General features: G+C 68.0%; 58 protein-coding genes (2 of these 58 running past the window's edge). 22 read left to right on the top strand and 36 right to left on the bottom strand.

Annotation, left to right across the window (positions count from 1 at the left end; translation table 11 throughout):
- A protein-coding gene (locus DS837_RS02435) for a hypothetical protein (RefSeq protein ID WP_149163254.1) crosses the window boundary here: on the bottom strand, positions 1-34 show its 5' end (the start). The gene continues 188 nt to the left of window position 1, outside the view; the window shows 34 of its 222 coding nt (coding positions 1-34); it begins with the start codon at positions 32-34; its stop codon lies beyond the left edge, outside the window.
- Positions 35-176: 142 nt separating this feature from the next.
- On the opposite strand from DS837_RS02435, the gene DS837_RS02430 reads away from it, so the two are divergent.
- The 4 genes from DS837_RS02430 (at position 177) to DS837_RS02415 (ending at position 3,478) form a co-directional block, all read left to right on the top strand.
- The gene (locus DS837_RS02430) at positions 177-761 is read left to right on the top strand and encodes an LOG family protein (protein ID WP_149163253.1); all 585 of its coding nucleotides are present in this window, start codon (positions 177-179) and stop codon (positions 759-761) included.
- Positions 762-1,001: 240 nt separating this feature from the next.
- On the top strand, positions 1,002-2,225 hold the full coding sequence (locus DS837_RS02425; RefSeq protein ID WP_149163252.1) for an NADP-dependent isocitrate dehydrogenase: 1,224 nt from the start codon (positions 1,002-1,004) through the stop codon (positions 2,223-2,225).
- A 172-nt stretch (positions 2,226-2,397) separates the two neighbouring features.
- Positions 2,398-2,778: an oxidoreductase gene (locus DS837_RS02420; RefSeq protein WP_149163251.1), complete on the top strand. Its 381-nt coding sequence runs from the start codon at positions 2,398-2,400 to the stop codon at positions 2,776-2,778.
- Positions 2,779-2,869: 91 nt separating this feature from the next.
- On the top strand, positions 2,870-3,478 hold the full coding sequence (locus DS837_RS02415; protein ID WP_149163250.1) for an exopolysaccharide biosynthesis protein: 609 nt from the start codon (positions 2,870-2,872) through the stop codon (positions 3,476-3,478).
- A gap of 118 nt (positions 3,479-3,596) precedes the next feature.
- Here DS837_RS02415 and DS837_RS02410 read toward each other — a convergent pair whose 3' ends face one another.
- The 4 genes from DS837_RS02410 to DS837_RS02395 form a co-directional block, all read right to left on the bottom strand.
- Positions 3,597-3,980, bottom strand: a complete 384-nt coding sequence (locus DS837_RS02410; protein ID WP_094302970.1) for a GcrA family cell cycle regulator — start codon at positions 3,978-3,980, stop codon at positions 3,597-3,599.
- A 175-nt stretch (positions 3,981-4,155) separates the two neighbouring features.
- Positions 4,156-4,947, bottom strand: a complete 792-nt coding sequence (locus tag DS837_RS02405; protein ID WP_149163249.1) for an anti-sigma factor family protein — start codon at positions 4,945-4,947, stop codon at positions 4,156-4,158.
- A complete protein-coding gene (locus tag DS837_RS02400; RefSeq protein ID WP_247889730.1) occupies positions 4,947-5,513 on the bottom strand; it encodes an RNA polymerase sigma factor in 567 nt (188 codons plus the stop codon). Before DS837_RS02400 ends, DS837_RS02405 begins: the two co-directional genes overlap by 1 nt.
- Positions 5,514-5,591: 78 nt before the next feature.
- Positions 5,592-7,037, bottom strand: coding sequence for an NADP-dependent isocitrate dehydrogenase (locus tag DS837_RS02395; RefSeq protein WP_149163248.1), 1,446 nt, complete (start codon positions 7,035-7,037; stop codon positions 5,592-5,594).
- A gap of 250 nt (positions 7,038-7,287) precedes the next feature.
- On the opposite strand from DS837_RS02395, the gene DS837_RS02390 reads away from it, so the two are divergent.
- Positions 7,288-7,767 (top strand): phosphate-starvation-inducible PsiE family protein, encoded by a 480-nt coding sequence (locus DS837_RS02390; RefSeq protein WP_014240946.1) that lies wholly within the window; start codon positions 7,288-7,290, stop codon positions 7,765-7,767.
- A 20-nt stretch (positions 7,768-7,787) separates the two neighbouring features.
- Here the strand turns inward: DS837_RS02390 and hmuQ are convergent, their stop codons facing one another.
- The 4 genes from hmuQ to DS837_RS02370 all read right to left on the bottom strand — a co-directional run bounded on the left by hmuQ (position 7,788) and on the right by DS837_RS02370 (position 12,365).
- Positions 7,788-8,108, bottom strand: a complete 321-nt coding sequence (hmuQ, locus tag DS837_RS02385; RefSeq protein ID WP_149163247.1) for a heme-degrading protein HmuQ — start codon at positions 8,106-8,108, stop codon at positions 7,788-7,790.
- An 84-nt stretch (positions 8,109-8,192) separates the two neighbouring features.
- Entirely contained in the window at positions 8,193-8,897 is a 705-nt protein-coding gene (locus tag DS837_RS02380) for a regulator of G-protein signaling domain-containing protein (RefSeq protein ID WP_149163246.1), read from the bottom strand.
- 139 nt (positions 8,898-9,036) lie between these two features.
- On the bottom strand, positions 9,037-10,728 hold the full coding sequence (locus DS837_RS02375) for a methyl-accepting chemotaxis protein (RefSeq protein WP_149163245.1): 1,692 nt from the start codon (positions 10,726-10,728) through the stop codon (positions 9,037-9,039).
- 443 nt (positions 10,729-11,171) lie between these two features.
- Positions 11,172-12,365, bottom strand: a complete 1,194-nt coding sequence (locus DS837_RS02370; protein WP_149163244.1) for a vWA domain-containing protein — start codon at positions 12,363-12,365, stop codon at positions 11,172-11,174.
- A gap of 67 nt (positions 12,366-12,432) precedes the next feature.
- On the opposite strand from DS837_RS02370, the gene DS837_RS02365 reads away from it, so the two are divergent.
- Both DS837_RS02365 and ccoG read left to right on the top strand, forming a co-directional pair.
- Positions 12,433-12,984, top strand: a complete 552-nt coding sequence (locus DS837_RS02365; RefSeq protein ID WP_149163243.1) for an HD domain-containing protein — start codon at positions 12,433-12,435, stop codon at positions 12,982-12,984.
- Positions 12,985-13,088: 104 nt separating this feature from the next.
- Entirely contained in the window at positions 13,089-14,555 is a 1,467-nt protein-coding gene (gene ccoG, locus DS837_RS02360; RefSeq protein ID WP_149163242.1) for a cytochrome c oxidase accessory protein CcoG, read from the top strand.
- A 156-nt stretch (positions 14,556-14,711) separates the two neighbouring features.
- Here ccoG and DS837_RS02355 read toward each other — a convergent pair whose 3' ends face one another.
- The 4 genes from DS837_RS02355 to DS837_RS02340 all read right to left on the bottom strand — a co-directional run bounded on the left by DS837_RS02355 (position 14,712) and on the right by DS837_RS02340 (position 17,941).
- Entirely contained in the window at positions 14,712-15,209 is a 498-nt protein-coding gene (locus DS837_RS02355; protein WP_149163241.1) for a DUF6803 family protein, read from the bottom strand.
- Between the two features lie 99 nt (positions 15,210-15,308).
- Entirely contained in the window at positions 15,309-15,659 is a 351-nt protein-coding gene (locus DS837_RS02350; protein ID WP_149163240.1) for a hypothetical protein, read from the bottom strand.
- 100 nt (positions 15,660-15,759) lie between these two features.
- The gene (locus tag DS837_RS02345) at positions 15,760-16,662 is read right to left on the bottom strand and encodes a pyridoxal-phosphate dependent enzyme (protein WP_247889728.1); all 903 of its coding nucleotides are present in this window, start codon (positions 16,660-16,662) and stop codon (positions 15,760-15,762) included.
- A 433-nt stretch (positions 16,663-17,095) separates the two neighbouring features.
- On the bottom strand, positions 17,096-17,941 hold the full coding sequence (locus DS837_RS02340) for an AAA family ATPase (protein WP_149163238.1): 846 nt from the start codon (positions 17,939-17,941) through the stop codon (positions 17,096-17,098).
- 116 nt (positions 17,942-18,057) lie between these two features.
- On the opposite strand from DS837_RS02340, the gene DS837_RS02335 reads away from it, so the two are divergent.
- Positions 18,058-18,477 (top strand): Mpo1-like protein, encoded by a 420-nt coding sequence (locus tag DS837_RS02335; protein WP_149163237.1) that lies wholly within the window; start codon positions 18,058-18,060, stop codon positions 18,475-18,477.
- Here DS837_RS02335 and alaS read toward each other — a convergent pair.
- Positions 18,474-21,143 carry an alanine--tRNA ligase gene (gene alaS, locus DS837_RS02330; protein ID WP_149163236.1) on the bottom strand — a complete coding sequence of 890 codons (2,670 nt, stop codon included), beginning with the start codon at positions 21,141-21,143 and terminating at the stop codon, positions 18,474-18,476. The two genes, DS837_RS02335 and alaS, sit on opposite strands and share 4 nt — an antisense overlap.
- Before the next feature lie 449 nt (positions 21,144-21,592).
- Complete coding sequence (gene recA, locus DS837_RS02325; RefSeq protein ID WP_149163235.1) at positions 21,593-22,672, bottom strand: recombinase RecA; 1,080 nt, start codon at positions 22,670-22,672, stop codon at positions 21,593-21,595.
- Between the two features lie 225 nt (positions 22,673-22,897).
- On the opposite strand from recA, the gene DS837_RS02320 reads away from it, so the two are divergent.
- Positions 22,898-23,401, top strand: coding sequence for a class I SAM-dependent methyltransferase (locus DS837_RS02320; RefSeq protein ID WP_149163234.1), 504 nt, complete (start codon positions 22,898-22,900; stop codon positions 23,399-23,401).
- Positions 23,402-23,422: 21 nt separating this feature from the next.
- On the opposite strand, the gene DS837_RS02315 is transcribed toward DS837_RS02320, so the two are convergent.
- Genes DS837_RS02315 through flgB form a run of 7 tightly spaced genes read right to left on the bottom strand, consistent with a single transcriptional unit; the run spans position 23,423 to position 29,424 of the window.
- Entirely contained in the window at positions 23,423-25,948 is a 2,526-nt protein-coding gene (locus DS837_RS02315) for a hybrid sensor histidine kinase/response regulator (RefSeq protein WP_149163233.1), read from the bottom strand.
- Between the two features lie 50 nt (positions 25,949-25,998).
- Positions 25,999-27,075 (bottom strand): flagellar biosynthesis protein FlhB, encoded by a 1,077-nt coding sequence (gene flhB / locus DS837_RS02310; protein ID WP_149163232.1) that lies wholly within the window; start codon positions 27,073-27,075, stop codon positions 25,999-26,001.
- A gap of 15 nt (positions 27,076-27,090) precedes the next feature.
- Entirely contained in the window at positions 27,091-27,861 is a 771-nt protein-coding gene (gene fliR, locus DS837_RS02305; protein ID WP_149163231.1) for a flagellar biosynthetic protein FliR, read from the bottom strand.
- Positions 27,858-28,178 carry a flagellar biosynthetic protein FliQ gene (locus DS837_RS02300; protein ID WP_109070594.1) on the bottom strand — a complete coding sequence of 107 codons (321 nt, stop codon included), beginning with the start codon at positions 28,176-28,178 and terminating at the stop codon, positions 27,858-27,860. The genes fliR and DS837_RS02300 overlap by 4 nt, the downstream gene beginning before the upstream one ends.
- Before the next feature lie 45 nt (positions 28,179-28,223).
- Complete coding sequence (gene fliE / locus DS837_RS02295; protein WP_149163230.1) at positions 28,224-28,523, bottom strand: flagellar hook-basal body complex protein FliE; 300 nt, start codon at positions 28,521-28,523, stop codon at positions 28,224-28,226.
- A gap of 37 nt (positions 28,524-28,560) precedes the next feature.
- The gene (gene flgC, locus DS837_RS02290) at positions 28,561-28,971 is read right to left on the bottom strand and encodes a flagellar basal body rod protein FlgC (protein WP_094302992.1); all 411 of its coding nucleotides are present in this window, start codon (positions 28,969-28,971) and stop codon (positions 28,561-28,563) included.
- A 48-nt stretch (positions 28,972-29,019) separates the two neighbouring features.
- Positions 29,020-29,424, bottom strand: a complete 405-nt coding sequence (gene flgB / locus DS837_RS02285; RefSeq protein ID WP_149163229.1) for a flagellar basal body rod protein FlgB — start codon at positions 29,422-29,424, stop codon at positions 29,020-29,022.
- 225 nt (positions 29,425-29,649) lie between these two features.
- Between flgB and DS837_RS02280 the strand changes: the two genes are divergently transcribed.
- From DS837_RS02280 to DS837_RS02260, 5 genes are all read left to right on the top strand, one after another.
- Positions 29,650-29,976 (top strand): EscU/YscU/HrcU family type III secretion system export apparatus switch protein, encoded by a 327-nt coding sequence (locus DS837_RS02280; RefSeq protein WP_149163228.1) that lies wholly within the window; start codon positions 29,650-29,652, stop codon positions 29,974-29,976.
- Positions 29,973-30,341 (top strand): hypothetical protein, encoded by a 369-nt coding sequence (locus tag DS837_RS02275; protein WP_149163227.1) that lies wholly within the window; start codon positions 29,973-29,975, stop codon positions 30,339-30,341. Before DS837_RS02280 ends, DS837_RS02275 begins: the two co-directional genes overlap by 4 nt.
- Positions 30,342-30,349: 8 nt before the next feature.
- A complete protein-coding gene (locus tag DS837_RS02270; RefSeq protein WP_149163226.1) occupies positions 30,350-30,685 on the top strand; it encodes a FliO/MopB family protein in 336 nt (111 codons plus the stop codon).
- Between the two features lie 14 nt (positions 30,686-30,699).
- Positions 30,700-31,455, top strand: coding sequence for a flagellar type III secretion system pore protein FliP (fliP, locus tag DS837_RS02265; protein WP_170295708.1), 756 nt, complete (start codon positions 30,700-30,702; stop codon positions 31,453-31,455).
- Positions 31,456-31,655: 200 nt separating this feature from the next.
- Positions 31,656-33,554, top strand: a complete 1,899-nt coding sequence (locus tag DS837_RS02260; RefSeq protein ID WP_149163225.1) for a potassium transporter Kup — start codon at positions 31,656-31,658, stop codon at positions 33,552-33,554.
- Between the two features lie 84 nt (positions 33,555-33,638).
- Here the strand turns inward: DS837_RS02260 and DS837_RS02255 are convergent, their stop codons facing one another.
- The 10 genes from DS837_RS02255 to DS837_RS02210 all read right to left on the bottom strand — a co-directional run bounded on the left by DS837_RS02255 (position 33,639) and on the right by DS837_RS02210 (position 43,813).
- Positions 33,639-33,845, bottom strand: a complete 207-nt coding sequence (locus DS837_RS02255; RefSeq protein ID WP_114857532.1) for a hypothetical protein — start codon at positions 33,843-33,845, stop codon at positions 33,639-33,641.
- Between the two features lie 80 nt (positions 33,846-33,925).
- Positions 33,926-37,366 carry a tetratricopeptide repeat protein gene (locus DS837_RS02250; RefSeq protein ID WP_149163224.1) on the bottom strand — a complete coding sequence of 1,147 codons (3,441 nt, stop codon included), beginning with the start codon at positions 37,364-37,366 and terminating at the stop codon, positions 33,926-33,928.
- A 5-nt stretch (positions 37,367-37,371) separates the two neighbouring features.
- Positions 37,372-38,109: a flagellar motor protein MotB gene (locus DS837_RS02245; protein ID WP_035674985.1), complete on the bottom strand. Its 738-nt coding sequence runs from the start codon at positions 38,107-38,109 to the stop codon at positions 37,372-37,374.
- On the bottom strand, positions 38,106-38,792 hold the full coding sequence (locus DS837_RS02240) for a hypothetical protein (RefSeq protein WP_247889727.1): 687 nt from the start codon (positions 38,790-38,792) through the stop codon (positions 38,106-38,108). Before DS837_RS02240 ends, DS837_RS02245 begins: the two co-directional genes overlap by 4 nt.
- A 4-nt stretch (positions 38,793-38,796) precedes the next feature.
- On the bottom strand, positions 38,797-39,513 hold the full coding sequence (locus DS837_RS02235) for a protein phosphatase CheZ (protein ID WP_149163223.1): 717 nt from the start codon (positions 39,511-39,513) through the stop codon (positions 38,797-38,799).
- 461 nt (positions 39,514-39,974) lie between these two features.
- Positions 39,975-40,313: a con-10 family general stress protein gene (locus DS837_RS33200; protein WP_137114835.1), complete on the bottom strand. Its 339-nt coding sequence runs from the start codon at positions 40,311-40,313 to the stop codon at positions 39,975-39,977.
- Between the two features lie 202 nt (positions 40,314-40,515).
- Complete coding sequence (locus tag DS837_RS02225) at positions 40,516-41,472, bottom strand: MotE family protein (protein WP_149163222.1); 957 nt, start codon at positions 41,470-41,472, stop codon at positions 40,516-40,518.
- On the bottom strand, positions 41,469-42,194 hold the full coding sequence (locus DS837_RS02220) for a DUF6468 domain-containing protein (RefSeq protein WP_149163221.1): 726 nt from the start codon (positions 42,192-42,194) through the stop codon (positions 41,469-41,471). Before DS837_RS02220 ends, DS837_RS02225 begins: the two co-directional genes overlap by 4 nt.
- On the bottom strand, positions 42,191-43,273 hold the full coding sequence (gene fliM, locus DS837_RS02215) for a flagellar motor switch protein FliM (protein ID WP_149163220.1): 1,083 nt from the start codon (positions 43,271-43,273) through the stop codon (positions 42,191-42,193). Before fliM ends, DS837_RS02220 begins: the two co-directional genes overlap by 4 nt.
- Positions 43,274-43,291: 18 nt before the next feature.
- Entirely contained in the window at positions 43,292-43,813 is a 522-nt protein-coding gene (locus DS837_RS02210) for a flagellar basal body-associated FliL family protein (RefSeq protein WP_145678397.1), read from the bottom strand.
- A 500-nt stretch (positions 43,814-44,313) separates the two neighbouring features.
- On the opposite strand from DS837_RS02210, the gene flgF reads away from it, so the two are divergent.
- Genes flgF through flgH form a run of 4 tightly spaced genes read left to right on the top strand, consistent with a single transcriptional unit; the run spans position 44,314 to position 47,468 of the window.
- Positions 44,314-45,036 carry a flagellar basal-body rod protein FlgF gene (gene flgF / locus DS837_RS02205; protein WP_149163219.1) on the top strand — a complete coding sequence of 241 codons (723 nt, stop codon included), beginning with the start codon at positions 44,314-44,316 and terminating at the stop codon, positions 45,034-45,036.
- Between the two features lie 27 nt (positions 45,037-45,063).
- Positions 45,064-45,849 carry a flagellar basal-body rod protein FlgG gene (flgG, locus tag DS837_RS02200; RefSeq protein ID WP_035675001.1) on the top strand — a complete coding sequence of 262 codons (786 nt, stop codon included), beginning with the start codon at positions 45,064-45,066 and terminating at the stop codon, positions 45,847-45,849.
- A gap of 59 nt (positions 45,850-45,908) precedes the next feature.
- On the top strand, positions 45,909-46,670 hold the full coding sequence (gene flgA / locus DS837_RS02195) for a flagellar basal body P-ring formation chaperone FlgA (RefSeq protein ID WP_149163218.1): 762 nt from the start codon (positions 45,909-45,911) through the stop codon (positions 46,668-46,670).
- 12 nt (positions 46,671-46,682) lie between these two features.
- On the top strand, positions 46,683-47,468 hold the full coding sequence (gene flgH / locus DS837_RS02190; RefSeq protein WP_247889726.1) for a flagellar basal body L-ring protein FlgH: 786 nt from the start codon (positions 46,683-46,685) through the stop codon (positions 47,466-47,468).
- Between the two features lie 176 nt (positions 47,469-47,644).
- On the opposite strand, the gene DS837_RS02185 is transcribed toward flgH, so the two are convergent.
- Both DS837_RS02185 and DS837_RS02180 read right to left on the bottom strand, forming a co-directional pair.
- Positions 47,645-48,154, bottom strand: a complete 510-nt coding sequence (locus DS837_RS02185; RefSeq protein ID WP_149163217.1) for a hypothetical protein — start codon at positions 48,152-48,154, stop codon at positions 47,645-47,647.
- A complete protein-coding gene (locus DS837_RS02180) occupies positions 48,120-48,416 on the bottom strand; it encodes a hypothetical protein (RefSeq protein ID WP_149163216.1) in 297 nt (98 codons plus the stop codon). The genes DS837_RS02185 and DS837_RS02180 overlap by 35 nt, the downstream gene beginning before the upstream one ends.
- A gap of 259 nt (positions 48,417-48,675) precedes the next feature.
- Here DS837_RS02180 and DS837_RS02175 point away from each other — a divergent pair, with 259 nt between their 5' ends.
- The gene (locus tag DS837_RS02175; RefSeq protein WP_170295706.1) at positions 48,676-51,306 is read left to right on the top strand and encodes a tetratricopeptide repeat protein; all 2,631 of its coding nucleotides are present in this window, start codon (positions 48,676-48,678) and stop codon (positions 51,304-51,306) included.
- Between the two features lie 72 nt (positions 51,307-51,378).
- On the opposite strand, the gene dksA is transcribed toward DS837_RS02175, so the two are convergent.
- A complete protein-coding gene (dksA, locus tag DS837_RS02170; protein ID WP_035675009.1) occupies positions 51,379-51,798 on the bottom strand; it encodes an RNA polymerase-binding protein DksA in 420 nt (139 codons plus the stop codon).
- A gap of 189 nt (positions 51,799-51,987) precedes the next feature.
- The gene (locus DS837_RS02165) at positions 51,988-52,404 is read right to left on the bottom strand and encodes a flagellar assembly protein FliX (RefSeq protein ID WP_145626369.1); all 417 of its coding nucleotides are present in this window, start codon (positions 52,402-52,404) and stop codon (positions 51,988-51,990) included.
- 252 nt (positions 52,405-52,656) lie between these two features.
- On the opposite strand from DS837_RS02165, the gene DS837_RS02160 reads away from it, so the two are divergent.
- The 3 genes in view from DS837_RS02160 to DS837_RS02150 are tightly spaced (each overlapping or abutting the next) and all read left to right on the top strand, a layout consistent with a single transcriptional unit that may run on beyond the window.
- Entirely contained in the window at positions 52,657-53,829 is a 1,173-nt protein-coding gene (locus tag DS837_RS02160; RefSeq protein WP_149163214.1) for a flagellar basal body P-ring protein FlgI, read from the top strand.
- Positions 53,829-54,224: a rod-binding protein gene (locus tag DS837_RS02155; RefSeq protein ID WP_149163213.1), complete on the top strand. Its 396-nt coding sequence runs from the start codon at positions 53,829-53,831 to the stop codon at positions 54,222-54,224. The genes DS837_RS02160 and DS837_RS02155 overlap by 1 nt, the downstream gene beginning before the upstream one ends.
- Positions 54,217-54,425 carry the start of a flagellar basal-body protein gene (locus tag DS837_RS02150; RefSeq protein ID WP_149163212.1) on the top strand. The gene runs 307 nt beyond the window's last position, so 209 of the gene's 516 nt are visible here — the first part of the coding sequence; its start codon is at positions 54,217-54,219; its stop codon lies beyond the right edge, outside the window. Before DS837_RS02155 ends, DS837_RS02150 begins: the two co-directional genes overlap by 8 nt.

Raw genomic sequence — 54,425 nt, 5'->3', positions numbered from 1 at the left:
TGGCGGCCAGGGCGTTGACGACGCGCGAATCCATAATGATTCCTCCCGATGGGCTGAAGTCCGATGTCCGGGTAGACGCCGCCCCGGCTTTGCTATTCCCTTGCATTAGGTGACCCCGCCGGGCGCACCGGAACAGTCACCGGAACGTGTACCCAACCGGCGAGAAAGGGTGAGCGATGAGAGCCCCGAATTCCGTCTGCGTCTATTGCGGCTCATCCAGCCGCGTCGCCGCTGTCCACAAGGAGGCCGCCCATATGTTGGGCGACGGGCTGGCGCGGCGCGGCATCCAGCTGATCTACGGCGGCGGACGCGTCGGGCTGATGGGCATCGCCGCCGACGCCGCGCTCGCCGCCGGGGGGCAGGTCATCGGCATCATCCCGGAACACATCCAATCCGCCGAGATCGAGCACACCGGCCTGACCGAACTGCACGTCGTCGACAGCATGCACACCCGCAAGCGCATGATGGTCGACCGGGCCGACGCCTTCGTGGTGCTGCCGGGCGGCCTCGGCACGCTGGACGAGGCGTTCGAGATCCTGACCTGGAAGCAGCTGGGCCTGCACGACAAGCCGGTGGTGATTGCGGATGTGGACGGCTATTGGCGCCCGCTGCTCGGCCTGATCGACCATACGGTGGCGCAGGGTTTCACCCTGCCGGCGCACCGCGCGCTGTACACCGTCGTCGATGACGTGGACGACGTGTTCGCCGCGCTGGCCTATGAACCGGAGCCCGCGTTGAAGATTCCCACACAAAAGCTCTGAAAAGGCCAAGTGGTAGGACCAGATCGCGCAAATCGCGCCGTTTTCAGCGCGATATCGTCTGTTTTGATGCCCCGCGGTCCTTTCTTTCGGCAGTGTCCCGGTGCTATATAACCGCCATCCGTTTCCGTCCGGGGAACCGGGGCCCGTCTTCGGATGGACGCCCCGGCCCGTGCGCTCGCACAGCGCGCCCGGCGTCCAAGCATAAGACAACCCCTACCCGTTCGGGGAGAACTCGCACCCATGACGAAGATCAAGGTAGCCAATCCGGTCGTCGAACTTGACGGCGACGAGATGACGCGCATCATCTGGCAGTTCATCAAGGACAAGCTGATCCTGCCGTATCTCGACATCGACCTGAAATACTACGATCTCAGCGTCGAGAACCGCGACAAGACGGACGACCGGGTGACGGTCGAGTCCGCCAACGCGATCAAGCAGTACGGCGTCGGCGTCAAGTGCGCGACCATCACCCCGGACGAGGCGCGGGTGACGGAGTTCAATCTCAAGAAGATGTGGAAGTCGCCGAACGGCACGATCCGCAACATCCTGGGCGGCACCGTCTTCCGCGAGCCGATCGTCTGCTCCAACGTTCCGCGCTACGTTCCGGGCTGGACCAAGCCGATCATCATCGGCCGTCACGCCTTCGGCGATCAGTACAAGGCCACCGACTTCGTCGTTCCCGGCAAGGGCAAGCTGTCCATCAAGTGGGTGCCGGAAGGCGGCGGCGAGCCGATCGAGCACGAGGTGTACGATTTCCCCGCCTCCGGCGTCGCCATGGGCATGTACAACCTGGACGAGTCGATCGAGGGCTTCGCCCACTCCAGCTTCATGTACGGCCTGGAGCGCGGCTACCCGGTCTATCTGTCCACCAAGAACACGATTCTGAAAGCCTATGACGGGCGCTTCAAGGACATCTTCCAGAAGGTGTTCGACGAGCATTACGCCGCCCAGTTCAAGGCCAAGGGCCTCGTCTACGAGCACCGCCTGATCGACGACATGGTCGCCTCGGCCCTGAAGTGGGAAGGCGGCTTCGTGTGGGCCTGCAAGAACTACGACGGCGACGTGCAGTCGGACATCGTGGCGCAGGGCTTCGGCTCGCTGGGCCTGATGACCTCGGTGCTGATCACGCCGGACGGCAAGACCGTCGAGGCGGAGGCCGCCCACGGCACGGTGACCCGCCACTACCGCGAGCACCAGAAGGGCAAGGAGACCTCCACCAACCCGATCGCCTCGATCTACGCCTGGACGCAGGGTCTGGCCTACCGCGGCAAGTTCGACAACACGCCGGACGTGGTGAAGTTCGCCGAGACGCTGGAGCGCGTGTGCGTCGAGACCGTCGAGTCGGGCTTCATGACCAAGGATCTCGCGATCCTCATCGGTCCGGATCAGCCCTGGCTGACCACCAAGCAGTTCCTCGACAAGCTGGACGAGAACCTGCAGAAGAAGATGGCCGCCTGGGCGTAACGCGACCTGGGCGTAACGCGACGGCCGCGTCAGGTGCGACGACGCGTCCCGGTCAAACGGGACGCCGGGTCGAGGTAAGGTTGCGGCGGGGAGTCTCGGCTCCCCGCTTTTTTCTTGCCCGCGCGGCGCGATGCCGGCGCGGACCTGACGAACCGGAATTCGAGACTTTCCCATGGCCAAGGACATCTTCCGCATCGCCGTGATCGGCGCCGGCGAAACCGGAACGCCCCTGCTGACGCGGCTTCTGGACGCTCCCTTCGTCGAGATTCTCGGCGTCGCCGACCTGGACGCCGAGGCGCCCGGCATACGGCTCGCCCGCGAGCGCGGCGTCGCCACCACGACCGACTTCATGGACCTCGCCCGGTTCGGCGAGGCGGTGGACGTGCTGATCGACGTGACCGGCGTTCCGGCGGTGCGCGAGGCGCTGCGCCAGCACATGCAGGACAGCGGCAACCACCATACGTTGATCGTTCACGAGATGCTGGTGCAGCTGATGCTGTCGCTGCTGAGCGGCCGTCTGGTGCAACTGAAGCACGAGGTCGAGGAGTACTGACCTCCCACCCTGTCCCGACGCCCCCTTTCCCGCGAGCCGCCGCGCCACCACATCCACGCGGCAACCATGGAACAGGGCATTGGAACAGGACATGGACACGAAGGACGCGGCTCGGGCGTCCGCGCTGCTCAAAAAGCTGCACGGGCGCATGACCGGCGACAAGCCATCGCTGGGCGAGGTGCTGGGCCATCTCGGCGACCGCGCGCCGGGCTTCCTGCTGCTGGCGCTGGCGATCCCCGCCGTGGTGCCGACGCCGGGGTTGCCGGCGGGGATGATCTTCGGCACGGTGCTGGCGCTGGTGGCGATCCAGATGATCGTGGGCCGCGACCGGCTGGAGGTGCCGGGCTGGATCGGGCGCCGCCGCGTGGCGCGCGGCACGCTTGAGAAGCTCGTGGAGAAGGGAGCGCCGCTGGTCGAGCGTCTGGAGGCCCGGCTGCGCACGCGCTGGCCGTCGCTGACCCATCAGGGGGTGCTGCGGCCGTTGGGCCTCTTCGTGCTGGTGATGGGCGTTCTGATTGCTCTGCCCATCCCGTTCGGCAACACCCTGCCCGGTCTGGCGGTGCTGGTGATCGCGCTGGGGCTGATCGTGAAGGACGGTCTGGCGGTCGCCGCCGGTCTGGGTCTGGGCGTGGCGGCGGCGGGTGTCTCGGCGATGCTGATCGCCGGAAGCTGGTGGGCGATTACCTCCGCCCCCATTTGATCGGCGCCCATTTGATCGGCACTGATCTGACGGCCACCGATCCAGTCGCCGTGTCGGCCGGGCGCCCGCGTGAAGAGCGCCCGAAATCTGGAAATCCGGCGGAGGAATCCAGCGGAGTCTAGGCGGCGCCGACGTTGCGGTCGCCGGTGTTGCGGTCCTCGTCGCGCTTCTTGCCGGAGGATGCCGGCTGGTAGGCCACCGCCGCGTGCTCGGCGCAGTACGGCAGGCCGGGCAGCGAGGGCTTGCCGCAGAAATGGAAATCCTGGTGCTTCGGATCGCCGACCGGCCATTTGCACATGCGCTCGGTCAAAGCGAGGATCGTCGCACCGCGGGTCGGCTTCTTCTTGATCGGCGACGGGCGTCCCGACAAGCCGAGGCGGTGCGCCTTCCCGATCACCGCGTTGCGGGTGATGTCGCCCAGGATGTCCGCGATTTCACTCGCGCTCAGCCCTTGGGCCCAGAGGTCCTTAAGCTGCTGAACCCGTTCGTCCGTCCAACTCATCCCCTGTCTCCCGTGGTCCGGTAACCGGTGACTTGGTTAACCAATATACCTTCCGACCAGACGGCCGTTTTCCATAAGGCGCAATATTTTGTGCCCAACGCCGGCCAACCTACCAGATGGCCGGATAGAGGGATAGGGGGCTTGCGCAACATTCCTGTGCATAAGTCTGTGGGTGTTATGAGTTCAACGCGCCGTACACCTCCTCGGCTATGGCCGAAAGGGTCACTCGGTCGAGGTCACCCGTTACCGCCCACGCCAAACCGTTGTCCCGCCAGTAGAAAGCCTGGACGTTGCCGTCCTGGGCAAACCGGAAGGAGGTGTCCGGCGCGTCGGAGGCCGGACGGATGTAGAGGGTGATGCGGCGACCCGCCGCATCCTGGTACATGAGCTGGGCCGCCGGCCCCCGCGCGTCGGACAGCAGCCGGCCGCCCACCAGATCATAGCCCCTTGCGGCCAGCCGCGGCGCCCGCAGGGGTTTGCCCAGGCGCTTGGACAGCCAGCCCACGAGATGCGCCTCCTGGTCGGCCCCGACCTCCACGGGATGGCGGACCTCCACCGCGAAGACGCGGTGCGCGGCCACGGCGTCGGCGACGAAGGCGGTGCCTCCGCCGCCCACCCCGCCCGACCAGCCGCGCAACCACCAGCCCCCCGCCCCGCCGGCGACGAAGACCAGCAGAACAGCCGCGGCGGCCAGCGCCCGGAACGACCGGCGCGGACGCGTCGCCGGCCGCCCGGCTGCGCGTCCGTAGGGCGGGACCAGGGCCGCCGGCAAGGGGCGATCGATCAGCGGGCCGAAGGTCCCTTGGAGCATCGCCCGCTGGGCGCGGTAGCGTTCGAAGCGGCGGGCCAGATCGGGGTTGCCCGCGAGATGGCGCTCGACCTCGCCGCGCCGTTCCTCAGGCAATTCACCATCCATCCAGGCGTGCAGATCGGCCTCGGTCACAGGGGCGTCCGGTTCGGTGTCCATCACTTGATCCTCCTCACCGCCTGCTCCATCCCGCCGTCCAGCAGGACGCGCAGCCGTTCCCGGGCGCGGGCCAGCCGCGACATGACGGTTCCCACCGGAACCCCCAGCACCTCGGCCGCCTCGCGGTAGGACAGCCCTTCCAGCCCGGTCAGCAGAAGCACGGCCCGATGCTCCTCCGACAGCTGGTTGAAGGCGCGCACGAAATCCCGCACCTCCACCCGGTCGGCGGGGGCGGCGCTGAGCGCCAGATCGTTCGCCAGATCCTCCACCGGCACCTCCGGCCCACGGCGGCGGCGCCAGCGCAGACCCGAGACGTGCAGGTTGTGCAGGATCGACAGCAGCCAGCCGCCGAGCCGGGTGACGTCCCGCAGCGTGTGCCGGTTGGCCAAGGCCTTCTCGATGCAGTCCTGCACGAGGTCGTCGGCATCAGGCAGGTTGCCGGCCAGCGCGGCGGCGTAACGGCGCAGCCGCGGCACCTGCGCGGCGATGGCCCGCTCGTCCACCGGGGAGTTGGCTCGCGGGCCGTCGGCTGGCGGGGGATCGGGAGGCGGCTTTGGCAGAGGCATGCGGCGGCGCTCCCCTTGGAAGGATGTCCTGCCCGTCTGGACGCCCGGCCGGGGACGGTTATTCCCCAGTTTCGCAACTTACGTTGCCGAGAAGCCGGACTTGCCGTCGAAGTTGCACAGGTTCTCGGTCTGGGTGAAATCCAGACCGGCGCGGGCAAGACCCGATAGTAGCTCGACGATGTCGGAGTGGCCGACCGCCACGCCCTCCGGCGCCAGGAAGCGGCAGCGCCAGTGGTCGGTGCAGAAGACGCCGATGTTGCCCTCCGGCCAGACCTTCTGCGAGCGGTTGGAGATGCTGGACAGCCGCAGCGCCGGGGTGGCCACCGGCAGGACCAGCCCGGCCAGCTCGTCCGGGTTGCCGCCCGGCCAGTGCAGGAACACGTCCACCCCCACCAGCTCCTTCACCGCCTTGCGCCGGGGCGACAGCCGCACCCCGGACTCATAGGCGGGCCGCGCGGTGACGGCGTAGCCGACGCTGGGCAGAGTCACCGGCATCTGGCCCAGCCGCTCCACCACCGCGTCGGCGAAGGCGTGGGTGCCGACGCGCCGGCGACTGACCCCGCGGTTGAAGATGTCCACGGTATGAACGCCGTCCTCGATGGTCTTGAGCCAGGCGTTGTGAATGCGCGCCGCCACGTCGCCCTGCCCGATGTGGGCCAGCATCATCACCGCGGCCATCAGCAGGCCCGACGGGTTGGCGATGCCCTGCCCCGCGATCATCGGAGCCGAGCCGTGGATCGCTTCGAACATGGCGCAGGCGTCGCCGATGTTGGCGGAGCCGGCCAGCCCGACCGAGCCGGTGATTTGGGCGGCGATGTCCGACACGATGTCGCCGTAGAGGTTCAGCGTCACGATCACGTCGAAGCGTTCCGGCTGGTCGGCCAGACGGGCGGCGCCGATGTCGACGATCAGGTGGTCGGCCTTGATCTCCGGAAATTCGGCGGCGATCTCGTTGAAGATCTTCAGGAACAGCCCGTCCGTCATCTTCATGACGTTGTCCTTGACGAAGGCCGTCACCTTGCGCCGGTGGTTGGCGCGGGCGTAGTCGAAGGCGTAGCGCACGATGCGCTCCGACCCCGGCCGGGAGATCAGCTTGACCGACTGGATCACCTCGTCGGTCTGGCGGTGCTCGATCCCGGCGTAGAGGTCCTCCTCGTTCTCGCGGATGATGACCACGTCCATGCGCGGGTGCCGGGTGCGGACATAGGGATGGTGCGACACGCAGGGCCGCACGTTGGCGAACAGCCCCAGCGTGGTGCGCGCGGTGACGTTCAGCGACTTGTTGCCGTAGCCCTGGGGCGTGGTGATCGGCCCCTTCAGGAAGACGCGGGTGCGGCGGATCGACCCCCAGCCGGCGGCGTCCAGCCCGCCCAGGTGGCCGCGGCGGTAGACCTGCTCGCCCGCCGGCACCTCCTCCACCTTCAGGCGGGCGCCGGCGGCCTCCATCACGTGAAGCACCGCGTCGGTGATCTCCGGACCGATGCCGTCGCCGCGGGCGACCGTGATGGGGGTGGTTTCGCGCATCCATTCACTCCTGGGGAAACCCTCGAAGGAACGAAGCCGGAGGGACCGCGGCGACCCTAGACGAAATCAGGCCCGGAGTTCAATGGCCGGTGCCTTTTTCCACCTGCAAAGCCGGGACCATTGATGCGGCGACTTGACGCTGATCTGCAATGCTTGCGTTTTCCCCATGCCGGCAATCGCAAAACGGCGGGGGCGTCCGCCGGGTTGGGCTTCTATCTTCCCGCACCCTTCGACCTTGCGACCCACCCCGATGCTGCAATCGCTCCCCCGCGCCCCGTCCAACTCGCTTCTCGAACAGGGCCTGATCCGCGCCCTGAAGTCCTTCAACGGGCTGCTGCACGTCGTTCTGGCCATCGCCCTGGTCGCGGCGAGCGCCATGGTGGTCTGGGAGTTCTTCGTGGAAGCCTGGGCGGCCTTTCAGAAGGACCAGTTGGCGCACGGCTTCCTGCACGCGCTCGGCGTGCTGTTCATCGTCTGGACCCTGTCCGCGCTGATCTCCGCGGAGGTGGATTACGTGCGGACCAACCGCTTCCACCTGCGGGTCTTTCTGGAGGTGGCGATGATCACGCTGCTGCGGCAACTGATCGTGCGCCCGGTCCAGGCGGTGGCGGGCGACGTGCAGACCGGCGACTGGTCCAGCCTGTGGCAGTACGGCCTCCTGCTCGCCGGCCTGATCACCGTCGCCATCGCCCACCGCCTGATCGGCGACGAGGACGCGCTGAAGGGCTGACCGGGCAAGACGCCGCCGGTTCAGCCCTCGCGCCCCACGGTCTGGATCACCTCGAACCCCTCGAACTGCGGCGGGCCGAGATACAGCGGCTTGCGGTCGCCCGCCCCGCGATGGGCGGCGCGGAACTCCTCCGAGCGGGTCCAGGCCTGGAAATGCGCCTCCGACTCCCAGACGGTGTGGGAGGAATAGAGGCGGTGGTCCTCATAGCGAGGGCCGCGCAGCATGTGGAACTCCACGAAACCGGGGACCTTGTTCAGATGGACCTCGCGGTTCAGCCAGACCTCCTCGAAGTCCTGCTCCGAGCCCGGACGCACGCGGAAACGGTTCATGGCGATGTACATGGCGGAGCCTCCCGATACCGTCCCTTAGAAAGCCGAACCTTCAAAGTGACGGCGGAGGCCCGCCCCGTCAACCGTCCCTGGCCGTCAGATCTCGCCCTTGGCGAGCGCGCTGTGCAGGCGTCCGATGGTGTCGGCGAGGTTGATGCCAAGATCCTTCGCCACCTTGTCCCACGGCATGGCGGTCCAAGCGCCCTGGTCCGCGCATTTCTTGCAGGCGCTCCGGGTTCCCGACCCGATGTTCACTTCCTTGGGTGAACGGACGGCCACGTATTCTTTGTATGCCTCTTCCGCAGGCTCCGCCTTCGACAGCTTACCTTTCAGGATCTTGTCGTACAGCTCGACATTCTCCAGCGACATTTCCTGCTTGGCGATCTTGTGCAGAAGCTTGAACCAGTATGGCGACTTGAAGTAGCCGTCGATGGTCTTCGGCAGATCGTCGAACCGTTCCAGATCCGTCACGACATTGCCGGCGATCTTGTTCAGCGATGCCACCATGTCGGCGCAGGCCTCGGCGTAGACCGCGTCGCCGTCCTGCTTGGCCGCCTTGCCCGCCGCGTCGAGCGTGGGAATGTAGCTGCTCGCCGCGGATTGGAAGGCGCGGGCGTGCTTTTGCGCATCCTGCACCGTCGTGGCGGCGTCGTAGCTCTTCAGCGCGCCTTCCAGGCCGGTCGAACTGATCTTGCTGAACAGCTTGCCGAAACGGCTCTTGGGGTCGGGCTTCTTCTTGCCCGTCGTCTTCTCGAAGCGGTCCTTCGCCTTCTTCCAGGACGCCAGATAGGATTTCGCCACGGTACCCCTCCATTCGAACACGAATTGGCCGTGACGATAAAAACGGGATTTCAGTCCGGCAAACGCCGTTCGGTCCGTTCAGGATGTAATGGATGGGGGCGTGCACCGTGGCACGCCCCCGAACCCCGCGCGCGGCCCCTTACGCGGCGCGAATGCCCGCCAGGAAATGTTCCACCTCCGTGCGCAGGCTCTCCGACTGGCGTGACAGCTCGCCGGCGGCGCCCAGCACCTGGGTGGCGGCGGAGCCGGTCTGGGTGGCGCCGTCGCTGACCTCGGTGATGTTGGTGGTCACCAGATGGGTGCCCTGCGCGGCCTGCTGCACGTTGCGGGCGATCTCGCCGGTCGCCGACCCCTGCTCCTCGACCGCCGAGGCGATGATCGTGGCGATCTCGCTGATGGTGCCGATGGTGTCGCCGATCCCGTTGATGGCCGCCGCCGCCCCACCGGTGGCCGCCTGCATGGAGGCGATCTGGGAGGCGATCTCCTCCGTCGCCTTGGCGGTCTGGTTGGCGAGGTTCTTCACCTCCGACGCCACCACGGCGAAGCCCTTGCCGGCCTCCCCGGCCCGCGCCGCCTCGATCGTCGCGTTGAGGGCCAGCAGGTTGGTCTGGCTGGCGATGTCGGTGATCAGCTTCACCACGTCGCCGATCCGCTGCGCCTGCGCGACGAGGCCCTGCACGCGCTCGTTGGTCTGCTGCGCCTCACCCACCGCGTGACTGGCGATGCTGGTGGAGCGCGTCACCTGACCGCTGATCTCGTTGATCGACGCGCTCAGCTCGTTGGTCGCCGCGGCGACCGTCTGCACGTTGACCGACGCCTGCTCGGCCGCGGCGGCCGTGCTGGCCGCCTGCCCCTTGGTCTGGTCGGCGGTCGTCAGCAGGCTCTGCGCCGTGGCCTCCAACTCGGTGGCGGCGGAGGCGACGGTGCGCAGGATGCCGGAGACGTTCCGGTCAAAGGACTGGACCAGTTCCTCGACGGCGTGGGTGCGCCGTTCCTTGGCCCGACGCTCCGCCTCCTCGGCGAGCCTCATGCGCTCGCGGTCCACGGCGTTGTCCTTGAAGACCGCCACAGCCTTGGCCATGCCGCCGATCTCGTCGCCTCGGCCGAGGCCCGGCACCGTCACCGACGTGTCGCCCGTCGCGAGACGGGCCATGACGTCGGTGATCCCGGCGATCGGGCGGGAAATGCCGATGCGCGCGACCACGACGCTCAACGCCAGCGCGCCGAGGCCGCCACCGATGCCGACGATCATCATGAGCGTCGTCATCAGGCTGTTCACGGCGGCCAGTTCCTCGTTGGCCTCGGCGATGCCCTGCATGTTGCGTTCGGAGGCCTTCTCCATGTACTGGCCCAGCTTGCCGCGGAGCGCCCGGGCCTCGGGGGTGTCGCCGTGTTCGCGCGCCTTCTCAGGGCCGGCCTCCATCCCGAGGCGGGCGACCTCGTTGCGCTGCAGGACGAACGCGCGCGCCGTCTGCTGGATCTCGCCGAAAGCCGCCTTGTTTTTCGGCGGCTGCAGGGCCTCCAGCCTGCCCATGAGCTTTTCCAGCTCGCCGGTGGAGCCGAGGATGTTCTTGGCGTAGGGCGTGGCGTCCGCCGGTCCATCCGCGGCGTAGATGCCGCGGCTGTCCATGACGACCTTGTAGACCAGAGCGTTGATCTGCTCGTTGATCAGCGCCCGCCGGGACCAGTTCTGAATCTGGTCGAACTTGTCGTCGTAGGTCTGCATTCCGATGAAGCCAACACCACCAATGATGGTGGCCACCGCTCCCAGGATAGCGACAACGCTGTAGATTTTGCCGCTGATACTGATGCGTGCAAGAACACCCTGCATTTTCCCCGACCCTCATCGACTGCATGCTTGAACAAGAAGCTTCATGCTTCGTAGTGCAATCGCATGCGTTCAAGGAGGAAATATTCTCAGTATCCGTTTGGCCTCGAATGTTGCCAGGAAGCCGCAGAAATGACGATCAATGTTTAAAACGGACGAAAATTATCGCCTCGTCGTATCATATAACAATACAGAGTCAGGCTTTGTTCAGATACTTAACTCCACGACTCGGAGTTCTTATTCTGCGAACGGGCGATGAGTCATTCAATTATCGAGTCAAATCAGTTCAAATACGCAAATCTTGATGCGCCACCCTCATCCGGTGATTGATAAACTGTTTTCCTAGAGAGAGACAACCCGCGTCATCCATTTTGGAGCGCACCAATGGATTGCAAACCCAGAACCATGATCTGGGTTGCGACGGTGTTCGGTTGTTCTGGAAAACGCTACCGCACCAGCTCGCGCATCGCGGCGTCCAACCCCTGCAACGTGAGAGGGTACATGCGCCCGCCCAAAAGGCGTTGCAGCATGCGGGTGCTTTCCGTGTAGCCCCAGCGCGATTCCGGCGTGGGGTTGAGCCAGACGGCGCGGCTGTAGACCGACAGCATCCGCTGCAGCCAGACCTGTCCCGGCTCCTCGTTCCAATGCTCGACGCTGCCGCCGGCATAGACGATCTCGTAGGGGCTCATCGCCGCGTCGCCGACGAAGACCAGCTTGTAGTCGGCGGGATAGGTGTGCAGCACGTCCCAGGTCGGGGTGCGTTCCTCGTGGCGGCGCTTGTTGTCGCGCCACACGCTCTCGTAGACGCAATTGTGGAAGTAGAAATGCTCCAGATGCTTGAACTCGCCCCGCGCGGCAGAGAACAGCTCCTCGACCAGCCGGATGTGGTCGTCCATGGAACCGCCGATGTCGAGGAACAGCAGCACCTTCACCGTGTTGTGCCGCTCCGGCACCATCTTCAGGTCCAGCCAGCCGGCGTTGCTGGCGGTGGCGCGGATGGTGCCGGGCAGGTCCAGCTCGCTGGCCGCCCCGGTTCGCGCGAACTTGCGCAGGCGGCGCAGCGCCACCTTGATGTTGCGGGTGCCGATCTCGACCTGATCGTCCAGATTCCTGAACTCCCGCTTGTCCCACACCTTCACGGCGCGGCGGTGGCGGGACTCCGCCTGACCGATGCGCACGCCCTCCGGGTTGTAGCCGTAGGCGCCGAAGGGCGAGGTTCCGGCGGTGCCGATCCATTTGGAGCCGCCCTGGTGCCGCCCCTTCTGTTCGGCCAGCCGCTCGGCCAGCGTCTCCATCAGCTTTTCCCAGCCGCCCAGCGCCTGGATCTGCGCCTTCTCTTCCTCGGTCAGGAAGCGTTCGGCCAGCTTGCGCAGCCATTCCTCCGGCAGGTCGACCACGGGAATCTCGTCGCCGCCGGCGCCCTCCGTCCCCTCCAGCCCCTTGAAGACCTGCCCGAACACGCGGTCGAAGCGGTCGAGATTGCGCTCGTCCTTCACCAGACAGGCCCGGCTGAGGTAATAGAAGTCTTCGACGCGGAAGGCGGCGACGCCGCGCTTCATGGCCTCCATGAGCGTCAGGTACTCGTTCAGCGAGACCGGCACGCCCGCCTTGCGCAGTTCGAAGAAGAAACCCGTGAACATGCCGCCTCCCCCCGTGGGGTTTCGTCCCCATCCGCCCTCATCGTAGCGCCGACCCGCCAGGAACGCCATGACAGCCCTTCTCGACTTCGCCCGCGCGCTGGAGTTCGCCGCGCACAAGCACATCGACCAGCGCCGCAAGGGCGTGCGCGCCGAGCCCTACCTCAACCACCTGTCGGAGGTGGCGTTCCTGTGCGCCGAGGCGACGGCGGGCAAGGACCCGGTGGTGATCATCGCCGCCCTGCTGCACGACACGCTGGAGGACACCGACGCATCCTATGAGGAGATCGAGCAGCATTTCGGGGCGGAGGTCGCCGGGGTCGTCGCCGAGACCACCGACGACAAGCGGCTGCGCAAGGCGGAGCGCAAGCAGCGCCAGATCGACGCCGCCCCCACCGCGTCCTCCCGCGCCAAGCTGGTGAAGCTGGCCGACAAGGTGTCCAACCTGCGCTCGATGGCGCACAGCCCGCCCGCCGACTGGCCGCTGGAGCGCAAGATCGAGTATTTCGAATGGGCGTACGCGGTCGTCGCCGGCTTGCGCGGCACCGACGCGCGGCTGGAATCGCTGTTCGACCGCGCCTATGAGGACGGGCTCGCCGAACTGCGCGGCGACGCGGTCTGAGCCTTCGCGGTCAAAGTGTTGATCTGTCGCAATGTGACTACATCACGGAAGCCTTATAAAAGAGGGACTAGGTTGACCGCCGCGTCAAAGCAAGGTCGCACACCATGTCCCTCCACTCTCATGCCCCCACCGCCCACGACGCCGACCAGCCGCGCGAGCGCTGGTTCGTGCATCGCCCCAAGGTCTACGCCGCCGATGTCCGAGGCCGCTTCCGCCAGTTGAAATGGCTGGCCCTGGCGATCCTGCTCGGCGTCTATTACGTCACGCCCTGGCTGCGCTGGGATCGCGGGCCGGGCATTCCCGATCAGGCGGTGCTGGTCGACATGGTGGGCCGGCGCGCCTACTTCTTCTGGATCGAGATCTGGCCGCAGGAGGTCTATTACCTGACCGGCCTGCTCATCATCGGCGCCTTCGGCATCTTCTTCGCGACCACACTGCTCGGCCGCATCTGGTGCGGCTACGCCTGCCCGCAGACGGTGTGGAGCGACCTGTTCATGTGGGTGGAGCGCAAGCTGGAAGGACCGCGGACCGAGCGCATCCGGCTGGACAAGGCGCCCTTCTCGGCGCGCAAGCTGGGGTTGAAGGCTTCGAAGCACGCCATCTGGCTGATGATTTCCCTGGTCACCGGCGGCGCCTGGATCTTCTACTTCAACGACGCTCCGACCCTGCTGCGCGAGATCGCGACGGGCGAGGTGTCGTGGAAGGTGCTGGCCTTCGCCGGGCTGTTCGCCGGCACCACCTATTTCTTCGCCGGCTGGGCGCGCGAGCAGATCTGCATCTACGTCTGCCCGTGGCGCAGCTTCCAGGCGGCGATGGTCGACGAGGACACCTACGTCGTCACCTACCAGGACTGGCGCGGCGAAGGGCGCGCGCCGCTGCGCAAGTCGCAGAGCTGGGACGAGCGGACGGCGGAGGGGTTGGGCGACTGCATCGATTGCAAGCTGTGCGTCCATGTCTGCCCGACCGGCACCGACATCCGCAAGGGCCAGCAGATCTCCTGCATCGGCTGCGGCCTGTGCGTGGACGCCTGCAACGACGTGATGGCCCAGGTCGGACGCCCCGGCGACCTGATCCTCTTCGACACCCGCTCCAACCAGGTCGCCAAGGCCGACGGTCAGGCCGCCCCGGTGCGGCTGCTGCGCCCGCGCACGGTGATCTACGCGCTCATCATCCTGGTGGTGACCGGCGCCATGGCGATCTCCCTGGCGATGCGCCCGACGCTGGACGTCAGCGTGCTGCGCGACCGCGCCCCGCTCTATGTGCAGCAGTCGAACGGCGACGTGCAGAACGCCTACACCATCAAGATCCTCAACAAGACGCACGAGGCGCGAACCTACCGCCTGTCGGTGGAGGGTTTGGCGAACGCCGACCTGTCGGTCGCCAGTGTGGATGCCCAGTCGGGGAACTCGCTGACGCTCGCCGCGGACGCGGATTCGGTGGCGACCTACCGCATCTTCGTCCGTGTGCCGCGGGGCGCCGCAACGCCGGGGTCCACCGACGTGACGGTGTTGGCGCGCGACCTGACGAGCGGCGAGATTGGTCGGCACCGCAGCGTGTTCATGGCGCCCTAGGAATCCCTCTCCCGTCCCGGGAGAGGGTGGCCCGAAGGGCCGGGTGAGGGTCGTGCAAGGATCAAGGCAGTGATTCTCGAACGACCCACACCCTTCCCGCGCCTTGCGCGGGCCCCTTCCCTCTCCCGGGGCGGGAGAGGGACAGTCCGCATCCGTTCAGTGCATCGTGTGCCCGCCAGCCGCGGCGGCACCGGTGAGCAGCGTCGGGTCCAGCATCCCGAAGATCATGGCGATGTGGGCGACAATCAGGAACAGGCCGACCAAGGCGGCGTGGATCGCCATACGGCCGTGCTCGCCGCGGCCCCGGCCGATCACCCCGAGGTCCAGGAGCGCGATGCCGCCGAGCGGGACGATGCCGGCGAGGTAGAAGCCCACCGCCAGCACATCCGCCGGCCCGCGCCAGCCGCCGGACGCGGTCAGCGGAACGACCGCGTTCTGCATCAGATGGACGAAGACACCGGTGAAATAGACGCCGACGGTGATGCCGGCCCAGCGGTTCAGCCGCCGCACCGGACCGTCGTAATTACGGGTGTAGAGCAGATACAGTTCGCTGATCGCCACCGTCTCGGCCAGGATGACGGGGACCGCCATGAAGATCAGCAGGTTCCAGGGCTGGTTGACGGCCAGCAGTTCCATGTAGTGGGTCATGTTCATGGGATGACTCGCGCGTGTTCGGCGGGCGCGCCGGTGCCGCGATGGGCGTAAGACCGGACACGTCCGCAGGTCGGGGAAAAGGCGACGGAACGACGGGAGTCAGGCGCGCGGCGGCGGCAGCGGCGGCGCGTGGGCGGTGGCGGCGGGCTCGGTGTCCACACCAGGAAGCAGGGTCGCGATGCGATGACCAAAAGGCACGCCGACCCGGGCCGGAAGGCCGGTCAGGTCACAGGCCCCGCTCAGGCAGACGCACCCGGCGGTGCCGTGCGCATGGGTCTTTCCCGAAACCGGGCTATCCGTCGGGTGATCGATGGCGCAGTCCGCGGCGTCCTGCCCCGTGGCGGACTCGCAGTGCGATGCCGGGAGGTCCGGCATGCGCATGGGTGCGGCACCGCCGAAAAGCCCGACGGCCAGAACCACAAGCGCGAGGAGGGACACCAGACGAGCCACGGGGACAACCGGCCTTCTGCCTGCGAGGCCACCGTCTTCCGGACGGTGCGCCCGCAGGATGATCCTGAGCCTGCCCCAGCCCCGCGGTCTTTGATGTCGATCAAGCAGCGGCCAGCGTCCGCACCAGCGTGTCGGAATCCACGTTGCGGCCGGACAGCACGGCGACGGCCCGCCCCTCCTTCGGCACCTTCCCGGCCAGCAGAGCCGCGACCGCGGCGGCCCCGGCACCTTCCGCCACCATGCCGAAGGAGCCGTGCAGGGTCCGCATCGCCGCCGCGACCTCCGCCTCCTCCACCTCGACCAGTGCGTCCACGAAGCCGGCCAGCAGAGCCTGCGGCAGCTTGCCCAGCGCGTCCACCGCGATCCCATCGGCCAAGGTCGGTCCCCGCCGCCGCGCCAGCCGCACCCCGACCACGGTGACGGAGGGCTTGCGCGCCTTCACCGCCGCCGCCATCCCGGCTAATAGGCCGCCGCCTCCCACCGGCACCACCAGCGTCTCAAGGTCCGGACGGTCGGCCAGCACCTCCAGCCCCACCGTGCCCTGCCCGGCGATCACGTCCGGATCGTCGTAGGGATGCACGAAGGTCAGCCGCCGTTCCGCCGCCAGTTGCAGCGCGCGGGCCTTCGCCTCCCCCACATTGGACCCGGACAACACGACCTCGGCACCCAGCGCCGCCGTCCGCTCCACCTTGCAGCGCGGTGCGGTCACCGGCATGACGATGGTCGCCGCCACGCCCAGCCGTTGCGCGTGCAGCGCCAGACCGGCGGCGTGGTTGCCCGCCGACATGGCGACAACACCCGCCGCGCGCTCCAGCGCCGTCAGGCGCAGCAGGCGGTTCAGCGCGCCGCGCTCCTTGAAGGCGCCGGTCGCCTGGAAGGTCTCCGCCTTCAGCCAGACGTCACGCCCCAGCACCGGAGCGGGCAGCAGCGGCGTGCGGACGATCCGCCCGTTCAAACGCTCGGCGGCGTCCTCGATGGCGGAGAGGGGGAGCCAAGACGGCAAACGGTCTTCGGTGTCGCGGCTCTCGCTTTTTCTGGGGGAGGAAACGGAAGGCAGACGGGTGGCGTGCGCGGACGGCATCGCGATAGTCCTCGGGCGGAGGGAACGAACGGGGGCGGAGAAGGAAGGCGCGAAACCCGGCCCGCGTCAGCGGACCGGGACGATAATTCGCGCAGAGCCCCGCATTCGCTCCGCCAGAGGGCGCAACGGACGCGTGAAGCGACGGGTCAGGGGATCGTGATGAACCGGATTGCGGGTTCCGGAAGACCCAGGGCGCACGGGCACGCCACACTCCACACCAGATTGCGAAAACAAACGCTCGCGGTCCGGCGCCCTCTGTCAGAGCGCCGGGGCGGTAATTCGCATTCGGTTCAGGTGCTGGGTCGATTGCATGGGTTCAGGCTGCCCCAGAAGGACGGCCGCGGTCAAGCGCTTCCTAGCGCCCTTCCCGCTTGGCGAGAAAAGCCAGCCGCTCCAGCAGATGCACGTCCTGCTCGTTCTTCAGGAGCGCGCCGCACAGCGGCGGGATCAGGCTGCGGGTGTCCTTGGCGCGCAGGGTCTCGGGGTCAACATCCTCGACCATCAGCAGCTTGATCCAATCGAGAAGCTCCGAGGTGGAGGGCTTCTTCTTGAGGCCGGGCACCTCGCGAAGGCTGTAGAACAGCGTCATCGCCTCGCGCAGCAGGTCCTGCTTCAGGCCGGGATAATGAACATCGACGATCCGCTCCATGGTGTCGCGGTCGGGGAAGCGGATGTAGTGGAAGAAGCAGCGGCGCAGGAAGGCGTCCGGCAGTTCCTTCTCATTGTTCGACGTGATGATGACGAGCGGGCGCCGGGCCGCCTTGACCGTCTGCCGCGTCTCGTAGACGTGGAACTCCATGCGGTCGAGTTCGAGCAGCAGGTCATTGGGAAACTCGATGTCGGCCTTGTCGATCTCGTCGATCAGCAGCACGGGGGGCTCGGGCGCATCGAACGCCTCCCACAGCTTGCCGCGCACGATGTAGTTGCCGATGTCGTGCACCCGCTCCTCGCCGAGCTGGCTGTCGCGCAGGCGGCTGACGGCATCGTACTCGTAGAGGCCCTGCTGCGCCTTGGTGGTGGACTTGATATGCCAGGCGAGCAGCGGCTTGCTCAGGGCGCGGGCGACCTCCTGGGCCAGCACGGTCTTGCCGGTTCCCGGCTCCCCCTTCACCAGCAGCGGGCGCTCAAGCGTGATGGCCGCGTTGACGGCCACCATCAGGTCGTCGGTGGCGACGTAGGAATCGGTGCCGGTGAAGCGCATGCCAGTCGGTTCCGCGGTATTGTTCGTTGACCCGCGCATCCTTCCAGCACGGCGGGCGTCATGCAAGACGGAACCGCCGTAGGCCGCCCGACGTTCCCCCGCGAAAGGAGTCCGCCATGGCGACCGATCCGAATTCGACCGATCCGAATTTCTGGCCCGATTATCTGGAACAGCATCGTCACCCGACGAACCGGGCGCTGCACGTCGCCGGCACGCTGTCGGCGGCGGCCCTGCTTGGGGTGGGACTGGCCCGCCGCGACTGGCGGGCGCTCGTGGCGGCGCCGCTGGTCGGCTACGGCGCGGCGTGGCTGGGCCATTTCCTGGTGGAGCGCAACCGGCCCAAAACGCTGGACGCGCCGCTGGCCTCGCTGGCCGCGGACGTCCGCATGGCCGGGCTGGCCCTGACCGGACAGCTGGCGCGGGAATACCGCCGCTACGGCATTCCCGACCGCCCCGGCCTCGTGATCCGCCGGCATCCGCCGGAAGCACCCGCCCCAATGTTAGAGCGGGTGTCACCAGAGAGCATGCGCGGTTAGGAGGCGGCCTTCGCCGCCACCGCCTTCTCGATGGCCTCGACGGCGGCGGGCGCCAGCGCGGCGTCCGGACCGCCGGCCTGGGCCATGTCCGGACGGCCGCCGCCGCCCTTCCCGCCCAGCGCCTCCGCACCGACGCGCACCAGATCGACGGCGCTGATCTTGGCCGTCAGGTCGTCGGTGACGCCGACGACGATGGACGCCTTGCCCTCGTTCGACGCGATCAGCACGACGACGCCGGAACCGACCTGCTTCTTCAGCTCGTCGGCCATCGGCTTCAGGTCCTTGGCCGGCAAGCCCTCGACCACGCGGGCGGCGAACTTGACGCCCGCGATGTCCTTGGCCTCGTTGCCGCCGTCCGCCTTCGCGCCGCCGCCCATGGCGACCTGACGGCGGAGTTCGGCCAGCTCGCGCTCCATCTTCCTGCGCTCGTCGACCAGCGCGGCGAGGCGCGTCGGGACGTCCTCCGGACGGACCTTCAGGACAGACGCCGCCTCGGTCAGCAGATGGTCGCGCTCCGACAGCCACGCCTTGGCGCCGGTGCCGGTCAGCGCCTCGATGCGGCGCACGCCGGCGGCGACGGCGCCCTCGGCGACGATCGTGAACAGCCCGATGTCGCCGGTGCGGCGAACGTGGGTGCCGCCGCACAGCTCGATCGAGTAGTCGCGGTCCAACTCTCCGTGCGGGCCGCCCATGGAGACGACGCGCACCTCGTCGCCGTACTTCTCGCCGAACAGGGCCATGGCGCCGGAGGCGCGGGCCTCGTCCGGGGACATCAGGCGGGTGACGACCTCGCTGTTGCCGAGGATGCGGCGGTTCACCTCGTCCTCGACCGCGGCGATGTCCGCCGGGGTCAGCCCGGTCGGCTGGCTGATGTCGAAGCGCAGGCGCTCCTGGGCGACCAGCGAGCCCTTCTGGGTGACATGCTCGCCCAGGCGGCGGCGCAGCGCCTCGTGCAGCAGGTGGGTTGCCGAGTGGTTGGCGCGGATGGCCGAGCGGCGCTCCGTGTCCACGCGCAGCTCCACCACGTCACCGACCTTCAGCGTGCCCTTGGTGACCGTGCCGACATGGGCCCAGACGGCGCCCAGCTTCTTCTGGGTGTCGGAGACGGCGACCTCGGTGCCCTCGGCGGAGAAGATCACGCCGGCGTCGCCGACCTGACCGCCCGATTCACCGTAGAAGGGCGTCTGGTTCACGATGACCAGCACCTCGTCCCCGGCGGCGGCCTGCTCGACGCGGGCGTCGCCCTTGACGATGGCGGTCACCTTGCCCTCGGCGACCTCGGTGTCGTAGCCGAAGAACTCCGTGGCGCCCAGCTCGTCCTTCAGCTCGTACCACAGCTTCTCGGTCGTCGCCTCGCCCGAGCCGGCCCAGGATTCGCGAGCCTTGCGACGCTGCTCGTCCATGGCGGCCTTGAAGCCGCTCTCGTCGACCGGGCGGCCCTGGGTGCGCAGCACGTCCTGGGTCAGGTCGAGCGGGAAGCCGTAGGTGTCGTACAGCTTGAACGCGACGTCGCCGGGCAGCGGCTGCCCCTCGCCCAGACGACCGACCTCGTCCTCCAGCAGGCGCAGGCCGCGCTCCAGCGTCTGCTTGAAGCGGGTTTCCTCCAGCTTCAGCGTCTCGACGATCAGGGCGCGGGCGCGGTTCAGCTCCGGATAGGCGTCGCCCATCTGCTGGATCAGCGCCGGGACGAGGCGGTGCATCAGCGGCTCGCGCGCGCCGATCATGTGGGCGTGGCGCATGGCGCGGCGCATGATGCGGCGCAGCACATAGCCGCGGCCCTCGTTCGACGGCAGCACGCCGTCGGCGATCAGGAAGCAGCAGGAGCGCAGATGGTCGGCGATGACGCGGTGCGAGACGGCGTGCGCGCCGTCCGGCGCGGTCTTCGTCACCTCGGCGGAGGCCACGATCAGCGCCCGCATCAGGTCGATATCGTAGTTGTCGTGCTTGCCCTGGAGCACGGCGGCCAGACGCTCCAGCCCCATGCCGGTGTCGATCGACGGCTTCGGCAGGGCGATCAGGTCGTCCGGACCGCGCTGCTCATACTGCATGAACACGAGGTTCCAGATCTCGATGAAGCGGTCGCCGTCCTGGTCGGGCGAGCCCGGAGGACCGCCGGCGATGTGCGGGCCGTGGTCGAAGAAGATCTCCGAGCAGGGACCGCAGGGGCCGGTGTCGCCCATGCGCCAGAAATTGTCGTCGGTCGGGATGCGGATGATGCGGTCGTCCGACAGGCCGGCGACCTTGCGCCAGATGCCCGCCGCGTCCTCGTCGGAGCTGTGGACGGTGACCAGCAGCTTGTCCGCCGGCAGCCCGAACTCCTTCGTCACAAGGTTCCAGGCGAAGGAGATCGCGTCGTCCTTGAAGTAGTCGCCGAACGAGAAGTTGCCCAGCATCTCGAAGAAGGTGTGGTGCCGCGCCGTGTAGCCGACGTTGTCCAAGTCGTTGTGCTTGCCGCCCGCGCGCACGCATTTCTGCGAGGTGGTCGCCCGCGAATAGGGCCGCTGCTCCGCCCCGGTGAAGACGTTCTTGAACTGCACCATGCCGGCGTTCGTGAACATCAGCGTCGGGTCGTTGCGCGGAACCAGCGGCGACGACTCCACGATCTGGTGGCCGTTCTTCGCGAAAAAGTCCAGGAACGTGCGGCGGATGTCGTTGGCGGTCTTCATAGGCTGTCCAGGCTCCGGTACGGTCGGCTACAATCGGCGGCGCGGCCTTGTTCGCGGCCGAACCGTGCTTTTAACGTGACTTGCGGTGGCTGTCCACCGAGTGCCCACGACAGGCTCCTGCGCGGCGACAGGCCGCGTGGACGGAGCGCCACACATTTGCATGATCGTCGGCGCGGACGGGCGGTGGAATCGGCCACCGCCCCGCCGCCAATGAGGAGGCTCGACGGATGAGAAAGATCCTCGAACTCCTGATCCTGCTGTTGCGGGCGCTCAAGCTGCTGCTTGAGATCCTGAACCGCTAGGACCGGGCCGGCGGACGGGTGCTGGAACACCCGTCCGCCAAGCCTGAATGTAAGGTCTTTCCAGCCGTCCGGCAAGACGGCGAAAGCCCCTCCCCGGCGTACCGGAGAGGGGCTTTCACGCAGCGAAACCGGCTTGCCGCCTTGGGATCACTCCGGGGTCGCGGCCTCGCCGTCGGCCTCCGGGGTGCCCATCATCGCGTCGGCGACGAGGCCGGCGTTGCCGCGGATCTTCGCCTCGATGGAGTCGGCCGCCGCCGGGTTGTTGCGCAGGTAGTTCTTGGCGTTCTCGCGGCCCTGGCCGATCCGGGTGCCATCGTAGCTGAACCACGCGCCCGACTTCTCCACCACCCCGGCCTGGATGCCGAGGTCGAGAAGCTCGCCCACCTTCGACACGCCCTCGCCGTACATGATGTCGAACTCGACCACGCGGAACGGCGGGGCCATCTTGTTCTTCACCACCTTCACGCGGGTCTGGTTGCCCACCACCGTCTCGCGGTCCTTGATCGCGCCGATGCGGCGGATGTCCAGACGGACGGAGGCGTAGAACTTCAGCGCGTTGCCGCCGGTGGTCGTCTCCGGGTTGCCGAACATCACGCCGATCTTCAGGCGGATCTGGTTGATGAAGATCACCAGGCAGTTCGACTTGGCGATGGAACCGGTCAGCTTGCGCAGCGCCTGGCTCATCAGGCGGGCGTGCAGGCCGACGTGGCTGTCGCCCATCTCGCCTTCCAGTTCGGCGCGCGGCACCAGGGCCGCCACCGAGTCGACCACCAGCACGTCGACGGCGCCGGAGCGCACCAGCGTGTCGGCGATCTCCAGCGCCTGCTCGCCGGCGTCGGGCTGGGAGATCAGCAGTTCGTCCACGTTCACGCCCAGCTTGCGGGCGTAGGACGGGTCCAGGGCGTGCTCCGCGTCCACGAAGGCGCAGGTCCCACCGTTCTTCTGGGCCTGGGCGATGGCGTGCAGCGCCAGCGTCGTCTTGCCCGAGCTTTCCGGCCCGTAGATCTCGACGATGCGGCCGCGCGGCAGGCCGCCGATGCCCAGCGCGATGTCGAGGCCGAGCGAGCCGGTGGAAACGACCTCCGTCTCGACCGTGTTCTCGCGGGCGCCGAGCTTCATGATCGAGCCCTTGCCAAAGGCGCGCTCGATCTGCGCCAGAGCGGCATCCAGGGCCTTCTGCTTATCCATGGAATCCTTCTCGACCAAACGAAGCTGTGCGGACGACATGCCCGTCTCCCCTTGTTAGATCACATCCGCGGCCCCAGGGCCAACGATCTCACCAACGGTCATTCGGTGAGAGAGAATGTACCAGCTTTGTTCCTCTCCGCAAAGCCCTAAGTTCCGCGAATGTTCTCGTCCGAATGTAGGAACGATCCGGAGCCGCGCAACGGAATTCCAACTGCGGCGTTCAAGAAGGGAAGCCTCGCCAACAACGCCCAAAAACAGCCGGACATGAACACAGCCCACTCGACGCTCGACCGCATGATCGACCGCCTCACGACACAGCGTGTGGCGCTCGGCTGGGCCGCCGGCTGCGTCGCGGGAAGCCCCGGTCTGGTGATGGAGATCGGTCTGGGGAAGGGCCGCACCTACGACCATCTGCGCAGCCTGTTCCCACAGCGCGACATCCTGGTGTTCGATATGGGAGCGCGCGTTCCCGCCTCTCTGCGTCCGGACGATGACCGGCTGTTCCTCGGTGATTTCCGGGACACGCTGCCCGCCGCGACGGAGCGCTTCCGCGGTGCGGTTCGGCTGGCCCATGCCGACATCGGCAGCGCGCGGGAGGACGAGGAGGACGGCATCCGCAACTGGATCGGCGGGCTGATCGAACCCTTCCTGGCACCGGACGCGCTGGTCCTGTCGGACCGGCCGATCGGCGCGGGGCGTCGCGGCTGGGAGCCGGTCGACGTACCGGGAACGGAACGCTGGGCCTATCACGGCTGGCGCGTCGGATAGGCGCCACCGTCATCCGCGCCGCTACTTCCCGTCCCGGATGACCTCCTTCACCTTGGAGGCAAGCTGCTTCAGGGAGAAGGGCTTGGGCAGGAAATGGGCGACCTCGACCCCGTCGATCTCGCCCAGCCGATCCTCGGCGTAGCCGGAGATGAAGATGACGCGCATGTCGGGCCTCATCTGCCGGACATGGCGGGCCAGGGTCGGGCCGTCCATCTGCGGCATCACCACATCGGTGATCAGCAGGTCGATGCGGTTGCCGTCCGTGCCGAGCTGCTGCAACGCCGCCTCGCCGTTCTTGGCCTCCAGCACCTGATAGCCCTTGTTGCGGAGCGCGCGGGCGGAGAAGACGCGCACGGCGTCCTCGTCCTCCACCAGCATGATGGTGCCGGAGCCGGTCAGGTCGCTGCCGCGCCGCTCGCGCGGCTCGCCCTGGTCGGGACGGGCCTCGCCCTTGTGACGGGGCAGCAGGATGGTGAAGGTCGTCCCCTCCCCCTTCTCCGACTCGACCAGCACGAAGCCGCCGGTCTGGCGGACGATGCCGTAGACGGTGGACAGCCCCAGCCCGGTGCCCGACCCCACGCCCTTGGTCGTGAAGAAGGGCTCGAAGATGCGCTGGAGATTCTCCTTGGGGATGCCGCAGCCGGTGTCGATCACCTCGATGGACACATAGTCGCCGGGCGGAATGGTCTCGTGCTCGCGGCGCTGCGCCTGCTCCACCACATGGTTGGAGGTGACGATGGTCAGCCGCCCGCCCCCGGCCATGGCGTCGCGCGCGTTGACCACGAGGTTGATGATCACCTGTTCCAGCTGGTTCTGGTCCACCTTCACGTAGCCGATGTCCCGGCCATGGAGCATCTTCAACTCGATGTTCTCGCCGATCAGCCGGCGCATCAGGTTGCCAAGCTCGGCCAAGACGTCGGTCACGCTCAGGATGCGCGGCTGAAGCGTCTGCTGGCGCGAGAAGGCCAGGAGCTGCCGCACGAGGTTGGCCGCGCGGTTGGCGTTCTGCTTGATCTGCATGATGTCGCTGAAGGACTGGTCGCCCGGCTTGTGGCGCAGCAGCAGCAGATCGCAGAAGCCGATCATCGCGGTCAGCAGGTTGTTGAAGTCGTGGGCGACGCCGCCGGCCAATTGGCCGACCGCCTGCATCTTCTGCGATTGGGCGAACTGGGCCTCCAGCCCCTTGCGCTCGGTCATGTCGATGAAATGCAGGATCAGCCCCACCGCCCCTTCCGGCCCCACCCCGCCGAGCCGCCGCGCGTAGAGCTGGGCCACCAGTTCCCGCCCGCCGGTCAGCCGCACCTCCAGCGGGGCGGCGGGGTCGGAGCCGCCCTGCACGGCGGTCAGCCGCTCGGTCACCATGGCGCGCTCCGCCGGGACGATCAGGTCGGCCATGGCCCGCCCGAGAACGTTGCCGGCCTCGCTGCCGATCAGCGCCAGGAAGGCCTGGTTGCACTCGGCCAGCCGCCCGCCCTCGTCCACCAGGGCGATGCCGATGGGCGCGTCCTCGAAAAAGCGCTGGAAGCGCTGCTCGGAGAGGCGCAGGGCCTCCTGCCATTCGCGTTCCGGCGTCAGGTCGCGCACGACGGAGCGGGTGTGCGAGACCCGCCCGTCCTCGCCCCTCACCACGCTCTGCGCGACATAGGCCTGGAAACGGCGACCCTGGAGCCCGTGCATGGCGATCTCGCCGCGCTGCTCCATCCCGCCGCCATCCAGAAGGTCATAGGGGGCGGAGGCGGTGGGTGGGTGGGCCAGCGCATCGTGAAGGCGGCGGCCTCCTTCGACCAGATCCTCCGGGGCGCAGCCCAGCCACTTCGCCAGGGTCGCGTTCACGAACTGGAAATGCCCGTCCTGGTCCACCGAGAAGAAGCCGATCGGCGCATGGTCCATGAAATCCACAAGCTGGGTCTGCTCGCGACGGGTCACCTGCTCCAGCTCGCGCCGGGCGGTTATGTCCTCGACACGCCACATCACCGCCCCGGCATGCCCGTCGATGGGCTGGCCCTGGATGCGGCGCCATTCGGCGGCGCGCCCCTGCTGGCGGACCGCCAGCTCGATGGAGCCGGGGTAGCCGCCCTTCACCCGTTCGCACAGGCGGCGAAAGGCGTCGGCGCTGTCCGGATCGTCGGCGAACTGGCGCTCGAGCGCACGCAGCGGCGGTTCTCCTTCGCTCCAGCCGGTCAGCGAGCGGAAGGTGCTGTTGACGAAGACCACACGCCCGGCCCCATCGCAGACCAGCTGGCCGGACGGAAGCCCCTCCAGCGCGCTGCCCAGCAGGGAGCCGACGCGGGCCACCCGCCGCCGTGCACGGACCATGCGGATCGCCAGGACCAAGGCTCCTGCACCCGCGGTGGTCAGCCCGGCCCAGGCCAGCGGGTCGCGGTCCAGAACCACCCCCGCCCCCGCCGCGGCCAGCCCGGCCAAAAGAAGGACCGCCAACGCTCCCGTGGCGAACGCGCCGCCCGGCCGCTCCCCCATCCCCGCGACACCAACGGTGCGGCGTCCGGCGGGAGCGCTGTCGGCAAAGGAAGAGGTCGTGTCGTCCACCGGAACTCCAGGTCAGCCGTTCGCTGCAAGGAAAGGTCCGGGAACGGTCCTCAGTTCCGCACCGCGCGTCCTTTCAGCTTGAAGACATAGGTAATGACTTCCGCCACAGCGCGATAGTGCTCGGACGGAACCTCCTCGTCGATATCGCATGCGGCATAGAGCGCACGGGCGAGGGGCGGGTTCTCCATCACCGGTACGCCGTTTTCCTCGGCAATCTCACGGATCTTGAAGGCGACGGCGTCGGCGCCCTTCGCCACCACCATCGGGGCACCCATGGTGGTGGAGTCGTATTTCAGCGCGACGGCGAAGTGGGTCGGGTTGGTCACCACCACGTCGGCGTCGGGCACCGCGGCCATCATGCGCTTGCGCGCCCGCTCGAACCGCAGCTGGCGGATGCGCCCCTTCACATGCGGGTCGCCTTCGGCCTGCTTGTGCTCGTCCTTCACCTCCTGCTTGGTCATGCGCATCTTCTTGTCGAAGCTGTGGCGCTGCCAGAACAGGTCGGCCCCGGCGATCAGGGTCAGGATGGCCAGCACGCCGGCCAGCAGCCGGAAGGACAGGCCGTCCATCTCGCGGAGCAGCATCATCATGTCGATGCCGATGAAATGCTCGATGGTGAGCATCATCGGCTGGAGCGCGATGTAGGCGACGACGCCGACCACCGCGACCTTCGCCAGGCTCTTCAGAAGATCCACGCCCTTCTGGGCGCTGAACAGGTTGGCGATGCCGGAGATCGGGTTCAGCTTCCCGAACTTCGGCGAGATCAGCTCCCAGGAGACGTTGAAGCCCTTCTGCCCGATGGTGCCGATCACCCCGGCGAACAGCAGGAACAGAATCGGCAGCCACAGCGCCCACAGGATGTCCTTCATCACCCGCATCAGCACCGCGCCGACCCCGCCCTGGTCCATGGGGATCTGGTCCAGGTTCTCGAAGAAGAAGTTCAGGCGGGGCACCATGCCCTTCAGCATTTCGGGCAGGGTCGTGACCAGGATCACCAGCGCGGCGGCGATCATCAGCCAGTTGCCGATTTCCTGGGTCATCGCGTACTGGCCCTGCTTGTGGGCCTCGTCGAGCTTCTTTTGCGTAGGGTCTTCTGTTTTGGATGATTCATCCGCGTCTTCGGACACCGGCTCTCTCCCCGCTCAGCCCGGTCTCAGGAAATCGACGAAGGCGGCCTCGAAATGGGTCAGCCAGAACATCATCATGGCGGCCAGCGTCAGGGCGAACATGAACAGCCCCATCGCGACCTGGAGCGAGGTGAACAGGAAGAACACCTGGATCTGCGGCGCCAGCTTGTTCAGAAGCCCCAACGCCAGCGCGAACAGCATGCCGGAGATCAGGAACGGCGCCGCCATCTGCACGCCGAGCATGAAGGACTTGCCGACCAGCTGCCCGACCACGTTCGCCATGTCGTCGATGGGGATCGCCGCGCCCGGCGCGAAGGTGGAATAGCTGTCCACCACCGCCATGATCAGCAGATGGTGCAGGTTGGTGATGAAGATCAGCAACAGCCCCAACCACCCCATCAGGGCGCCGGGCAGCGATCCCTGCGACGCCATGGCCGGGTTGAACATCTGGGCATTCGACAGGCCGGACTGAAGCGCGATGATCGTGCCCGCCACTTCCAGCGCGCCCATCAGCAGGCGGGCGACGGTGCCCATGAAGATGCCGACGGTCACCTCGCCGGCGATCAGGACGAACAGGCGGAAGATGTTGTCGGGGATCGGCGGCATGCGGTCGCCCAGAACCGGCGCCACCAGAACGCTGACCGCGACGGAAAAAAGAAGGCGCGTGCGGGTGGAAACGAAGGCGTCGCCGATGGTCGGCATGATGCTGAAGGCCGTTCCGACGCGCGCGAAGACCAGCAACCAGAGGAAGATCTGGTCGCCCAGAAACTGCTGGAGCAGGTTCATCCGCCGCCGCCGGGCAGGTTTCCGGCGTTGGGGACGCTGTTGGCTCCGGTGCCGATGGCGACGATGCGGTCGGCGACCTCATGCTCGAAGAAGGAGCGCAACTCGCCCAGCATGAAGGGCATCAGCAGGATCGACAGGCCGAAGACCAGCAGGACCTTCGGCACCATCGCCAGCGTCTGCTCGCTGATCTGGGTGACCGCCTGGAACACCGAGATGACCGTGCCGACCACCATCATGGCGACCAGCACCGGCGCCACCACGAACACCAGCGTGACGATGGAGGTGCGGCAGATCTCGATGACGTCGGTTTCGCTCATGATGCTTCGCTCGGGGCGCTTTCGCTCAAGGAAGGGAAGCCGCCATCAGATCGGCATGCGCAGGATTTCCTGATAGGCCGACATCACCTTGTCGCGCACGGTGGTGACGGTTTGCAGAGTCACCTCGGCGTTGGTGACGGCCTGGACCACGTCGGTCAGATCGGCCTGGCCGACGGCGGCCTTGGCGGTCATCGTCTCGCCCTGCTTGAGGTCGCCGATGACCTCCTTGGCGGTCTGCTCCAGCACGTCGCCGAAGCTCACGCCGTTGCGCGGGGCCATGCCCGGTCCGGTGGTGGAGGCGGCCGTGTTCGCGTAGGCCGCGGCGGCGTTGATCGGGTTGATCATGGGACGTGCGTCCTTCCTTTAGAAATGCGTCGCCGCGTCAGGCGCGGAGGATGTCGATGGTGCGCGTCAGCATCTGGCGCGCGCTGTCCACCGCCGAGAGGTTGGCTTCGTAGGAGCGCTGCGCTTCGCGCATGTCCATCGCCTCGACCACCGAGTTGACGTTGGGCAGCAGCACGTAGCCATCGGCGTCCGCAGAGGGGTGCGATGGGTCGTAGCGCCGCTCGAAGTCCTTCTTGTCCACGTCGATCTTGGCGACGCGGACGAGATCGACCCCCATCTGGCGGTCCAGAGCGTTCTGGAACATCACGACCTTGCGCCGGTAGGGCAGATCGCCCGGCGTTTCCGCCGTGGTGTTGGCGTTGGCCAGATTTTCCGCGATGGTCTTCAGACGGGTGCCCTGCGCCTTCATGCCGGACGCGGACACCGCCATCGACGTGTAGAGATCCATGTTCCGCCCCCTTCGCCCAAACCCTGCCGCCCCGAACCCCGCCGCTCCTTAACCGCCGCTGCGGATGGAGGACCGGAGCAGGTTGACCTGCTTCTTGTAGAGGTTCGTGATCGTCTGAAAATCCATGCCGGTCTGGCCCTGCTTCAGCATCTGCTCTTCGAGGACCACGTTGTTGCCGTCCGGCGCCGTCTCGTAGGGATTGCGCTGGCGCTGCTCCTGGTTCAGCCCGCCCGCGCCGCGCGTCCCCTGGAGGTGAGAGGCGTTGGTCGCGCTGGGCTGAAGGCGGCGGCTGTCGGACAAGGCGTCGCGGAAGGTGAAGGGCTTCAGGTCCCGGCCCTTGTAATCCGGCGTGTCGGCGTTCGCGATGTTCTGCGCGATCACGTTCTGGCGTTCGGTCAGCCAGCCCATCTTGCGCGACATCAGCTTGAAGAGGCCGAGATTCTCGAGATTCATCGCCGGGTTCCGGTCTGAGGGCCTGCCGCCCGGACGCGCGAAAGGGCGCAGCAAGGCGGGCGGGATGCATCACAGCGTTCCGATCTTCCGCCGTTTCAGTTAATCAAAGATGAATGCCACCCACGGCATCGCTCCGTCCTTTCCCGCCACGCTTGAGCTTCATGCTTCGTTAAGCATGTTCCGCCAGGATACGCCCATCGACACAGGCCATCCGGCAGGAGCCCCTTGTCCGAGCCGACTCCCAACCGCCGCCCTCTCCCCAACCGGCCCGTCGCGGTCGCGTTGAAGTATGAGCTGGGCGACCAGTCCCTGCCCCGCGTGGTCGCCACCGGCAAGGGTCATGTGGCCGAACAGATCCTGGAGCTGGCCTTCGCCAACGGCGTGAAGGTGCGCGAGGATGCCGACCTGGTGCAGATCCTGTCGGCGGTGGACATCGACTCGGAAATTCCCATCGAGGCCATCGCCGCCGTGGCCGAGATCCTCGCTTACGTCTACCGCGCCAACGGCACGCTGCCGCCGTCTGCGGAACCGGCCACCGGAGAGGCTCCGTGACAGAGACCGCGACGCTCCGCCGGGACATCCAGGCTCTGGCCGCCGCGCTGGAGGAGACCCGCGACCAGATGGAGGCCGGACTGACGGCGGACCTCACCGGGCTCGACACCCGTGTCGCCGCCCTGTGCGCCGAGGCGCAGTCCGCCCGCGGCGACGCCGAACTGGCCGCCGCCCTGGAACGCCTGCTCCCCACGCTGGACGCCGTCGCCGCGGCGCTGACCCGCCAGAGGGAAACGCTGGCCGCCGCCGCCGAGGGACGCCACGACCCCCATTCGGCGCGTCAGCGCGCCAGCGCCGTTTACGGCCGCAGTGCCCCCGCCGACCTCCCGTCCGACCCGCCGGCCACGCCGTCCCGACAGAGCTGACCTGATCCATGGGCCTCGACCAGTACATCCAATTCGTTCTCGCCCTCGCCTTCGTCATCGCGCTGATCGTGCTGGTGGCCTGGGTGATGCGCCGCATCGGTTTCGGTGGCATGACCGCCACGTCGGGGCGCCAGCGCCGGCTGGGCGTCGTCGAGGTGCTGCCGCTCGACGGCAAGCGCCGGCTGGTGCTGGTCCGCCGCGACGACCGTGAGCATCTGCTGCTGCTGAGCGCCTTCGGCGACCAGGTGGTCGACCAGACGCCACGCGGCGGCTTTTCGGGTGCGATGGCCGAGGTTTCCGCCCCGCCGCCCGCCGCCTTGCCGCGCGCCGGGGACCGGTCGTGAAGACCGGCACGGGCATGACCAGACGTCTGACCTTTGCCGGCCTGCTGGCACTGGCGATCGGGGTGGCCGGGGCGCTGGCCACCGGGCCGGCGCTGGCGCAGAGCATGACTTTCGACCTGGGCGACGCCGGGGGATCGACCACCGGGCGCATCGTCCAGATGGTCGCGCTGATCACGGTGCTGTCGCTGGCGCCGTCGATCCTGATCATGATGACGGCCTTCACCCGCATCGTGATCGTGCTGTCCTTCCTGCGCTCGGCGTTGGGCATCCAGCAGGTCCCGCCGAACACGGTGCTGATGTCGCTGGCGGTCTTCCTGACCTTCTTCGTCATGGCCCCGGTGTTCGAACGCTCCTACAACCAGGGCATCCAGCCGCTGATCAACCAGGACATCGACGAGACGGAGGCGTTCCGCCGTACGGTCGCCCCGCTGCGCGAGTTCATGCTGAAGCACACCAGTGAGAAGGACCTGCGCCTGTTCATGGACATGGCGCGCATCGAGAACGTGACGGACGCCGAACAGACGCCGCTGCACGTCCTGGTTCCCGCCTTCATGATCTCGGAGATCAAGCGGGCCTTCGAGATCGGCTTCCTGCTGTTCCTGCCCTTCCTGATCATCGACATGGTGGTGTCGTCCATCCTGATGTCGATGGGCATGATGATGCTGCCGCCGACCATGGTGGCGATTCCGTTCAAGATCATCTTCTTCGTGCTGGTCGACGGCTGGTACCTGATCGCCGGATCGCTGGCCCGCAGCTTCGGCACGCTCTGAACAGGGGGGCCACGGCGTCCGGCACAGATCGTCGCAGGTGAAACGGCCTGCGGACGGGCGCATCGGCTTGCGCTAGTATCGGATCCGGGAAGAGCGTAAGAGGATCGGCCCGCGCGAGCGCACCGACCGCCGCCGTACCCGCAGCTTGTGGCTTCTTCGTCCCCCGCTCGGACTCCCAACGGACCCCCTCCACGTCCCACATGTCAGACACGACCCTGAAAGCCGCGGCACCCGACAAGGGCAGGCTGGCCGCGCTCACCCTCGGTGCGCTTGGCGTCGTTTACGGCGACATCGGCACCAGCCCCCTCTATACGCTGCGCGAATGCTTCTCGCCGGAGCACGGGCTCGCCCTGACCCCGCAGAACATCCTGGGCATCATGTCCATGGTCTTCTGGGCGCTGGTGCTCGTGGTCACGGTGAAGTACGTGCTGTTCGTCATGCGGGCCGACAACAAGGGCGAGGGCGGCATCCTGGCCCTGCTGGCGCTGGCGACCAACAGCCGGCCCGACTCCACCGGGCGGCTGTCCGGCCTGATGGCGATGGGGCTGTTCGGCGCCGCCCTGTTCTACGGCGACGGCATGATCACCCCGGCCATCTCCGTCCTCTCCGCGGTGGAGGGGCTGGAGGTGGCGCAGCCGGCGCTGGAGCGGGTCGTGGTGCCGGTGACCGTCGGCATCCTGATCGCCCTGTTCGGAATCCAGAGCCGCGGCACCGAGAAGGTCGGCCGGCTGTTCGGCCCGATCATGGTCGCGTGGTTCGCCACGCTGGGCCTGCTCGGCCTGATCGAGCTGGTCAAGGAGCCGCAGGTCCTGGCGGCGCTCGACCCGCGTCACGCCGTCCGTTTCTTCGCCTCGAACGGCTGGATCGGCTTCCTGGTGCTGGGCGCCGTCGTTCTGGCCGTCACCGGGGGCGAGGCGCTCTACGCCGACATGGGCCATTTCGGCCGCCGACCGATCAAGGTGGCGTGGCTGGCCGTGGTGCTGCCGGCGCTTCTGCTGAACTATCTCGGCCAGTGCGCCCTGCTGCTGAGCGATCCCACGGCGGTGCGCAGCCCCTTCTATCTGCTGGTGCCGGAGTGGGGTCTCTATCCGATGATCCTGCTGTCGACCTGCGCGGCGGTGATCGCCAGCCAGGCGGTGATCTCCGGCGTCTTCTCGCTGACCCGGCAGGCGGTGCAGCTCGGCCTGTGCCCGCGGCTGGACATCCGCCACACCTCGCAGGAGGAAGGCGGGCAGATCTACATCCCGCGCGCCAACTGGGGCCTGCTGTTCGCGGTCATCGGTCTGGTCGTCTGGTTCGAGTCCTCCAGCCGGCTGGCGACCGCCTACGGCATCGCGGTGACCGGCGACATGGTCATCACCACCATCCTGGCGCTGGTCGTGGCGCATCGCCGCTGGAACTGGAGCTTGCCGGCTTGTCTGGCGCTGGGCGCGCTGTTCCTCAGCGTCGATCTGGCGCTGTTCCTTGCCAACGCGGTGAAGATCCCGCATGGCGGCTGGGTGCCGCTGGTCATCGCCGCGGTGACGCTGGGTCTGATGTCGACGTGGCGGCGCGGCCGTGCCGTCCTGAACCGCCGGCTGGCCGAGGATTCCCTGCCGCTCGACGGCTTCATCAAGCGGCATGCCAAATCCTCGGACATCCAGCGGGTGAAGGGCACGGCGATCTTCCTGACCTCCAGCGCCGACACGGTGCCGATCGCCCTGCTGCACAACCTGAAGCACAATCAGGTGATGCACGAGCGCATCGTCTTTCTGACCGTGCTGGTCGAGGACGTGCCCCGCGTGCCCGCCAAGGAGCGCGTCGTCCTGGAAGGGCTGGCCGACGGCTTCTACCGGCTGACGGTGCGCTACGGCTTTTCGCAGGAGCCGAACATTCCCAAGGCGCTGCGGCTGTGCAAGGCCTTCGGGCTGGAGTTCGACGTGATGACGACCTCCTTCTTCCTCGGCCGCGAGACGCTGATCCCCCGCATCAACCCGCAGATGGCCCAGTGGCGGGAGAAGCTGTTCGTCGTGATGTCGCGCACAGCGGTCAGCGCCACCGACTTCTTCAAGATTCCGCCGAACCGCGTGGTCGAACTGGGCACCCAAGTCCAACTCTGACGGGTCCAGCTCTGACGATCTGCCGCCGCACCAATGAAAAAGCCCCTTTCCGATGGAAAGGGGCTTTTTCGTGGAAGAGCAGGGTCAGGCCGCGGGCTTGCGCGGTGGATTGACCGGCGCCATCAGCGCCGAAAAACGTTGATCCATGGATTGCAGCCACGTCAGCATGATGGACATCTGCCCCTTCAACTCGCGGAGGTCGCCCTCCATGGCGCGCTGACGCTCGCCATCAATCCGTTGGGTGGCGATGATCTGGTCAAGCTTCGACAGGATTTCCGATTCACGGTCCATCACCGAATCCCCTGGGACGCATGCATTCCGATGCAAAACCCTAACACGACTTCCCGCTCCGGTCGAATCCGGAGAAAGACCTAGTTGATCGCCGCGCTCTGCTTGCCGCGGTAGTTCTTCAGGAACTTCTGGAACACGTCCACCTCGGCGACGCGGGAGCGGACGGTGTTGACGTCGATCAGGCCCAATGCCTGTTCCGGCCTGGTCAGCACGCGGAAGGCGTCGGCGTCGGGACCGTTGGTCATCGCCGAGCCGAACTCCTTGCGCAGCAGGTTCAGGTTCGTGCCGTCCCCGGCCAGCGCCAGCGCCACCGCGCGGTTCAGGACGAGCTGCGAGGTCGCCGGGTTGATCGGCTGGGTCGGGGGCGGGGGCGGGCCGATCAGCTTGTTCAGCGCGAAGGCCGCGGCTTCCCACTTCTGGGCGCGCCACGCGATGTCCACCCGCAGCGAGTTGGCCGGCTTGCTGTCGTCCTCGGAGAGCAGCAGCAGCGCTTCGTCGCCACGGCCCAACTCGGCCAGAGCCTTGGCCTGCATCAGGCGGCGCTCGCCCACCAGATCCGCCGGCAGGTTCGGCACGTTGGACAGCTCCAGCGCGCGCAGCGCGTCCTCCGGCTTGTTGTCGAGCAGGCGGACGGAGGCGAGCCGGGTGCCAACCTGCGCCTTGTCCTCGCCGGACAGGCGGTATTCCACCTGATGCTGCAACAGGTCGGCGGCACGGTTCAGCAGATCCACGGAGATCAGCCGTTCGGCAAGCTGCCGGATCACCTCGTCGCCCGCCTCTCCCACCGGAGTCAGCTCACGGAACTGGTCGTAGAGCTGGAGCGCCTCGATCGTCGGCAGCTTCTGTGCCCCGTCCTTGTAAAGGTCGGCGAAGATGCGCGACATCTCGCGGGTGATCTCCTCCGCCCGTGGGGTGTCGGCGACCAGGGCGGCGGTATCCTTCATGGCGTTGAAGCCATCGGCGTACTGGCCGGCGGCGATCAGCACCTCGCCCATGCGCTGGCGGATCTGCATTTCCAGCTCGTCGCCGCGCCACGTGAAGGTCAGGCCGGCCAGTTGCTCCGCCGCCGCGGGCGGTGACATGCGGCCTTCGGCCAGTTGCAGGTTCACCAGCGCCAGCCCGGCCTTGGCCCGGTAATAACGGTCGAGGCTGTTGTAGGAGGCGGTCAGCTGCTCCAGCGCCCGCTCCGGCTCGTTGGCCTGGGCGTAATAGAGGCCGCGGAGATACTGGACGTCGGGCCGCTCCTCCGCATCCGTGCCGCCGCGCTCGACGATGCGGTCGAGCAGCCGCTTGGCGAAGGGTGCGTCGCCGGTCTTCAGCGCGGCCTCGGCGGCGCGGGCTGCCAGCTTGGTCAGGATCGGGTCGGGGTAGGAATTCAGGATCGGCGCCGCCGCCTTGAAACCGGCCTGGGCCGCGGGCCAATCGTTGCGGTCCGCCGCGATGGCGGCGCGCCACAGCGCGGCCTCGCCGTTGTTGGCGAGATTCGGGTGGGCGAAATCCTCCGCCGCGGCGTCGGTGTTTCCCGCCAGGAACCGCGCGGCCCCGCGCAGCGCGCGGAATTCCGGCCAGCCTTCCAGGTCGGGCTGGGCCTCCTGCAGCACGTCCATCATGCCGATGGCCTCCTGCCCGAAGCCGTTCGCCAGATAAAAACGGGCGAGGTCGAGCTGGGCGCGGGGCCGTTCGGAATCCGGCGCGTTGACGATGTTGAGCTGAAGGTTCTGCCGCGCCTCGGTGTAATGGTCGAGGTCGCCCTTCTTCCAGGCCGGCAGATCGAACAGGCGGCGTCCGGACGGCACCGGCTTCGGATCGGTGGGCGGAGTCAGCGTGTTGGACGCGCCGCCAGGGGACGGCTTCGGCGGAAGCGACGCCGTCTGCGATGCGGCCGGGCGGCTTCCGGCGTCGGCCATGGGCGACAGGTGGAGGCCCCCGGCCGCGGTCACCTCCACCCCCTCCTTGACCGGACGCACGGTGACGGCGTCGGCGATCGGCCGCACGACGACGCCCTGATAGCTGGGCAGGAGTTCCAGGTCGGCGTAGCGGTGCGATTCGGGAACGGCGTTGCCGGGAACCGGCAGCGGAACGATCTGGAGACGGTCGCCGACGTCGGGGTCGGACAGCGTCACCACGGTCGCCGCGTCCGCGGCGCGCACCAGCAGACGGGCGCCCAACAGGAAATCCGGTTCCGGATCGATCTTCAGCTCGAAGGGCGGCGTGCCGGTCAGGCGGCTGGTCGGCGTGATCTTCCAGCTCGTCCCCTGCCGTTCGATCTTCGGCCAGACCAGCGGACCGATCCGGGTGCGGAAGGCGCTCCCCCCGGTGGCCGGAACCGGCTCGATCGCGCCGACCGTTCCGGCTCCGCCACCGATGGCCTTACCGGCGCCGATGGGCAGGGGCTTGTCGAACACGATGTAGAGATGCCCGGCGCGCGGGTAGACCGCGATGGACGCCGGGCCACCCGCGTCGAAGACCAGGGTCGGCCCCTGCGGCTCGGCTTTCGCCGGATCGGGTTTGGCGGCGTCGGCTTTGGCGGTTTCGGGCTTCGCGGGCGCGGCCGCGACCTCCTTCGCCGGGGGCGGCGCCGCAACCGGCTTGGCGGCGGCCGGGGGTGTTGCCGCAGGCGGTGGCGCTGCGGCTTCGGCGGAGGGCGGACGCACGGTGGTCGTGGTGGCGCCGGGTGGCGGCGCACTCGCCGCATCGCTCGTCGGCAGACCGGCGCGCGTGCCTGGATTCTGCACGTCGATCACCACGGAGCGGCCCGACTTGCTGTCCTTGACCTCGGCGTCCTGCGGCACGGCGAAGGTGACGGCCAGCGCGCCGTTGGCCTGCCGGAACTGCTCGACATTCTGGATGTTGCGCAGCGCCGTCCTGGCCACGGGCGCCAGATCGGCGGTGCCGTTGCGGTCGAACAGCAGCGTAGCCGACGCGCCGTCGCGGCGCAGCGTGTAGTTGGCGCCCTCCGGCCAGGTGAAGGACAGGCGGCTTTGTTCCGGCGTATCGGCCGCGCTGACCGTCACCCGCCCTGCGGAACGCGCCGGAGCGGGTGCGGCCGGTGTCTCGGCCTTAGCGGCTGGAGCGGGGGGTTGGGTTGGCGTCTGGCTCTGGGCCTGGGCCTGGGCCTGGGCCGGCGCCTCCGCGGCGGGGGTCAGGTCGAGCGCCACGGCGTTGCCGTTGCGGAAGCTCTTCACCGTCACCGGCCGCTTCAGGTCGAAGGTCACCGTCTTGCCGTCGCCGCCGATCCTCACCCCGGACAGATAGCCGGGCAAGGCCGACACCGCACGGTCCAGCGCCGCGTTGATCGGCTCGTCGAAGCGGACGATCAGCGTGTTGCCCTCCACCGACGCGCTGTAGCCGGTCTGGCGCGGCCAGTCGAAAACCATGCGCCCGAAGGTCTTGTGGGTGGCGGCGCGCACCGGAACGTCGACGGCCCAGGCAGCGGGCGAGACGGCGACCTGGGCGGCGAGCAGAGCCGTGGCGGCCACGAAGCCGCTCAGCCAGCGCCGATATGCCCTGCCCCGCCCCATCCGTTTCACTCCTCCGGCTCCGCATCGGTGGCCGCCCCGGACACGGGCGGCCCCGCCGTCTCCTCGCGCACCACCACATCGACCCGCGCCCCGCCGGGCACCGGATCGATGCCGGGCGCTTCGCTCATCAGGCTGCGCGCCACGAGGTCGCGCTTGTAGCCCGTCTCGCGCAGCAGCGCCGCAACGGCAACCGCGCGCGTCAGGGCGCGTTCCCAGGCCAGCCCCGCGGACTGGTCCTCCCGCTCGGCGTGGCCGACCACCTCGATCCGGTTGCCGATCCGGCCCACCGCCGCGCCCAGCAGATACAGCACGCGCCGCCCCTGGTCGGTGAAGCTGCCGCCGGTCGGATCGAACATCACATGGGCCGGCAGGCCGATCACCACGCGGTCGTCCTCCCGCCGCACCTCCACCGCCGCCAGATCCTCGTTGGCCGCGGTCTGGGTACGAAGCAGGGCGCTGAGATAATCCAGGTTGATCGCCGAATATGACTCCACCGTGGCGGCGTTGAAAGCGGCCTTCGGCTCGGGCGGCGTTGCGGAGGGCGTCACCGCGGTGGAGCGGGCCGACGACAGCGACTTGACCAGCCCGGTCCAGCGCTGCGCCTCCGGCTCGCTCATCGAATACATCAGAACGAAGAAGGCGAGCAGCAGCGACATCAGGTCGGTGAAGCTGATCAGCCAGATCGTCCGGTTGTGGCCGCCGCTCTTGTCCTCGGCCTTGGGCAGCTTGGGGAGGCGGATCATCGGCGCCCTCCCCCCGGCAGATCGTCCATGGCGCGCAGGCTGAACAGCAGGCGGACGGCCCCCGGCGCGCCGCGCTCGATGCCCACCGTCACCGCGTCCGCCGGCGCCCCATCGGCGATCAGCAGCCGGGCCAGCGCGCCGGCCCGCACCACCGGGCCGGGCGGCTGGCTGGGTCCGCCCGCCGGGCCGATGGACAAAAGCGCGTCCAGCTCGATCCGCTCGCCGGGACGGTTCTGCAGCAGCGCGTCGGCCACCCGGTCGATCAGGCCGATGCGATCCGGGCGCAAGTCGGCCGTGCCGGGCAGGAACAGCTCGTCGGCGGGCAGGCGCACCTCCAGCAGGCGACCCGGCGTGACGCTGTCCACCTTCGCCACGGCGATGGCGGTGGCGAACAGATTGCCCAGACCGTCCAGCCGCTGCACGGCGAAGACGGTGCCGGCGCGCGAGGCCAGCGGGTCCGCCGGTTCGCGCAGGCGGGGGTCGATGTAGAAGGCGGGGAAGCTGCGCTCCAGCGACACCAGAACCGTGCGCACCCGCTGGGCGGTCTGCACGGACTGGGCGTTCAGAACGATGAAGAAGACGAGCAGCAGCAGGAACAGCGACAGCAGAAGCACGACGCTTCCGTTGTTCGGGTTCGGCCGGCTGCCCGACAGGTCCGGCTTCCTGTGGCCGGGCGCAGCCATGGGATTAGTCGAAGCTCGCCAGCAGACGGTCGATCTCGTCCTGGTCCATGGCGGCGCTGGTCATCTGCGGCCCGTGCAGCAGCCCGGCCTCGGGATCGTCCGCCGGACGGTCGGTGGCGAAGTTCGGCGACGAATCGGTGTGAACCTCGGCCGCGGCGACCGCGGCGGCGGGGCGGGTGTGGTTCTGCCGGACTTCGTCGCCGAAGGCCGCGACGATCATGTCCACCTTCGATTCGATGTGCTTCAGCGTGCGCACGACCTTGGAAATGCGCTGGCCGGTGATGTCCTGGAAGTTGCAGGCCTCGAAGATCTTGGTCACCTGCTCGGTCAGCTTCGCGGAGTTCTCCGGGTCGATCTGGCCGGAAATGCCGGTGATGACGTCGCAGGCGTCGAAGATGGCGAAGGTCGCCTGCTCCGTGGCGCCGACGACGGCGTCCAGCTCATCGGTGGCGTTGGGGATGTGCTGGTCGCGGATTTCCGCGGGCTGGAGCGCCGCCAGCTCATGCTTGGCGCTCTCGATGAAGCGTGCGAGATCCACCACCTCCTTGTACAGGCGCAGGTCGGTGGCGGAAATGTCGCCGTCCATGCTGCCGAGGATGGAGCGGACGATGTCCGTCACCTCCTCGCGGCTCAGCGGCTGGGCCGCTTCCGCATGGGCGGCGTCGAGCTGCTGGCGCAGGAGCTTCTGGTCGGCGAGCAAGGGGGAAACGGGCGGGGCCATGTGCGTTCCGATGTGAGCGTTCCGTGGTCTTGTCCGGCCTGCGTGCGATCGGGTGCGTCGGCCGGCCCGGACGCAGACGCCGGAAGCGGGTTCGACCCAACCTCGCGTCCTCGCACGGCCGCCGCCGACTCGGAGCCTCGTCAGCCTTTCCAACCCTAGTTTCGCTCGGTTAACACGCCGTTAAGCGCCTGAAACGTCGCAACGCAAAGACGGGACGGAATCGCCCAACCGGAAGGAAAGCGGAAGCGTTGTTCTGCGCCCGCGCGCCTTCGACCAACGCTTGCCATTGTCGAACTTTAAAGAGAGCTGCGGCAATTTGTTTCAATCCGAGTCCGCAAACGAACAAAGGGCCGCCTTGGGGGCGGCCCTTCTTCACCGTTGCACCGTGCGACTGTTCCGTCAGGCTGGTGCGCCAATGAAACAGTCAGGGGTGAAACGTTCCGGTAAAACAGTCCCGGCGGTCAGCTGCCGCTGCTCCGCCCGCCACCATGGCTGTGTTCGCCGCCCTTGCGGCCCGCTTCCGATGCACGTTCCGGATCGTTCTTGAAGTTGCCGCCGGACGCCTGACCACCCTTGTGGCCGGCTTCCGACGCACGCTCCGGATCATTCTTGAAGTTGCCGCCGGACGCCTGACCACCCTTGTGGCCGGCTTCGGAGGCGCGCTCCGGGTCGTTCTTGAAGTTGCCGCCGGAAACCTGGCCGCCCTTGTGGCCGGCTTCAGCCGCACGTTCCGGATCGTTCTTGAAGTTGCCGCCGGAGTGCTGACCACCCGAGCTACGGCCCTGGTTCTGGTCGTTCATCTTGTCTCCTTCCTTCTTGTTGTTGGGCAAACTTGCGTTGCCCGAACACGCCGGAGCCAACATGAACCGAAGCCGACCGTTGCAGGCCTTCTACCATCCTGACAGTACGTGTACGTATATTCAGTAGATGCGCCGGCGGCGGCGGGTATGGCCAACCGCACAGTCATACCCGCCTTCCCGCCACCTCAACCAAAGAGCGTATTCAGTTCCTCGGTGCCGCGGGCACACCGCGCCGCTCGATGAGCGCGGAGGTCAGCTCCTTGGCCTTCAGCGGGTCCATCGCGGCCAGGATCGGCGCCGTCTTGGTTTCCTTCATCTTCTCCACCACCCCCAGCAGGACCGGCATGTCCAGCTCCTCGAAGATGCGGGCGGCCTCCTTGGGCTTCATCGTCTCGTAGATCTTCACGAGGCTCTCGAGCTGGGCGGTCTGCTTCTCGTCGCCCTGGCGCATCAGCTTCTGAATGTCGGTGCGGACCTTGTCCATCTCCTGCACCTTCTGATCGATGCGCTTCTCGGCGGCGGTCAGCAGGGCCTCGCGCTGCTCCAGCTCCTTGGTGCGGCGCTCGATCTCGGCGCGGCGCTCGGCGAAGTGCTGGAGTAGCTCCTCGTTCTTCACCGGGCCGAGGGCGGCGTTGTCCGGCGGCGTCGGGTTGGGCGGCGCGCCGTTGCTGGACCCGCCCTGGGCCGGAGCCGGTTCGGACGAGGGCTTGGCGCCGTTGGCGGCGAGTTGCATCGGCGGGGCCGGAACGGCGCTCTGTCCCTGCGCCAGGGTCGCCGGGAACTCCGGCAGGCGGGCGTCGCGCGTGGTGATCCGCCACAGGTCGCCGACGCGCACCCCCAGCATCAGGACGGCGACGAAGATGGTCAGCGGCAGGATTCGGAACCGCCACGCCTTCATCTTCTCGCGCATGCGCTCCGACAGCGGGCGGCGCGGAACGGCGGGCTTGCGCTTGGCCTTGGGCTTCAGCTTGGCCTTCGGCTTCGCTTTGGCCGCGGCTTGTACGGCGGGTTGCGCGGCACCCTGGGCCGGCGGTTGGCCGGCAACGCTCGGGCTGGTGCGTACGCCGGTCGGGGTGGCCCCGGCTGGGCGGATCACGACCTTGGGCTCCCCGCCCGTTGCGGCGGCCGCGCCCTTTGCGGTGGTGGTGGCGTCGCTCATCCGACCCCCTTGCCGGCGTTCTCGATGGCTTGCAGAAGTTCACGTTCGGCACGGGACAGGCTCTCGCCCTCGCGCAGGATGGGATCGGGCGCCGGTGCCGGGCGGCGCGACAGCGCATCGGCCCGCATCGGATCGGCGCGCAAGGGATCTGCGCGCAGCGGCTCGTTCCGGAAGGCGGCCGAGCGCAGCGGCGGCAGGTCGTCGTGATCGTCGTGATCGATGAGACCGTCGTCGTGCAGATCGTGATCGTCGTGATCGTGGTCGCCGTGATCATGATGGCCGTGACCGTGATCGTCCTCGACGATCGGGCGCGGGGCCGCGATCGGGCGCGAGGCGACGGGCGGACGGGTGGACAGGCCGGGGCGGGCCGCCGGACGCACCGCCGGCCCCGATTTCGGCCGCTCCCCGCCGACGTTGCCCAGCCGGTTCGCCATGGCGTCGGCGGCCTCGATCATGAATTCCAGCTCGTCGCGCAGGGTCTGCGCCTTGGCGACCGTGCGTTGAAGGTCTTCGCCGGTCTCGTGGGCCGTCTTCTTCAGACCGCGCACGCCGGTTTCGGCGCGCGACATGGCCTCGTTCAGGCCGCGCACCAACTCGGCCATCTCGCCGCGGCTCTCGCGCAGCTTGATGATCTGCCGGTTGAGGATGATCGCGTAGGCGATGGTCGCGGCCAGCAGCCCCACCATCACCAGATCGAGGACGAGCGTGAGGGTCGGGCTCATAGCCGCATGACCTCCTGCTTGGGCAGCTCCCGCTCGATCCGCACGGCGATGTGCCCGCCCTTGCGGCCCATGCGGCCTTGGAACATGGAAACGTCGCCGCAGCGCAGCTCGATGGTGCCGTCCGGCGTGGCGTTCAAAAGGATTCGCGTGCCGACGCGCCAGTTCAGCACATCGTGCAGGGTCATCGTCACCTCGTCCAGCACCGCGGAGATGTCCACGTCGGCGACCAGCAGTTCCGAGGCGAGGTGGGTTTCCCAGATCGAGTCGCGGCCGAACCTCTCACCCATGAACATCTGGAGCAGAAGCTCGCGCACCGGCTCCAGCGTCGCGTAGGGGATCATCAGCTCCAGGCGGCCGCCGCGATCCTCCATGTCGATGCGCAGCTTGACCAGCACCGCCGCGTTGGCCGGGCGCGCGATGGTCGCGAAGCGCGGGTTGGTCTCCAACCGGTCGAAGCGGAAGGTGACGGGCGACAGCGGGTCGAAGGCGGCGGACAGGTCGGACAGCACCACATGGACCATGCGCTCCACGAGGTTGCGCTCGATGGTCGTGTAGGGACGGCCTTCGATGCGCATCGCCGCGGTGCCGCGCCGTCCGCCCAGCAGCACGTCCACGATGGAGTAGATCAGCGCCGAGTCCACGACCATCAGGCCGTAGTTGTCCCACTCCTCCGCCTTGAAGACGGACAGCATCGCCGGCAGCGGAATGGAGTTCAAATAGTCGCCGAAGCGCACCGAGGAGATCTGGTCGAGGCTGACCTCGACGTTGTCGGAGGTGAAGTTGCGCAAGGACGTGGACATCATGCGGACGAGGCGGTCGAAGACCACCTCCAGCATGGGCAGGCGTTCGTAGTTGACCAGCGCCGAGTTGACCAGCGCCATGATGCCGGAGTTGTCGCCGTCCCCGGCCCCGCCCTGGTCGAAGCCGAGCAGGCTGTCGATCTCGTCCTGGTTCAGGACGCGGGTCGAACCGCCGCCGCCCATGTCCGCCATGTCGCCCATGTCGCCGCCGTCTTCGGCGAGGGCGGCCCATTCGGCGGCAAGGCGTTCTTCTTCGCTCAGTTCCTCGGTGTTGCTCATGGCCCGTTTCCGCCGCCCCTACTGGACCAGCATTTCCTTGAACAGAACGTCCTTGACCTTCACCGGATGGGCCGACGCGGTGATCCGCATCAGCAACTCCTGGCGCAGGCGGTACATGCCGGCCGACCCCTTCAGATCCTCCAGTCGCAATTCGCGCAGATAGACCTGGAAATTGTCGATGATGCGCGGCAGCACATGCTCGATCGCCGGTATGTCCTCACCCTTCGAAAGCTGGATCGAAATCTTGATCTTCAGGAAGGCCGGGCGCTTGCCGGCGCTGTTCAGGTTCACCAGCATGTCCGGCAAGTCGTAGAAGACCGGGGCGGCGTGCGGATCGGGCTGCGCCGGTTCCGCCGGCACCTCCGCGTGCTCCTCCTTCTTGCCGAGCAGCGAATCGAGCAGGCCGCTGAAGTAGACGCCCGCCCCGGCGCCGATCAGCAGCACCAGCGGCAGGATGACGAACAGGACCAGTTTCTTGCCGCTGAATTTCTTGCGCGGCAGGCCATCGGTCGGGACGTCGTCTTCAGCGTGCGCGGTCATGGAATCCTAAGCGCGAGCGGTGGCGGAGCGTGGCCTTACCAGCGCAGCAACCCTATCTTTCGGATAGTTAACAAAGCCTTTCAGGCACGGTCCGGGGCTGTGACAGAAGCGCAACCACAGACAGCGGCACGGTTCTTGATTGGGGCATCGCCGGAGATCCCCGTCAACCGAGGAGCGAACGCCCGAGCCACGCCCGCAATCCCCTTCCGCAGCACCCTTCCCCGCCTCGTCGGCCGACCGTCCGCCCGCTTCCGGCCGACGGAGCGGCCTTGTGTGACCCGCGCGCGATTCGCGCCGCGGCAACGGGACGCTTTTGCCCGGCAGCGGGCGGCAGCCCTTGCCAGCCCACCGGCAGTTCTTGCCCGGCAGGCGCTTCCATGGCGGCGGCGGCGGCCATCAATGCCGCCCTTCCGGCTCTTCTCGGCGTTGGCACGCACCGTGCATTGCCGTTTGTGCCGGTCGGGACGCTCCCCCCGGCCCGATTGGAAAAGAGGTCGCCGATGGAAAACCCGATCTACGTGTCCCTGTCGCGCCAGCTCACCCTGCGCCGCCAGTTGGACGTGATCTCGAACAACATCGCGAACATGAACACCACGGGCTTCAAGCAGCAGCGCATGCTGTTCACGGAGTTCCTGGAGCGTCCGGGCATGCACGAGCAGGTCAGCTTCGTGCAGGACCGCGCCGTGGTGCGCGACCTCTCCGCCGGCGGAATGATGCAGACCGGCAATTCGCTGGACCTGGCGCTGACCGGTCACGGCTATTTCACGGTCGATACGGCCAGCGGCCCCCGCTACACCCGCGCCGGCAACTTCCGCCTGAACGACCAGCGCCAGATCGTCGACGGCGGCGGCCTGCCGGTCCTGGGCGACAACGGCCAGCCCCTGGCCATCCCGAACGGCACCAGGGACATCATGGTGTCCGGCGACGGCACCGTCTCGACCGAGCTGGGTCCGGTGGGCCGGCTGAACATCGTCACCTTCCGCAACGAGCAGCTGATGACCGAGGTCGGTGCCGGCCTCTACGTCAGCGACGAGGAGCCGCAGGCGGCTCCCGCCGATACGAAGGTGGCACAGGGAATGCTTGAGAATTCGAACGTGAAGCCGGTGGTGGAGATGACGGCGCTGATCGAGATCCAGCGTCAATACCAGTCCAACCAGAAGCTGATCGAGAGCGAGCACGAGCGCATCCGCAGCGCCGTCCAGAAGCTGGGCCGCACGGCCTGATCGACCGCGTACAAGGAGTAAGGAACCATGCGCAGCCTCGCCATCGGCGCCACCGGCATGATCGCCCAGCAGTTGAACGTCGAGACCATCTCGAACAACATCGCCAACGCGACGACGACCGGCTTCAAGAAGCAGCGGGCCGAGTTCCAGGACCTGCTGTACCAGAACTTCCGCCGCATCGGCTCCACCTCATCGGACGCCGGCACCATCGTGCCGACCGGCGTGCAGGTGGGCGCCGGCGTGCGCGTCGCCGCGGTGGCCCGCGTGCTGGAGCAGGGCAACCTGACCGTCACCGACAACAAGCTGGACGTCGCCATCAACGGCTCCGGCTATTTCCAGGTGCAGCTCCCCAGCGGCGACACGGCCTACACCCGCGCCGGCAATTTCAAGCTGTCGCCGGAGGGCATCATCGTCACCGCCGACGGCTATCCGGTGCAGCCGGCGATCACCATCCCGGCGGAAGCCGTCGATGTCGCCATCAACGCTTCGGGCGAGGTGATGGTGAAGCTGGACGGCCAGGTGGCCCAGCAGAATGTCGGCCAGCTCCAGCTCGCCACCTTTGCCAACGCCGCCGGCCTGGAAGCCGTCGGCGACAACCTGTTCCTGCAGACTGGCGCGTCGGGCGAGGCGGTCGGCGGCAACCCCGGCGCTCCCGGTTTCGGCCGCGTGGTGCAGGGCGCGCTGGAGACCTCCAACGTCAACATCGTGCAGGAGATCACCACCCTGATCTCCGCCCAGCGCGCCTACGAGATGAACTCCAAGGTCATCAAGACCACCGACGAGATGATGCAGCAGGCCTCGCAGCTCCGCTGATCCCGACACCGTCGTAAGGCCCGTTTCTCCAAGGCTGGTTTTTGCAAGGACATTCCGCCATGCCCCGCCCCGCCCTCCGCATCCTCGGCACCGCCCTTCTCGCCGCCGCGATTGTCAGCGGCCCGGCGGCCCTTGCCCAGACAATGGACGGCACCGCTTCCGCGGCGGCGGCGGTGGTCTACAGCCCGGCCCATGTCGAGGCGGTGCTGTCCGACGCGCTGTCCCGCCAGATCACCACGGGCCGCCTGCAGATGGAGATGGACAACCGGGCGGTGGAGCTGCGCGCCCCGGCGGGCGCCGGCAGCCTGACGGTGGAGAACCTCTACTACAACCCGGTGCAGGGCCGCTTCGCCGCGGAGATGATCGTCGCCGACACCCGTCCGGTCGTGCGCCTTCCGGTGTCGGGCCGCGCCTATGGCGTGGTCCAGGTGCCGGTCCTGGCGCGGCGCATCGCGCCCGGCGACGTGATCGGCCCCGGCGACGTGGATTGGCAGGACGTGCGCGCCGACCTCGCCGGCAGCGACATCGCCGCCACCGACGCCCAACTCATCGGCCTGACGCCGCGGCGCGGCGTTCCCGTGAACCAGCCCGTGCGGCTGCGCGACCTCCAGTCGCCGCGGGTCGTGGACAAGGGCTCGCTGGTCACCATCACGCTGGCCACCGAGAACCTGACCCTGTCGGTCCAGGGCAAGGCCCTGCAGGACGGCGGCCGGGGCGACGTGATCCGCGTCATCAACACCCAGTCGAACCGCATCCTCGAGGCGACCGTCGCCGGCCCCAGCATCGTCGCCGTGGCAAAGCCCGGCCTCACCGCGAAGTAAGGAGAAAGCTCCATGTCCGCCTTCAGGATGTCCGCCCCCACGAACACCGCCCGCATGGCGTTCCGCTTCGCTCTGCTCGCCGCCGTCGCCGCCGGCCTTCCCGCCTGCAACGCCATGTCGCGCGTGGCGGACATCGGCTCCGCTCCGGAACTCACCAAGATCAAGGACCCGCAGGCGCAGCCCGGCTACCAGCCCGTCAGCCTGCCGATGCCCACCCCGCTGCCGACGGAGCGCAACCCGAATTCCCTGTGGCGGACCGGCGCCAAGGCCTTCTTCAAGGACCAGCGCGCGGCCAAGGTCGGCGACCTGCTGACCGTCGACATCCAGATCAACGATCAAGCCCAGCTCAACAACCAGACCACCCGCACCCGCGGCAATTCCGAGAAGGCCGGCATGCCGAGCTTCCTCGGCTTCGAAGGCAAGGCCCTGCAGCGCGCGCTGCCCGACGGGGTGAGCGCCGACAGCCTGCTGGATCTCTCCAGCTCGACCTCCAACGACGGCAAGGGCGCCATCAACCGCAAGGAGCAGATCACCCTGAAGGTGGCCGCGCTGGTCACCCAGTCTCTGCCCAACGGCAACATGGTCATCCAGGGCCGGCAGGAGGTCCGTGTGAACTACGAGGTGCGCGACCTGATCATCACCGGCGTGATCCGGCCCGAGGACATCACCGCGCAGAACACCATCAGCTACGAAAAGGTCGCCGAGGCCCGCATCTCCTACGGCGGACGCGGCCAGATCACCGACGTGCAGCAGCCCCGTTACGGCCAACAGCTGTTCGACATCATCATGCCCTTCTGATCCGAGGGCGTTCGAGAAGGCGAGGCTGAAAAGCACAGGCCATCACACCGGAAGGGAGCGCACATCCCCTTCCGGCCGATTGCCCGGGAGCCTCGGCTTTCTTTCACGCGTGGGCGGGAAGTTTCTGCCGCCCGGCTGTATCTGCCGTGCCCTTCCTGCCGTCCCTCGACGCCCCGTCACCCGTTCCGAGCCAGAAGCGCCTCGCAACGCCGGACGGTGTCCCGCATCTCCTCCAGGATCAGGCGCTGTTCCTCGTTCGCCGCCCGCATGCGCTCCGCATCGGCACGCGCTTGCTCGGCATGAAGCCGGGCCTCCTCGGCGAAACGCCGGGTGGCCTCATGAAGCAGCCGCGCCTGTTCCTCGGCGCTGCGCGCATCCTCCGCCGCGAGCCTGGCCACCTCCGCGGATCGGCGAAGCTCTTCGTCCAGGATGCGCGTCTCCTCGGCGTCCTGCCGCTGCGCCTCGCCGGTGATCCGTCCCTCTTCGGCTATGAGCCGCGCTCCTTCCGCCTCGACATGGCGCTGGAAGCTCGCGGATCGCTCCTCTTCGGCCTCCTCGCGCATCCGTACCGCCCCGGCACGGGCGTCCTCGGCCCTGCTGCGCCGCGCCTCGCTGCGCCGCCGCCAATCCTCCGCATCGGCGTCCTGCGCCTCAGCGCGGTTCACCGGATGATGTGCCTGGGTCATCGGGCCTCCCTTTCAGCAGGCGATGAGACCCTTCCAACGCCTTCTCGGCAGAGCGCAGACGTTCGTCGGACCGGTCCAGCAGACGCTTCCTTCGTGTCTGCATCTCACGGACCAGGGCCTGCAATGTCTCGATCCGCTTCAGGAGTTCCATTCCACCCTCAACAGGCGGTTCTGGCAACCCGCACCAACGGTTCGAGCGGACGGCCACAAGGCTGCGCGGCGAATCGCGCGAAAGCGCCACGCCGAAGGGCGAAGCAGCCATCGGACGGCGTCCTTCATTCGATAGTGGATGGCGACAGGGAGAGGCAGCCCGTTTCCCCGGCTGGCCTGGAACAGTCCCGGCCGATAGATTGACGGCTCCTTGCAGCGGGCTCGCGGCCGGCCCGAGCGAACCAAGCTCCGACAGAGGGGCGGGCCGCCCATTCTTCATCTCATGGTCAGGATCCTGCCGACTCCGGGCGCCCCTCCGTCGCCGGCACTCTCCTGTTGACAAGCCCATGCGGTTGAAGACCACTGGCGTCATGGCAACCATTCAAGAAGCGCTGGTCATCGCGCTCGACCACCATCAGGCCGGACGCCCGGCGGAGGCGGAGATCCTGTGTCGGCGCATCCTCGACGCCGACCCGGATCAAGCCGCCGCCTGGCATCTTCTGGGCATCATCCACGCGCAAGCCGGACGCTTCGCCGAGGCCGAGACCCTGCTCGGCGAAGCACTGGCCCGCGCGCCGGGCCCCGACCTGCACCGGCACCGCGCCATGGCCCGGCAGGAAGCCGGCGATCTGGAAGGCGCGGTGGCCGACTACCGGGAAGCTGCGCGGCTGACCCCGGCGATGACCGACGCCTCGCTCAACGCCGGAGTGCTGCTGGAGCGGCTCGGACGCTACGGAGAGGCGCTGGACGCCTACAGGGCCGCCCTAAAATCCAATGGCGAATCAAACGGCGAATCCAACGGCGCCCACGCCCGCGCCGCCACCCATCTCGGCCGGCTGCTGCTGGCCGGCGGCGACGCGGCGGAAGCGGCAAGCATCCTGGACCGTGCGGTCCGGGCCGACCCCACCCTGCTGGAATCCTGGTACCATTTGGCGGACGCCCGCGCACGGTCCGGCAACGCCACCGGAGCCGAAGCCGCGCGGCGCCGCGCCCTGGCGCTGGCGCCGGATTTCTTCGGCATTCTGGCCCGCGCGCCGGACAGCGGGGACGATCCCGACGCGGCGGCCCGGCGGCTCGGCTGGGCACGGACGCTGGAACCGCAGCGGCCCGAGCCGCTGTGCAACCTCGCCGCCACCCGCTTGCGCCAAGGCCGCTTCGCGGAGGCCGACGCGCTCTACACCGCCCATCTGGAGCGCACTCCCACCGACTCCACGGGCTGGAGCGCGCGGGCGGTCTGCCGGATGGAAGCCGGCGGAACGGACAAGGCCGAAGCCGACGGCCAGCGCGCCCTCGCACTCGACCCGGCGGCGGAGGGCGCCCTGGCCACCCTGTCGGTCCTGCGGAGCCGGCGGGGCGACCCGTTCGCCGCCGGCCTTCTGCACCGGCGGATGCGCCGCTTGGCGAACGGCTCCGCGCCGGCTGGCGACGATGACCTCGACGCGCTGATCCGGGCGACCGCCGAGGCCATGCCCTTCCTGACCGAAGCCTCCCATCCCGAGCGCCGGAACGCCGCGGCACGGAGTTTCAACCCGCATCTGCGCGTCCGCCACCACGACACAGAAACCCGTGACCGCATCACCGCCTTTTGGTCGGGCGCGCCGCTGAACGCCGGGGCACGGCTGGCGCTGCGCTCCATGGTGGCGCAGGGACACCCGGTGCATCTTTTCAGCTACGGGGATCCCACCCTGCTGGGCCGGGTGCCGGACGGCTTGCGGGTGGAGGATGCCGGAACGGTGGTGCCGCACCATGTCTACGACCTGTGCGTCCGCAGCGCCGAGATCCGCTATTTCAGCGACATCTTCCGCTACGCCGCGCTGCACGCCTTCGGCGGCTGGTGGCTGGACACCGACGTCGTCCTGCTGAAGCCGCTGAGCTTCGGCCCCGGCCACCTGTTCTGCTCGCAATGGCACGGCCTGGAGGCCGGCCACGCCCTGGTCGGCGACGCCATCCGCGCGCCGCGGGGATCCGTCCACATGCGCCGGCTGTTCGAGGAGTCGATGCGCATTCTGATGAGCGGCAGCGACCGCCGCTTCGGCGCGGTCGGCCCGCTGCTGCTCAGCCGCTATGTGCTGACCGGGCCGGGACGGGAGTTGCTGGACCGCGTGCTGCCCCCGACGGCCTTCAACGCCGTCGACTGGACGGAGCATTCCTGGCTGGCCGAGAGCAATGGGCGGGCGCTGGCCCTGCTGGCGGACGAGCGGGTCGCCGGTGTGCATTTGTGGAACGGCATGTGGGGTCCCGGCGGCCCGCCGGTTGAGGACGCCGACGCGGAGTCGGTGTTGGGCCGGCTGGCCGATCTGCACGATGCGGACGGCACCCTGTCGGCCCTCGCCGTCCGTTTCCACTCCGACAAGGGCCCCCGCCTGGGCAGCGAGCGGCTGGGGCATCACTACACGCGGGTCTACGACGCGCTGTTCGCCCCACGGCGGTTCGAGGCGCTGCGCATCCTGGAGATCGGCCTGTGCCGCGGCCGGGTCGAGGGGTGGAAGCAGGATGACGTGCCGAGTCTGCGCATGTGGGAGCGCTATTTCCCGAACGCCACCCTCGTCGGGGCGGACATCGAGGATTTTTCGGCCTTCGACGGCGGGCGGGTGACGACCCGGCGCGTCGACCAGGGCGATGCCGACGGTCTGCGGCGTCTCGCCGAGGAGGACGGCCCCTTCGACATCGTCATCGATGACGGCTCCCACGCATCGCGCCATCAGCAGATGACGCTGGCCGCCCTGTTCGGACGGCTGCGCCCGGGCGGGGTTTACGTCATCGAGGATCTGAACTGGCAGCCCTCGGACGTCGAACATCCGGAGGACCGTCTCACGCTCGACGTCCTGCGCGGATTCATGGAGAACGGCCGGATCGACAGCCCGCACATTGCGGCGGCGGAATGCCGCGCCCTCGAATCGGCGATGGGCCGCGTGGAGCTGTACGACAGTCTCAGCGAACTGGTCGGGGCGGAACGCATGGCCGGTCTGGCGGTGATCCACCGCCGCGACGGCAGCTCCTGACGGACGAAAGCCCCCGCCGGGATCGGTGGAGGCTTGCCCGAGGCGCGGCCGGAGACGCGAACAAGCGCCGCGTCAGTCGTCGCGCTGGGTGCGCTCCATGCGCTCGTGCCGCTCCTGGGCTTCCAGGCTCAGCGTCGCGATGGGGCGGGCGTCGAGGCGGCGGACGGAGATGGGCTCCCCCGTTTCCTCGCAGTAGCCGTAGGACCCATCCTGCAACCGTTCCAGCGCCGCGTCGATCTTGGAGATCAGCTTGCGCTCGCGGTCGCGGGTGCGAAGTTCCAGCGCCCGGTCGGTCTCCGCCGACGCGCGGTCGGCGATGTCCGGTTCCTGGATGCCGCCTTCCTGAAGGCTGCTCAGGGTCTCGCTGGATTCGGCCAGCAGCTCCGCGCGCCAGCGCAGCAGCTTCTGGCGGAAATATTCCCGCATCACGGGATTCATGAACTCCTCGTCTTCCGACGGGGTGTAGTTCTTAGGCAGAAGCGGAGACGACATCCGAGAGCATCCAACGCAAAAGGGTGATCCGGGCGGCGCGGAGTATAGGTAGGCGCATCGGCAACCGCAACCCTGCGCTTCGCCTATCGAAGCGCGAACAAGCCCTTGGAGAAGCAAAGTTTTGTGAAAGGTTCGGCGATGGCCGTACGGCCGATGCCGAAAAGCCGGTCCTATGGCCGGAAACGGCGCTCAGGGGGTGAGCTTCGCAAGCTCGACCTGGGCGCGCAGGTCGATCTGGTCAAGAATCTCGGCCAACCGCGGATCGTCCACATGGACGCGGCGCGACTGCACCACCTTCACGAGGTCCATCAGCTTCTGCGCCGGAAGCGTGCCGGCGAGAAGCCCGTGCTGGATCTCCTCCAGCTTGTCGAGCATCTCCTCGGCGCGCATCTTGCCGCGCGACGCGCGGGCCGTGGCGTCGTCCACCTCCTGCAACGCCAGCACGCTGGCGATGCCGGCCAGCGGCGCCGCAGCATGGACGCCCTGCGCGGTGTTGGTCTCGCCGACGAGCTGCTTGGAAAAGGACGCACCGGACGAGCCTTCGGCCTTCCCCGTGCGCCGGACCGAGCTGCTGCCGCGAAGTTTTCCGGGGCCTTCGACTTTCATGTTCCGTGCAACCGGTTTCGGAAAAGCGCGATACTCTAGATGGAAGCACCTTAACATCCGGTCAAGGTTTGCCGCAATCGGGCAAAAATTGCCCCGCTTCCGTGACATAAAGTGGTCGGACAGGGTGCCAATTTCCGGCCTTTTCATCCGGCGCCGCCGCTTCCCCTTGGCGATCCCGCGCTTTGCCTAGCATCCGCGGTTCTGGCACGCCGTTTGTATAGGAAGGGACAGCCGTTGAGGAGTGTCCCCGCCATGACCGCCACCGCCCTGCCCCGTGCCGCCCTGCGTCCTGCGCCCCGCGCCGCCGTCCTGCTGCGCGCGGTCGCGATGCTGGCCGCGCTGGCCGCGGCGCTGCTCGCGCTGTCGGCGCCGGCCTCGGCCTCGTCGGCGCGGATCAAGGACGTGGTGGACGTCGAGGGCGTGCGCGACAACATGCTGATCGGCTACGGCTTGGTGGTCGGCCTGAACGGCACGGGCGACAGCCTCAACAACTCGCCCTTCACCGAGCAGAGCCTGGTCGGCATGCTCGAACGGATGGGCGTCAACACCCGCGGCACCAACCTGCGCACCAAGAACGTGGCGGCGGTGATGGTGACGGCGACCCTGCCGCCCTACTCCGCCCAGGGCACGCGCATCGACGCCACCGTGTCGGCGATGGGCGATTCGAAAAGCCTGCTCGGCGGCACGCTGCTCGTCACCCCGCTGCTGGGCGCCGACGGCGAGGTCTACGCCGTGGCCCAAGGGCCGATCGCCGTCTCCGGCTTCTCCGCCCAGGGCCAGGGGGCCAGCGTGACTCGCGGCGTCCCCACCTCGGGCCGCATTTCCTCGGGCGCCATCGTCGAGCGCGAGATCCAGTTCTCGCTGGCCGAGCTGCCGGTGCTGCGCCTGTCGCTGCGCAACCCGGACTTCACGACGGCCCAGCGCGTGGCCACCGCCATCAACATCCAGCTCCGCGGCAACCGCGCGCAGGCCACCGACCCCTCCTCGGTCCTGCTGAGCGTGCCGGAGGCGCGGCGCGGTGACATCGTCGGTCTGATCACGGAGATCGAGCAGCTCCGCGTCACCCCCGATCAGATCGCCCGCGTGGTGGTGGACGAGAAATCCGGCGTGATCGTGATGGGCGAGAACGTCCGGATCTCCACCGTCGCCATCGCCCAGGGCAACCTGACGATCCGCGTCACCGAGACGCCGCAGGTCAGCCAGCCCGGCCCCTTCAGCCAGGGCGAGACCGCCGTGGTGCCGCGCACCGACATCCAGGTGGACGACCAGTCCAACAACCGCCTCGCCGTGATGAATTCCGGGGTGACGCTCCAGGAGTTGGTACAATCCTTGAATGCGCTTGGCGTGGGCCCCCGGGACATGATCGCCATCCTTCAGTCGATCAAAGCCGCCGGAGCCCTGCAGGCGGAGATCGAGGTGATCTGATGGATACGACGCTTTCCCTTCCCGGCCTTCCGCCTCCGCGCCTGCCCGCGGCCGCCGAGCGCGTCCAGACCAGTGCGCAGGCCAGCTTCCGGACGGCGGTGCGGACCGATCTGGTCGACCCCAAAAGCGCGGAAAGCAAGGTGGACCCGGCGATCCGCGCCAAGCTCCGCCAGTCCGCGAACGAGTTCGAGAACGTCTTCGTCTCCCAGATGCTGGGTCACATGCTCGACGGGATCGAGGTGGACGAAACCTTCGGCGGCGGCCATGGCGAGGAGATGTTCCGCTCCATGCTGACCAACGAATACGGCAAGCAGGTGTCCCGCAGCGGCGGGTTCGGCATCGCCGATCAGGTTTACCGCGAGCTTCTGCGCGCACAGGAGGGCAACCATGGATAAGGTCGACGTCCGCTTCCCGCAGCCGTCCAAGGCTCCCGCCGCCAATCTCCCCAAGAACGCCGAGGAGCGCGCCGTCGCGCTGGTCGAGCTGATGAACCGGCTGAGCGCGCATCTGGCGCGCGAGACCGAGGCCGTGATGCGCCACTGCACCAGCGCGGAACTGGCCCGGCTGGGGCGCGAGAAGCAGCCGATGATGCTGGT

This window comes from Azospirillum brasilense (genome assembly GCF_008365405.1).
Classification (GTDB): domain Bacteria; phylum Pseudomonadota; class Alphaproteobacteria; order Azospirillales; family Azospirillaceae; genus Azospirillum; species Azospirillum brasilense_D.
This window is presented reverse-complemented; position numbering and strand designations above follow the sequence as displayed.

What these genes read in the sequence shown, in the direction of transcription:
- DS837_RS02430 (WP_149163253.1), top strand. Translation starts at nt 177, where the DNA reads ATGAGAGCCCCGAATTCCGTCTGCGTCTATTGCGGCTCATCCAGCCGC.
- DS837_RS02425 (WP_149163252.1), top strand. Translation starts at nt 1,002, where the DNA reads ATGACGAAGATCAAGGTAGCCAATCCGGTCGTCGAACTTGACGGCGAC.
- DS837_RS02420 (WP_149163251.1), top strand. Translation starts at nt 2,398, where the DNA reads ATGGCCAAGGACATCTTCCGCATCGCCGTGATCGGCGCCGGCGAAACC.
- DS837_RS02415 (WP_149163250.1), top strand. Translation starts at nt 2,870, where the DNA reads ATGGACACGAAGGACGCGGCTCGGGCGTCCGCGCTGCTCAAAAAGCTG.
- DS837_RS02410 (WP_094302970.1), bottom strand. Translation starts at nt 3,980, where the DNA reads ATGAGTTGGACGGACGAACGGGTTCAGCAGCTTAAGGACCTCTGGGCC.
- DS837_RS02405 (WP_149163249.1), bottom strand. Translation starts at nt 4,947, where the DNA reads ATGGACACCGAACCGGACGCCCCTGTGACCGAGGCCGATCTGCACGCC.
- DS837_RS02400 (WP_247889730.1), bottom strand. Translation starts at nt 5,513, where the DNA reads ATGCCTCTGCCAAAGCCGCCTCCCGATCCCCCGCCAGCCGACGGCCCG.
- DS837_RS02395 (WP_149163248.1), bottom strand. Translation starts at nt 7,037, where the DNA reads ATGCGCGAAACCACCCCCATCACGGTCGCCCGCGGCGACGGCATCGGT.
- DS837_RS02390 (WP_014240946.1), top strand. Translation starts at nt 7,288, where the DNA reads ATGCTGCAATCGCTCCCCCGCGCCCCGTCCAACTCGCTTCTCGAACAG.
- hmuQ (WP_149163247.1), bottom strand. Translation starts at nt 8,108, where the DNA reads ATGTACATCGCCATGAACCGTTTCCGCGTGCGTCCGGGCTCGGAGCAG.
- DS837_RS02375 (WP_149163245.1), bottom strand. Translation starts at nt 10,728, where the DNA reads ATGCAGGGTGTTCTTGCACGCATCAGTATCAGCGGCAAAATCTACAGC.
- DS837_RS02370 (WP_149163244.1), bottom strand. Translation starts at nt 12,365, where the DNA reads ATGTTCACGGGTTTCTTCTTCGAACTGCGCAAGGCGGGCGTGCCGGTC.
- DS837_RS02365 (WP_149163243.1), top strand. Translation starts at nt 12,433, where the DNA reads ATGACAGCCCTTCTCGACTTCGCCCGCGCGCTGGAGTTCGCCGCGCAC.
- ccoG (WP_149163242.1), top strand. Translation starts at nt 13,089, where the DNA reads ATGTCCCTCCACTCTCATGCCCCCACCGCCCACGACGCCGACCAGCCG.
- DS837_RS02355 (WP_149163241.1), bottom strand. Translation starts at nt 15,209, where the DNA reads ATGAACATGACCCACTACATGGAACTGCTGGCCGTCAACCAGCCCTGG.
- DS837_RS02340 (WP_149163238.1), bottom strand. Translation starts at nt 17,941, where the DNA reads ATGCGCTTCACCGGCACCGATTCCTACGTCGCCACCGACGACCTGATG.
- DS837_RS02335 (WP_149163237.1), top strand. Translation starts at nt 18,058, where the DNA reads ATGGCGACCGATCCGAATTCGACCGATCCGAATTTCTGGCCCGATTAT.
- alaS (WP_149163236.1), bottom strand. Translation starts at nt 21,143, where the DNA reads ATGAAGACCGCCAACGACATCCGCCGCACGTTCCTGGACTTTTTCGCG.
- recA (WP_149163235.1), bottom strand. Translation starts at nt 22,672, where the DNA reads ATGTCGTCCGCACAGCTTCGTTTGGTCGAGAAGGATTCCATGGATAAG.
- DS837_RS02320 (WP_149163234.1), top strand. Translation starts at nt 22,898, where the DNA reads ATGAACACAGCCCACTCGACGCTCGACCGCATGATCGACCGCCTCACG.
- fliR (WP_149163231.1), bottom strand. Translation starts at nt 27,861, where the DNA reads ATGAACCTGCTCCAGCAGTTTCTGGGCGACCAGATCTTCCTCTGGTTG.
- DS837_RS02300 (WP_109070594.1), bottom strand. Translation starts at nt 28,178, where the DNA reads ATGAGCGAAACCGACGTCATCGAGATCTGCCGCACCTCCATCGTCACG.
- fliE (WP_149163230.1), bottom strand. Translation starts at nt 28,523, where the DNA reads ATGATCAACCCGATCAACGCCGCCGCGGCCTACGCGAACACGGCCGCC.
- flgC (WP_094302992.1), bottom strand. Translation starts at nt 28,971, where the DNA reads ATGGATCTCTACACGTCGATGGCGGTGTCCGCGTCCGGCATGAAGGCG.
- flgB (WP_149163229.1), bottom strand. Translation starts at nt 29,424, where the DNA reads ATGAATCTCGAGAATCTCGGCCTCTTCAAGCTGATGTCGCGCAAGATG.
- DS837_RS02270 (WP_149163226.1), top strand. Translation starts at nt 30,350, where the DNA reads ATGGGCCTCGACCAGTACATCCAATTCGTTCTCGCCCTCGCCTTCGTC.
- fliP (WP_170295708.1), top strand. Translation starts at nt 30,700, where the DNA reads ATGACCAGACGTCTGACCTTTGCCGGCCTGCTGGCACTGGCGATCGGG.
- DS837_RS02260 (WP_149163225.1), top strand. Translation starts at nt 31,656, where the DNA reads ATGTCAGACACGACCCTGAAAGCCGCGGCACCCGACAAGGGCAGGCTG.
- DS837_RS02255 (WP_114857532.1), bottom strand. Translation starts at nt 33,845, where the DNA reads ATGGACCGTGAATCGGAAATCCTGTCGAAGCTTGACCAGATCATCGCC.
- DS837_RS02250 (WP_149163224.1), bottom strand. Translation starts at nt 37,366, where the DNA reads ATGGGGCGGGGCAGGGCATATCGGCGCTGGCTGAGCGGCTTCGTGGCC.
- DS837_RS02245 (WP_035674985.1), bottom strand. Translation starts at nt 38,109, where the DNA reads ATGATCCGCCTCCCCAAGCTGCCCAAGGCCGAGGACAAGAGCGGCGGC.
- DS837_RS02240 (WP_247889727.1), bottom strand. Translation starts at nt 38,792, where the DNA reads ATGGCTGCGCCCGGCCACAGGAAGCCGGACCTGTCGGGCAGCCGGCCG.
- DS837_RS02235 (WP_149163223.1), bottom strand. Translation starts at nt 39,513, where the DNA reads ATGGCCCCGCCCGTTTCCCCCTTGCTCGCCGACCAGAAGCTCCTGCGC.
- DS837_RS33200 (WP_137114835.1), bottom strand. Translation starts at nt 40,313, where the DNA reads ATGAACGACCAGAACCAGGGCCGTAGCTCGGGTGGTCAGCACTCCGGC.
- DS837_RS02225 (WP_149163222.1), bottom strand. Translation starts at nt 41,472, where the DNA reads ATGAGCGACGCCACCACCACCGCAAAGGGCGCGGCCGCCGCAACGGGC.
- DS837_RS02220 (WP_149163221.1), bottom strand. Translation starts at nt 42,194, where the DNA reads ATGAGCCCGACCCTCACGCTCGTCCTCGATCTGGTGATGGTGGGGCTG.
- fliM (WP_149163220.1), bottom strand. Translation starts at nt 43,273, where the DNA reads ATGAGCAACACCGAGGAACTGAGCGAAGAAGAACGCCTTGCCGCCGAA.
- DS837_RS02210 (WP_145678397.1), bottom strand. Translation starts at nt 43,813, where the DNA reads ATGACCGCGCACGCTGAAGACGACGTCCCGACCGATGGCCTGCCGCGC.
- flgF (WP_149163219.1), top strand. Translation starts at nt 44,314, where the DNA reads ATGGAAAACCCGATCTACGTGTCCCTGTCGCGCCAGCTCACCCTGCGC.
- flgG (WP_035675001.1), top strand. Translation starts at nt 45,064, where the DNA reads ATGCGCAGCCTCGCCATCGGCGCCACCGGCATGATCGCCCAGCAGTTG.
- flgA (WP_149163218.1), top strand. Translation starts at nt 45,909, where the DNA reads ATGCCCCGCCCCGCCCTCCGCATCCTCGGCACCGCCCTTCTCGCCGCC.
- flgH (WP_247889726.1), top strand. Translation starts at nt 46,683, where the DNA reads ATGTCCGCCTTCAGGATGTCCGCCCCCACGAACACCGCCCGCATGGCG.
- DS837_RS02185 (WP_149163217.1), bottom strand. Translation starts at nt 48,154, where the DNA reads ATGACCCAGGCACATCATCCGGTGAACCGCGCTGAGGCGCAGGACGCC.
- DS837_RS02180 (WP_149163216.1), bottom strand. Translation starts at nt 48,416, where the DNA reads ATGGCTGCTTCGCCCTTCGGCGTGGCGCTTTCGCGCGATTCGCCGCGC.
- DS837_RS02175 (WP_170295706.1), top strand. Translation starts at nt 48,676, where the DNA reads ATGGCAACCATTCAAGAAGCGCTGGTCATCGCGCTCGACCACCATCAG.
- dksA (WP_035675009.1), bottom strand. Translation starts at nt 51,798, where the DNA reads ATGTCGTCTCCGCTTCTGCCTAAGAACTACACCCCGTCGGAAGACGAG.
- DS837_RS02165 (WP_145626369.1), bottom strand. Translation starts at nt 52,404, where the DNA reads ATGAAAGTCGAAGGCCCCGGAAAACTTCGCGGCAGCAGCTCGGTCCGG.
- DS837_RS02160 (WP_149163214.1), top strand. Translation starts at nt 52,657, where the DNA reads ATGACCGCCACCGCCCTGCCCCGTGCCGCCCTGCGTCCTGCGCCCCGC.
- DS837_RS02155 (WP_149163213.1), top strand. Translation starts at nt 53,829, where the DNA reads ATGGATACGACGCTTTCCCTTCCCGGCCTTCCGCCTCCGCGCCTGCCC.